A 57,671-nucleotide genomic window follows, 5' to 3' on the forward strand; every position below is an offset into this window, starting at 1 on the left:
CCGTTACCCCATTACCACAAGGAACCTTGTCAGCCAATGGTCCTTTTTGCGCAACTGGCGCCGGACAATTAACGTTTACAGCAACATCCGGAACAGGACCATTTACTGTGGTTTATAATGATGGAGTTGCAAATCGTAGTGTAAGTGTTGCAAGCGGTACAGCTTTTGCAACTTTCCAAACTCCGGTTTTAAGTACAACAACCTATACTTTAGTTTCGGTTACTGATGCCAATACTTGTATAAGAAGTTCAGGTTTCACCGGAGGTTCAGTAACGATTACCGTTACCCCATTACCACAAGGAAGTTTGTCTGCCAATGGTCCTTTTTGTGCAACTGGCGCCGGACAATTAACTTTTACAGCAACATCAGGAACAGGACCATTTACTGTGGTTTATAATGATGGAGTTGCAAATCGTAGTGTAAGTGTTGCAAGCGGAACCGCTTTTGCAACGGCTGTCACTCCGGTTTTAAGTACAACAACTTATACTTTAGTTTCCGTGACCGATGCCAATACCTGTATAAGAAGTTCTGGTTTCACCGGAGGTTCAGCGACTATCACCGTTACCCCATTACCACAAGGAACCTTGTCAGCCAATGGTCCTTTTTGCGCAACTGGCGCTGGACAATTGACGTTTACAGCAACATCCGGAACAGGACCATTTACAGTGGTTTATAATGATGGAGTTGCCAATCGCAGCGTTAGTGTTGCAAGCGGAACAGCTTTTGCAACGGCTGTGACTCCGGTTTTAAGCACAACAACCTATACTTTAGTTTCCGTGACCGATGCCAATACCTGTATAAGAAGTTCTGGTTTCACCGGAGGTTCAGCGACTATCACCGTTACCCCATTACCACAAGGAAGTTTGTCAGCCAATGGTCCATTTTGTGCAACTGGCGCCGGACAATTAACTTTTACCTCAACATCCGGAACAGGACCATTTACTGTGGTTTATAATGATGGAGTGGCAAATCGCAGTGTAAGTGTGGCAAGCGGAACAGCTTTTGCAACTTTCCAAACACCAGTTTTAAGTACAACAACCTATACTTTAGTTTCGGTTACCGATGCAAATACTTGTATAAGAAGTTCCGGTTTCACCGGAGGTTCAGCGACTATCACCGTTAATCCATTACCACAAGGAAGTTTGTCAGCTAATGGTCCATTTTGCGCGACTGGCGCTGGACAATTAACTTTTACAGCAACATCCGGAACAGGACCATTTACGGTAGTCTATAATGATGGAGTTGCCAATCGCAGTGTAAGTGTTGCAAGCGGAACAGCTTTTGCAACAGCTGTCACTCCGGTTTTAAGTACAACAACCTATACTTTAGTTTCCGTTACCGATGCTAATACTTGCGTGAGAAGTTCAGGTTTTACCGGAGGTTCAGCGACTATCACCGTTACCCCATTACCACAAGGAACCTTATCGGCTAATGGTCCATTTTGTGCAACTGGCGCTGGACAATTAACGTTTACCGCAACATCCGGAACAGGACCATTTACTGTGGTTTATAATGATGGAGTTGCCAATCGAAGTGTAAGTGTTGCAAGCGGAACAGCTTTTGCAACGGTTGTCACTCCTGTTTTAAGTACAACAACCTATACTTTAGTTTCGGTTACTGATGCCAATACTTGTGTACGAAGTTCAGGTTTCACCGGAGGTTCAGCCACGATAACCGTTACCCCATTACCACAAGGAACCTTGTCGGCTAATGGTCCATTTTGTGCGACTGGAGGGGGACAATTAACGTTTACAGCAACATCCGGAACAGGACCGTTTACGGTAGTTTATAATGATGGAGTTGCCAATCGCAGTGTAAGTGTTGCAAGCGGAACAGCTTTTGCAACGGCGGTCACTCCGGTTTTAAGTACAACAACTTATACTTTAGTTTCCGTGACCGATGCCAATACCTGTATAAGAAGTTCAGGTTTTACGGGAGGTTCAGCGACTATAACCGTTAATCCATTACCGGTTCCGGTTTTTTCTGTTCAGCCTGGAGCAACTGTTTGTGTTGATGATAGCGTGACCTACACCACTTTGGCTGGACAAACAAATTATCTTTGGACGGTTCCCGGAGTTGCAGGTACAGATTATAATATTACCTCAGGTGGAATATCAACTACCAATAATACAGTCACATTACAATGGAAAATAACAGGAAATAAAACAGTTATGGTAAGTTATTCTTCAAATGGATGTGCTGCAGTTGTGAGTGCAAGTAACTCAACAAATGTAACAAAAACACAACCCGGAATTGTAAACGGAGGAGCGCATGTTTGTAGCGGAGATCCAAGTCCTTTATTAACTTTAAGTGGTTATAACGGTACTATTGTCAGATGGGAATACGCCGAATCTTTGCCATATGTATGGCAATCTATAAGTCATACAGGTGTTGCTTATCAGCCAGGAATATTATTAACGAGTACTAGTTATCGAGCTGTGATAAAAAACGGAACCTGTGCAGAAGATTTTTCAATAGAAACAAGAATTGATATTGATTCAAGACCATCTACTCCGGTACCAGGAACTATAGTACCACCAACATGTGTTAATCCTACAGGAAGTGTAGTTTTAAATGGCTTAATCACTGGTCCTAACGTGATCATTAATCAAACCGGCACATCTTTGCAAACTTATACTGATTTTGGCGCTGGTTATACCGTTACTAATTTATCTCCGGGTACTTATTATTTTACGATTCAGGATGGGGCAAATTGTCCTTCGTTACCAACAACAGGTATTGTAATTGTACCGCCTGTTACAAATATTTGGAATGGTTCAGTTTGGTCTAATGGAAGTCCACCTATAGAAACTGACGGCGTTGAGTTTGCAGGAAATTATCAAACAACAGGAAACTTAAGTGCCTGCTCATGTATTGTGCACCCCGGAGTTAATGTTACTGTAAAATCCAATCATACATTAACCATTGATAATTTTTTAAATAATAATGGAGGAACTTTGATTTTTGAAAACAATGCCAGCCTTCTTCAGGTAAACAACTCAGTTAACACAGGAAATATTTTTTATAAACGAGATACTCCCCCGGTTCGTCGTTATGATTTTACCTATTGGTCATCTCCGGTTACACGTACTCCGGCTTTTACGTTACATGATTTGTCTCCAAATACTTTGATTGATAAGTATGAAAGATATGATCCTTTAACAGGATGGATAATTATTAATAATGGAACCGCACCAATGTTAGCAGGAGTTGGTTATACCGTAAGAGCTCCGCAAAATTATGATATTAATAATCCGGTGGTTTATAATGCATCATTTGAAGGAGTTCCAAATAATGGTCCATACAATATAAGTTTGGGAGCAGCGGAGAAATGGAGCTTATTAGGAAATCCATATCCTTCTGCAATTTATGCAGATCAATTTATCGTCGATAATACGGCAAATGTTTATGGTACTTTATATTTTTGGACTCACAATTCAGCTCCCAATAGTACAACATACCAATATAATTCTGAAGATTATGCAACTTATAATTTATCAGGCAGTGTAGTTATAGGCAATATGACAGGAGATGGAGCAACAACACCTGGAAATCAAAATCCTCCATTGGGATATATTGCAGCAGGGCAATCATTCTTTGTGAAATCAAAAACAGGACAAAACGCTGTTTTTACAAACTCAATGCGTATTTCAGGGAATAACACGCAATTTTTTAAAGATGCAAATTCAAAGAATGAAAAGAACCGTGTCTGGCTTAATCTAACAAATACCCAAGGAGCATTCAAGCAATTGTTAGTTGGTTATATTGAAGGAGCAACAGATGGTTGGGATACTAATTATGATGGAATCACAGCAGATGCAAACAAATATTTAGATTTTTACAGTATAAATGGAGATCTAAAACTTGTGATTCAGGGACGCGCATTACCGTTTAAAAATTCTGATATTGTTCCCTTAGGATATAGATCCGCAATTGCAGGTGATTTTACCATTGCAATAGATCATGCCGATGGTCAATTAAGTACTCAACCTATTTTTCTGGAAGATAAAACTACTGGTGTTATGCACGATTTGAGAGCAAGCAACTATACTTTTACAACTACAACAGGCATTTTTGCAGACCGTTTTGTGCTGCGATACTCGAAAACTTTAGGAGTTGAAGACTTTGATAAAAACGAAGATAATGTTATTGCTTTTGTAAAAAATAAAAACATAAAAGTATCCTCACTCAAAGACGCTATTAATGAAGTTGTTATTTATGATGTTTCCGGAAAAATGCTTTATGATAAAAAGAAAATCGGAAATACTGAATTACAAATAACAAATTTGCAATCCGGAAATCAGGTTTTATTTGTAAAAGTTATTTTAGAAAACGGTTATGTATCGACCAAGAAAGTTGTCTTTTAAGGTGATAAAATAATTCTGAAACCAAATTGTTTTACCAAAAGAAAAGCCATTCCGTTTTGTGGAATGGCTTTTTTATGTATTTATCTAAAGTGAATATTATATATTGTTAATCCATCTTTTTAGTTGAATATTTTCCTCTTAAAAAGTCTTTTGCAAACTTCCGTTAGTTTTGCTAACCGCTTTTTCATTTTTATAATCAATCCATTTTTGACCTTTAATTTTTCGCATTAAAATATCAAAATGGCGCATGATGAAAACATTATAAACTGCTTTTGATAAGTTCTTAATGTTTTTTGGGAAAGCTCTTAAACTCATAGAAAATCCGGGAGTCAGGTATTTCATATAATGCCAATAACCTTCGGGCATATATAACATTTCTCCGTGTTTGAGATTGGTGATATAACCTTCGGCATTTTTTAGGGCAGGAAATTTTTCGTAATCCGGATTGTCAAAATCAATGTCTTCTCGCGAGATCAAAGCGTGAGGGACCTTGTACAGAAACTTAGTCTGATTTGGAGCAAAAAGCATACATTGTTTTTCTCCATGAAAGTGAAAATGCAAAATATTAGAATAATCAATATCATAATGCATAAAGACTCTTGCTTTTTCTCCGCCAAAAAACAGCATTGGCATTTGCTTGACCAATTTTAGACCAATATCAGGCCATAGAAAGTCGTTTTTTAATGTTGGGAGCTCTTTCATTAGATTATAAAGAAAGATGCGATAATTGGTAGGTTTTTGCTCCAGAAGATTAATGTAATCGCTCATCTTCATTTTAGTATGAGCTTCATTAAAGCCATCTTCATGATTTACGGGTCTGTCATCGTATAAAGGGACGATGGTTTCGCCTGCGATTTCTTTAATGTATGATAATTTCCATTTATGATATGCTGGCCAGTCTTCTGTCAGTTCTTCAATAACAACGGGAATTTGCTTTTTTACATATTGGGAAATAAAATCAGATTTTGAGATTTTTTTTACCCTTTCGATTTGTTTTAACTTCATCTCTCTAAATAAAAAAATTGCTTCTGACACTAAGTCAAGAAGCAATTTAAAAATATTTTGTGAGATTTATGGACTCTTTTAATTAAATTTTTGATTTGATCGAAGCCTCGAGGTTTCTTTCGATTGTATGTCCAGGTCTTGTCCACTTAGGTTTTTCGCCCAATGGAGCAAATTGAGAATCAGCTGCTTCAACAGTTTGTGGTTGCGAAACTTTAACAAATGGTTTTTGTGGAATTAAGCCTAACATTTCAAACATTTTCATGTCTTCGTGAACATCAGGATTTGGAGTAGTCAATAATTTATCACCTGCAAAAATAGAATTTGCACCGGCAAAAAAGCACATTGCCTGTCCTTCGCGACTCATATTTGTTCTTCCGGCTGATAAACGAACTTGCGTGTCCGGCATAACAATTCTTGTAGTTGCTACCATTCGAATCATTTCCCAGATTTCAACTGGTTTTTCTTCCTCCATCGGAGTTCCTTCAACGGCAACTAATGCATTAATTGGCACAGATTCCGGTTGAGGGTTTAAAGTAGAAAGTGCAACAAGCATTCCCGCTCTGTCTTCGATGCTTTCTCCCATACCAATAATTCCTCCACTACAAACGGTAACATTCGTTTTACGAACATTTTCGATAGTTTGCAAACGGTCTTCGAAACCACGAGTAGAAATTACATCTTTATAATATTCTTCAGAAGTATCTAAGTTGTGATTGTAGGCATATAAACCAGCTTCTGCTAAACGTTGTGCTTGATTTTCGGTAATCATACCTAAAGTACAACAAACCTCCATATCTAGTTTGTTAATGGTACGAACCATTTCCAGAACCTGATCAAACTCTTCACCATCTTTTACGTTTCTCCAGGCAGCACCCATACAAACGCGGGAAGATCCGCTTGATTTTGCACGCAAAGCCTGAGCTTTTACCTGACTTACACTCATTAGATCATTACCTTCTACGCCAGTGTTATATCGGGCAGCTTGCGGACAATAACCGCAATCTTCCGGACAACCTCCGGTTTTGATAGATAGTAAAGTTGATACCTGAACTACGTTCGGATCATGTTTTTGTCTATGTATAGTTGCTGCTTCATAAAGCAAGTCCATCATAGGTTTATTATATATGGCGATTATCTCGTCTTTTGTCCAGTTGTGTTTTGTAATGCTCATTAGGTACATTGTTTTTGAAGGTTCAAAAGTAACGAAATTGTTCTAATCAACCAATGCTGAATCCTGTAAATGAATATTTGACAGCGATTTTCAAAAAAGAAACACTCTAAAATCACATAATTATATTTTTTTATGATTTTAGAGTGTTAAATGATCTATTTTATTTTGAAATATTAATCGGCTACATATTTGTTATTCCAATATAACATCATCATCAAGGTGACAATGACCGACGAAGCGATTCCTTCAAATAATAAACATATACAATAAGTTGGTACAGAAGGATTTCCTCCAAACATAAAAGTTTCGGATAATGTTTTTACATAAGCATCACCACCTCTTGCATAACTGTAAACTAATAATCCAAAAACGCTCAAAGCCACGCCAACTACTGAAGTTGCCATTGCAGAAACAGCATTTGACACAAAATTGGTTTCTCCTTCATGCAAATTCATTTTCATGGTTTTGTTTACGCCATAAAATATAAAAAATACATTCAGGGTACGCAGGTAAAATAAATGAGCTAAACCTAAAACGTTCATCAATAAAAAATAAATTCCTATTCCAAGGAATATCAAAAACCCGTTGGTAATTTCTTTAGGTAATTTCATAGTGGTTATTTTTAAAGAAGTTAGTATTAAATATTTGATAAACAGAGTTCTATATCAAATTTACTAAAAAAATAACTACGATGATTTAAAAATGGTAAAAAGTATGCTGAGGTTGGCGCAAAAAATATTTTGTTGTTGTAAAGTGTAGTCCCTACGGGACATTTATGTAGATTGGGTATTGTTTTGCTACCAAGATTTAATTCCTAACGGAATATATTTTGATGGAGATTATGTGCCGTTACCAACATTTAACTCCTAGCGGAGTATATTTTGATTGAGGATAATTTGTTGCCAAATATTAAAGTGCTAAGAATATATCTCGTAGAGATTACATGTTGGTAGAAAAAAAAGTATTCACACCAAATAAATGTCCCGTAGGGACTACACATTTAGGGAGAGTATAAGATTGAGCTTCAGCAAAAGTATTTTGCAAGTGATTCTAATATTAATTTCGAAAAAGAAAATATCTCGTAGAGATTAGATGTTGGTAGAAAAAAAACACCCGCACCAAAAAATGTCCCGTAGGGACTACACATTTGGAGAGAGTATAAGATTGAGCTTCAGCAAAAGTATTTTGCGAGTGATTCTAATATTAATTTCGAAAAAAAAAAGAATATCTCGTAGAGATTATATGTTGGTAGAAAAAAAGATCCGCACCAAATAAATATCCCGTAGGGATTACACATTTTGCAGAACAATAAAAATTACGCTTCCGCGAAAGAATAACGAATGTGATATTTAAAAGATACTAAAGCTCGCTCACAAAAGCTAAAGCATTTATTCTATCCTGATTTAATTGTTCTTTCAATAAATCTACTGAACCAAATTTTTGCTCTTCACGAAGATATTCCAATAATGAAACTTCGATTTTTTGCCCGTAAATATCAGCATCAAAGTCAAAAAGATTTACTTCGATGGTTTGTTTTTGCCCATTTACAGTTGGATTAAAACCAATATTCATCATTCCATAAACTTCTTTTTGATCCACAATGGCTTTAACAACATAAACGCCGGTTTTAGGAATAAGCTTGTAATCTTCTTCAATTTGGATATTTGCTGTTGGAAAACCAATCGTTCTTCCTAATTGTTTTCCTTTTACAACTTCACCGGACAAAAAGTAGTCATAACCCAGATAATCATTGGCAAGAGCCATATTTCCTTCGTTTAACGCTTTTCTGATTTTAGTAGAACTCACAGAAACATCCTGAATTTCTTGAGCTGAAATCTGCTCCACTTCAAAACCGTATTCAGCACCAAAAGCGATTAAATCGTCAATGTTTGCCGTTCTGTTTCTTCCAAAACGATGATCGTGACCAATAATTATTTTCTGAATATGAAATTGATCTACTAAAATAGAATGAACAAATTCTTCGGCAGTTAATCTGGAGAAACTTTCGTTAAACGGATGAATAACAAGATTTTCTATTCCGGTTGCTTCCAGAAGTTTCGTTTTTTCAGAAATCGTATTTAAGAGTTTGATTTCTGATTTTTCTTGTAAAACCATTCTTGGATGCGGAAAAAAAGTAAGCACTAAACTTTCGTATTTTCCGTTTTCTGTATTTTGAGTAATTCGTTCCAGAATTTTTTTATGACCAATATGTACACCGTCAAAGGTTCCAAGAGTTAAAATCGTTTTCTTGGTTGACTGAAAATCGTTTATAGAATGAAAGAGCTTCAAAACAAATAATTTAAGATGGTGCAAATTTATACTATCTATTTTAAATTTGGCACTACGACTAATTGATTTTTAATGAGATTCTATTTCTTTTTGTGAAAAATGGGATACTCGTCGAGCAAAAAGCATTAATTGTCGTATTTATGTAAGAATTTAATTTAATTCGTTTAATTTTGAATTCTAAATACCACTTATTAGGATGAAAAAACAATTACTTTTATTATTGATTATATTTTGTTGTGCCCAAATTCAAGCGCAAAGTGATGATTTATGGCAAAAAGTTAGTTCAAATACAGCACTTAGTAAAAGAACAGGTACAAGTGATTCAGATAGATTATACTATAAATTAAATGCTGAATCTCTACAAGCAAAATTATCTTCTACAACAAATAAAAGTTCAAAAAGTACTACGACTACAATTGCAATTCCGAATGCAAAAGGCGCTTTAGAGCGATTTCAGGTTTGGGAATCTTCGAATTTTGAACCGGAATTGCAAGCTAAATATCCGGAAATCAGAGCTTATGAAGGAAGCGGTTTGGACGATAAAACGGCTAAAATTCACTTTAGTGTAGCGCCAATAGGTATGCAGACTATGGTAATTCGTGCTGATAAACCAACAGAATTTATAGAGCAAAATCCGGATGATAAAACCGGATATGTATTGTTTACCTCAAATCACAGTCTTAATAGCACTTCTAAATTAGTTTGCGGACTTAAAGATGTTGTTTCAAAAAATAAGTCAACAAAAAAGACAGCAAAAACAACTGCAAGTAATAAAGTTTTCAAAACTTTGCGATTAGCATTGTCTTGTACAGGAGAATATACTGCTTTTTTTGGAGGCACAAAAGCCGGAGCATTAGCGGGTATGAATGCTTCTATGACAAGAGTTAATGGTGTTTTTAATAAAGATTTAGCGGTACAATTAATTTTGATTGCCAATAATGATGCAATAATTTATACAAATGCAACGACAGATCCTTATTCTAAAGCCAGTGATGGAACAGCAGATTATCCTGGTACAAGTGATTATCAAGTGTGGAATATTGAAGCACAGAATAATATAACAAGTGTAATAGGTGAGGCAAATTATGACATAGGTCATTTGTTTGGAGCTTCTGGAGGAGGAGGAAATGCAGGTTGTATAGGTTGTATTTGCAGTAGCCCTCCATCAGTAAATACTATTGGTAAAGGAAGTGCATATACATCTCCATCAAATGGAATACCTCAGGGAGATACTTTTGATATTGATTTTGTAGCGCATGAATTGGGTCATCAACTAGGTGCAACTCATACTTTTTCTTATTCTATTGAAGGTACAGGAACTAGTGTTGAACCAGGAAGCGGTTCTACGCTTATGGGTTATGCAGGAATTACGGATTATGATGTTCAAAACAATTCGGATGATTATTTTGCTTATGCCAGTATTTTGCAAATTCAGGAAAATCTTGCCACACTAAACTGTCCGGTTAGTACGCCTTTAACTAATAATCCTCCCGTAATTGACGCCGGTTTAGATTATACGATTCCTATTAGTACGGCATTTGTTTTAAAAGGTACAGGTTCTGATCCTGAAGGGGATTCTGTTACTTATACCTGGGAAGAAAATGATAGTGCCACTACAACAGATAAAAGTACTAGTATTGCATATCCCACAAAACCAGATGGTCCATTGTTTAGATCAATGCGACCTGTAAGTTCACCAATTCGATATATGCCAAGTTATGATTCAGTACTTCAAAATAAGCTGACGACAACTTGGGAATCTGTTTCGGATATTGCAAGAACACTAAATTTTACATTAACCGGACGTGATAATGCAGCTCAGGGAAAAGCTCAAACCTATACAGATGCTATGGTGGTAACTGTTGCTTCATTTGCCGGACCATTTGCAGTTACTTCACACAAAGATAAAAATGTAAGTTGGACTCAGGGATTGAGTCAAACAGTAACTTGGAGTGTCAATAATACAAATACTTTGGTTGGATCTTCGACAGTAAATATAAAATTGTCTACAGATGAAGGATTGACTTTTCCGATAACTCTTGCGGCAAATACACCAAATGATGGTTCCGAAGTTATCACACTTCCGGCAAGTGTACCTTCATCAAAAAATTGCAGAATCTTGATTGAACCAGTTTCAAATATTTATTATGCATTAAATAGTACGCCATTTGCAATAGGATATACTTCAAAAACAATCTGCGATACTTATAGTTTCGGAAGTGCTTTCAGTATTCCGTATTCAACTACTTATACTTCTAAAACGGTAACAGTACCAGCATCAACAGGAGTAATTGAGGATGTAAATGTTTCGATAAATGTAACACACGACAGACTTTCTGATTTAGAGATCCAAGTTATAAATCCGCAAGGAACAGCTGTTGTTTTGTTTAATAAAGCCTGTACAGATGTAGCTTCTACCTTAGTTGCGCAGTTTGATGACGACGGAGTAAATTTGGATTGTAGTAAAATAACCTCGCAAATTGTACTTCCGGTTGATGCTTTGAATGTTTTTAATGGTCAGAATCCACAAGGGAATTGGACTTTTAGAGTTCGTGATGCTGTTTTGGGGAAATTTGGAACAATAAATTCAGCTTCGATAAACATTTGCAGTCAGACATTTACATTAGGAACAGAGGATTTCAATACCATAGATTTTGTTCTTTATCCAAATCCAAGTAAAGGAAATTTTACTGTTCAATTTGAAAGTGACGCCACTAATAGAGTTCAGGTTTATGTACACGATATTTTAGGCAAAAAAGTTTATTCTAACTCTTTTGATCCTACTTCTAATTTTGATCAGAATATTCAATTGCCACAAGTATCTGCAGGAATTTATCTTGTAACAGTAATTGATGGAGATAAAAGAACAGTTAAGAAAATTGTTGTGAATTAATTTTGCCCACGGATTTTGCGGATTAAACGGGTTTACACTGATTTTTATTATAAAATAGTTTAATAAATTCTATTGATTAATACCGTAGAGGCGCACAGCAGTGCATCTTGTTGTGGATTAATTTTGCCCACGGATTTTGCGGATTAAACCGATTGACACAGATTTTTCGTGTATAATCGTTTATTAATTTTATTGATGATTACCGTAGAGGCGCACAGCAGTGCATCTTGTTGTGGATTAATTTTGCCCACGGATTTTGCGGATTAAACCGATTGACACAGATTTTTCGTCTATAATCGTTTATTAATTTTATTGATTATTACCGTAGAGGCGCACAGCAGTGCGTTTTGGCATTGTAAATATAACCTGCGCTAATCTGTTTAATCCGTAAAATCCGTGGCTAATAACATTAAGAATTCGCAATTGCCATACAAACAATACTGATTTTTGTTCCCGGAATTTTTAATAAAGCACGTGAGCAAGCTTCAAGTGTTGCGCCCGTTGTTAAAACATCATCGACAATTAAGAAATGTTTGTTTTGATATTCTTCTGTAGAAATAACATCAAAGATATTTTCGATATTATCAGATCTTCCGGCGAGATTCTTTTTTGATTGCGTTTTAGAATATATTTTTCGATATAAAGTCGAATCGTTATACGGAATATTCAATCCTTCGCTTAAAGTTTTTCCAAAAGTAGTAACCTGATTATAACCTCTTTCTTTTAGTTTTTTTGGATGAAGCGGAACAGGAACCACAAAATCAAAAGGAGTTTCTAAATTCAATTCTTTTAAATCTTCGACATACCAATTTCCTAAAACAAAACCAATCTCTTCATGACCTTTGTATTTTAAATTGTGAATGAGTTCCTGAACGATTCCTTTTTTATTAAAATACAAAAGTGCCGATGCGTGTTCGATCTCAATTTTGCCATAAAACTTTTTGACTGCTTCATTTTTATCATCCAAATGATATTGAGTAAGAGGCATTTCATGCCGACAACTTGTGCATAAAACAGTTTCGTTAGTAACCAAAACGGTATGACATCCGGCGCAAACTTTAGGAAAAAACAGGTTGATAAGATATTTAAACACAAATAGAAAGAATTTAGTTACAAAAATAACAAAATCAATCCTGCAATCTTTGTAATTTTTCTTTTTTTTAAACGTACTTTTTATATTTTTGCATCACTATGGCAAAACAAGAAGATTTATTTAAGAATGTGGTTTCGCACGCAAAAGAGTACGGATTTATTTTTCCGTCAAGCGAAGTATACGATGGATTAAGTGCAGTCTATGATTATGCACAAAATGGTGTCGAGTTAAAAAAGAATATCCGTGAATATTGGTGGAAATCAATGGTTCAGATGAATGAGAATATTGTCGGCCTTGATGCTGCAATATTAATGCATCCAACGACTTGGAAAGCTTCAGGCCACGTTGATGCTTTCAATGATCCGTTAATTGACAATAAAGATTCGAAAAAAAGATATAGAGCTGACGTTTTAGTAGAAGAATATGCTGAAAAGCTAAATGTAAAAGCTAAAACAGAAATTGAAAAAGCCAGAGTTCGTTTTGGTGACGCTTTTAATGAAGAAGAATTTGTTACGACAAATGCTCGCGTGGTAGGATATCTTTCAAAAAACAAAGAAATTTTAGCAAGACTTGCAAAAGGTATGACTGATGATCTTCAGGATGTAAAAGCTTTAATCGAAGAATTAGAAATTGCTGATCCTGAAACCGGTTCAAAAAACTGGACAGATGTTAAGCAATTCAACTTAATGTTCGGAACTAAACTTGGAGCTTCTGCAGAGTCTGCAATGGATTTATATTTACGTCCGGAAACGGCTCAGGGTATTTTTGTGAACTTTTTAAACGTTCAGAAATCTGGTCGTATGAAAGTTCCTTTTGGAATTGCTCAAACCGGTAAAGCGTTCAGAAATGAGATTGTTGCAAGACAATTCATCTTTCGTATGCGTGAATTCGAACAAATGGAAATGCAATTTTTCGTTCGTCCGGGTGAAGAAATGAAATGGTATCACCATTGGAAAGAAACTCGTTTAAACTGGCACTTGTCTTTAGGATTAGGAAAAGAAAATTACCGTTTTCACGATCACGAAAAATTAGCGCACTATGCAAATGCTGCGGCTGATATTGAGTTTAATTTCCCTTTTGGTTTCAAAGAATTAGAAGGTATTCACTCAAGAACAGATTTCGATTTAAAAGCACACGAACAATATTCAGGTAGAAAATTACAGTATTTTGATCCGGAATTGAATGAAAACTATGTGCCATATGTAGTAGAAACTTCAGTTGGTTTAGATCGTATGTTCCTGGCTGTTTTTGCTACATCATTGCAAGAAGAAACTCTTGAAGATGGTTCTACAAGAACAGTTCTTAAATTACCTTCGGTTTTAGCGCCAACAAAAGCAGCTATTTTACCATTGGTTAAAAAAGATGGATTACCAGATATCGCCAGAAAAATCATTGATGATTTAAAATGGGATTTTACAGTAGCCTATGATGAAAAAGATGCTGTAGGACGTCGTTATAGAAGACAAGATGCTCTTGGAACTCCGTTTTGTATTACAGTAGATCATCAAACTATCGAAGACGAAACAGTAACAATTCGTCATAGAGATACAATGAAACAAGATCGTGTGAAAATTTCTGAATTGAAAGACATTATTGAAAACGAGGTTTCTATGAAAAACTGGTTGATGAAAATGTAAATTTTTATACTTAATAATATAAAATCCCAAATTCCTTTATGGAATTTGGGATTTTTTTTATCCAAAAATGTGTATTTTGTCGATGAAATTTGCATTTCAGCTTTATGTTTTAACATTTGTTCATAATGTATTAACATTGAAAAGTTTAGATAAATGAATTGCGTAATTTTAATTGTATAAAATATATTAAAATTAAATTTTTTCAGGAGTAATGATGAAACTAAAGCAATAGTTGTCGTGAATTAATGAAAGAACAACATAAACCAATATTGAAAAAGTATTCGTATATTATAATTGACGATGATACAGAGAGTATTTTGAAAACCCGAACAATTGCAGAAGGTTTTTCAGAATTGGTTTTTGTGGCTTCGACAACGAATTATCAAGAAGGTTTAAATTTAGTTTTAGAGCATAAACCTTCAATTGTTTTTCTGGAAATTGATCCCAAAGATTTATCCAGTAATTTGTCGTTGGCTTTTATCAATGAGTTACATCGGTTTTTATCAATTTTACCTAAGATAATTGTTACAACTTTTACAAAAGAATGGGCTTTTGACGCCATTCAATATGGTGTTTTTGATTACATTTTAAAACCGATAATAACAATTGATGTATTAAAAAGTATTCTGAAATTAAACAAGGAAGTTGTTGAGGTCAATACAGTTAGTGCTTCCCAAGAAATTTCAACTTCAATAATTCCCGCTGAAAAAACTTCTAAAATTGTTGAAAACTCTTTATTAATATGTGTAAAATCTTACGGTGATTATCGCTACATTAGTGCATCAGATATCTCCTATTTTCAAGCTGATAATAATTCGACTGATATTTACCTAAATTCGGGCGAAATGATAACAGCTTTTAAAACGTTGAAGCATTTTGAGAGTGTTTTAGAGTATCCATTTATCCGAATTCATAATAGCTATATTATTAATCGAAATTATATTGCCAGAATTCATAACGGAAACTCAATTTGTTACATAAAAAATTCTTCGAAAAAGATTCCTTTTTCGAAAACGTATAAATCAAATGTTGATTTAATTATTGCCGATTTTGCAGCAGGAAATTATTTAGAAGTCTAAAAATTAGGCGTTTACATATAATTCACGTTCATTGACTATCAATTGGGCATGTTCTACCATAAACCTGTTTTTTCATATAAGTTTTTTTCGTTTGTAGTGTTAGTTTTACACCATGATTCGCTCCCCAGCGATGATTCTCCAAAAATTTTAAATCAAACACTTAAAACCTCAAATCATGAAAAAGGCAGCTTTAACATTCGGATTATTTTCTTTAATATTGGTAGCAACTTCATTCGTAACTCCAGAAAAAACAAATAAATCAACAGCAGGAAATATTGATATAAGTGTTGGTGTAGATGGTGGGCAGCTAGGAAGAATCGGTAGAAAATCAGATTTTGCATATAATACTTCAAATCAGGTAAATGCAGTTGGAAATAAATTTAAAAGTTTTTCTTCTGATAGTCAGGTGACAAAATCTAAAGTAAAGTTAGACTAAGAGAAATAAAATTAGTATAAAAAAAGGTTGTCAGTTTCTGGCAGCCTTTTTTTTATGTCTATAGTTTTAGTATTTTTGAGGAAAATCATAGACAAACCTTGAAAAAATATTCTCAGATATTATTGTTTTTAGTTCTTGTCCTGTTTGGCTGTACCGATAAAAGAACGAAAGATGAAAATGAAAATCCTTCAAAAGACAGTCTCTCCACTTATTTCTCATTGGCAAATGATGTTAATTTGCCTTTTCATTATAAACAAAAGTACAATCAGAAAGCATTGGATATTGTTATTGGTGAGGAAAATGATTCTTTAAATAGAGTTAACTTTTTTAAAATTGCCAATCGCTATTATAACATGGGCGATTGGAAATCCTATCAAAAAATATCGAAGCTGATTCTCGAAAGAGCAATAAGCGCTAAAGATTCGTCTAGTATTGCTAAAGCATATACTTATTTGGGAGATTATTATCAGTCAGAATCAGTTTCGGACAGTGCTTACTTGAATTATTTTAGAGCAGAAAAAATATATTTAGGAATTAATGATGATGTTAATTTGGTAAAAACTTTTATTGCCAAAGCAGATTTGCAGTTACGTGAAGGTGATTTTTTTGAAAGTGAAATAACTGTATTTAAGGCACTTAAAATTCTTAAAAAGAAGAAAAATGTAAATAAGGATCTTTATGAGTGTTATAATTTATTGGGAATTATATACAACGAACGGGAGGAATATGATAAAGCATTGGAATATCATAACAAAGCATTATTGTTACTTGACGATAAATCAAATTTAGAAGAGTTTCAGCAAAAGGCAATTTCACTGAATAATATCGGGTATGTTTATTTAAACATGCACAATTTTAATCAGGCAAAGAAAAATTTTAAAAGAGGTCTTGAACAAAAAGATTTATTCAACGGAAACACAGTTCTTTATGCTATGCTTTTAGACAATTTAGCATACTCCAAGTTTAAATCTAAGGAATTTGCCGAATTGCCATCACAATTTTTTAAAGCTTTGAAGATTAGGGATAGTTTAAAATTGGAATCTGGAATTATATTAAATAAAATTCATTTGTCTGAGTATTATGCCTTTCAAAGAGATACTTTCAGGGCAATTCAGTATTCGAAGCAAGCATTGGTTTTATCCAAAAAATTAAATACAATAAGAAATATATTAGAATCGCTTAAACAAATTGCTGTTGTTGATCCTGATAATGCTTCGGTTTATTCTAAAGATTATATTCATTATAATGAAAAATTACAGAAAGCAGAACGCAGAATGGGAGAGAAATTCTCTCGTATTGAATACGAAACCAACGAAATAAAGGATCAAAACTCAAACCTACAAGAGAAAAATAAGACTCTGGTTTACGTTTTTAGTATTTGTACATTATTGGGTTTATTTTTCTATGTTTACAAAACGCAACAAGCCAAAAATAGAGAGTTACTTTTTAAGCAGCAGCAGCAAATTGCAAATGAAGATATTTATAATTTGATGATTTCGCAGCAAAATGATATTGAGATGACTCGTATCAAAGAAAAGAAAAAAGTTGCTCAGGAATTGCACGACGGCGTTTTGGGCAGAATGTTTGGTGTCAGAATAAGTTTGGACAGTTTAAATAAATTAGATGAAGCTCATGCAGCGCCAAAAAGAAAGAAATATTTGGCGGAACTTAAACATATTGAGGAAGATATACGTGAAATTTCGCATGATTTAAATCGTGAAAAATCGGAATTAATTAATAATTTTGTTGCGATTTTGAACAAATTGTTTGAAAATCAACAAAATACTTATATGTCAAGATTGATTACTTCGTTTGATTCTCATATTAAGTGGGAATTAGTAGGTAATACGGTCAAAATCAATTTGTATCGAATCATTCAGGAAGCACTTCAGAATTGTAATAAATACGCAAAAGCAAGTACAATTGAAGTGGAATTTAAGAGCGAAATCAATCATTTGATTCTTTCGATTTCTGATGATGGAATTGGTTTTAATACCAAAAGAACCAAGAACGGAATAGGATTGCACAATATTCAATACAGAGCAGCAGAATGTAAGGGTACAGTTACGATAAAATCTGCCAAAGGAGAAGGAACAATTCTTCTAATTAAAGTCCCAATTGATCAAAAAATAAACCTACAAAATAATGACAGTTGACCTAACAGCCCCGTTTTCGCAACTTACTAAGCGAAACATTTTAATAGTTGACGACCATCCTTTTATTATCGAAGGATATAAGAATGCTATCACAAGATACAATCCTAAGGAATATGAATTTCTGATCTCTCAGGCATACGATTGCAAATCGGCTTATGATTTATTGCAAGACGTTGAAACCCCAAATTTCGACATCGCATTTTTAGACATAAGCATGCCTTCGTATGAAGAAAAGGATATTTTTTCTGGTGAAGATCTGGCAAAATTGATCATAAAAAAGATGCCCAATTGCAAGATCATTTTGCTGACAATGTACACTGAATTATTAAAAATCAAAACAATCATAAGAACAATCAATCCAAATGGGTTAATTATAAAAAATGATTTAACATTTGATGAATTACTTTTCGCATTTGATAAAGTAATGAAGAATGACAAATATTACAGCCAGTCTGTAGTAAAAATGGTCAACCAATCTCCTCATAATTCAATAGAAATTGACCAGTTTGACAAGCAAATTTTATTTCATTTGTCAAAAGGAACAGAACATCATACAATGCCGCAATATATTCCGATTTCATTAAACGCAATCGAAAAACGGAAAATCAATCTCAAAGAATTGCTTAAAATAAAAACCGGTTCAGATGATGAATTGGTTAAAGAAGCTAAAAGCAAAGGACTTTTCTAAGAATTTTAGATTTAAGAGTATAGATTTTAGATTCAAGCACAAAAAAAATCCTAACAGACTTTAGATCTATTAGGATTTTTTTTATGTATTGAGACTTAATACTGCGACTGAAAACTAAGTTTATTCACTCAAAGCATCCCAGCCACGAGCTTTCAACGGAATTTGGGTATTTGCACGTGTAACCAGATTTATTCCTTCGCTTTCGTCTGCCATATGACCAATGATTGAGAAATTTGGATTTCCCTTTATTTTATCAAAATCGTTGATGTCAATAGTAAAAAGTAATTCATAATCTTCTCCGCCATTAATTGCTACAGTTGTACTATCAATATTAAACTCTTCACAAGTCGAAATAAACTGAGGATCTAACGGAAGTTTATCTTCATATAAATTACAACCCACTTTTGATTGTTTACACAAATGAATAATTTCAGAAGATAATCCGTCCGAAATATCAATCATTGATGTTGGTTTAATTTCAAGAGCGTGCAATAAAGTGCGCACATCTTTTCTCGCCTCAGGTTTTAACTGACGTTCAATCAAATAACTGTACATATCAAGGTCAGGCTGACTATTTGGATTCACCTGAAAAACTTGCTTTTCGCGTTCCAAAACCTGTAATCCCATATATGCAGCACCAATATCACCGGTTACAACAAGCAAATCGGTTTTTTTAGCGCCATTTCTGTAAACAATCTCCTCTTCGTTAGCTTCACCAATTGCAGTAATGCTAATAATTAATCCTTTTTGAGATGAGGTTGTATCGCCACCAATTACATCAACTTTATACTCTTTTGAAGCGTGTGTAATTCCCTCAAATAATTCTTCTAAGGCTTCTAGAGGAAAACGATTAGAAACAGCCACAGAAACCGTTATTTGCGTTGGTTTGGCATTCATTGCGCAAATATCAGATACATTTACAACAACAGCCTTATATCCTAAGTGTTTTAAAGGCATATAAGCCAAATCAAAATGTACACCTTCAATCAGTAAATCTGTAGAGACAACTACTTTTTTATCTTTAAAATCAAGAACTGCCGCGTCATCACCAATACTTTTTAAAGTAGATTCCTGCGTAACATCAAAATTTTTGGTTAAATGTTCAATTAAGCCAAACTCGCCCAATTGCGCTATACTTGTACGTTGCGGATTTTTATCTTCGATCATTTTTTCTAAGTTCCAAAGTTTTTAAGGTGCAAAGGTACAAAGGTTTTATTGAACTTAATGGAATGTTGTTTTTCAACGTCTGATTTATAGATACAGATATGTTTAGATTGCGACGAACCTTTGTCAAAGTTTTAAACTTTGACAAAGGTTTTTGTAGTCAAATGTATTGTAGAGGCGCACAGCAGTGCGTCTCGAATCCAGTAACCACAATTTAATTCCGCATCAAACCTAACAGGTTTTTAAAACCTGTTAGGTTTAACGTAATGTGAATAAAATGGGGTTACGTTGCGTGAGACGCACTGCTGTGCGCCTCTACAGCAGGAAATAAAAAAATATTTTATTTTTTTATTTCCTGCTGACAAACTGTTGTCACCGACCCTCGATAATTTTGGAGTATTAAAATAATTAAAACTTTAAAATTATGAAAACATTAGCTGCACAAGTAATTACTCCTGAAGATTTATTAATACACTGGCAAGGACACCGCGCTTTAACCCGTCGCGTAATTGAATTGTTTCCTGAAAAAGATTTTTTCGAATTCTCGATAGGAGGAATGCGAACTTTCGCAAAACTAACAGATGAGCTTTTGGCAATCGCTGTTCCGGGACTTAAAGGAATTGTAAATAAAGAAGTGAAACCATTTAGCGAGAAAGCATCAGAAGAATTGATTTTTAAAGCGCAATATCTTGAAAAATGGGATGAAGCAACCGAAGAAATAAATAAGTATTGGGAAAAATTATCTATTGAAGATTTCAATGAAAACTTTAATCTTTTTGGTCAGTACGAATTTCCAGTTATTCAAAATATTTTGTATTTTGTTGACAATGAGGTTCATCACCGCGGACAAGGATATGTATATCTAAGAGCTTTAGGAATTGATCCTCCTTTTTTCTGGGAAAGACAGTAATATGATCAAGACGTTTTTAATGAACTAAATCAAACATCATGAGTTTAAGAAAAATAATGGCAAATTATGCTGCCTACAATTTATGGGTAAATCAACAATTTGTGAATTGGCTAACGACAAAATCTGATGAGTTGTTGCACAAAGATGTTCCTTCGAGTTATTCGAGCATTATTAAAACACTTAACCATATTTGGGAAACAGAGCAATATTGGTTTTCTATAATAACCGAAACTGCTTTGCCCGAAAGGAATGAAAATGTTGATTTAGATAAGAATGAAATATTTGAAGGTTTATTAAATACGTCTGCTAAATTATCGGAGTTCATTTCATCATTATCAGACGAACAATTATACAAAGCGGTTAAAATCGAGAATCCGTGGTTTCAATGTGAGTTGCCAATTTCTGATTATTTATTACAAGTAGTAAATCATGGCACTTATCATAGAGGACAAATTGTAACCATTGGAAGAAATATTGGTATAACCGACGCTTCAAACACGGATTATAATTTTTATAATGTCATAAAAAACCAGTAATAAAGTAAAAACTCCCAAAGATGAACTTATCATTCGTCTTTGGGAGTTTTTTATACTAGTCTTTTTTTATAAGATTCTATTAATTCCAATATTCTGGTTTTAAGACTTTCAGGTTCTATAATTGTAGCATAATCACCAAACATCAAAAGCCAGCGAGAAAAGTGATCATGAACATTACGTGACATAAAGGTCATTTCGATCTGTCCATCAATTTCTCTTTCAGAAACATAACCATGATATTTTTGTTCATAACGAAGGTGAGTTAGGATTTTTTTCGAAACTAAAATTTTAACTTTAGTTGTTGGAATAGTTTCTGATTTAACCAAATAAGTTTCTAAAGAATCGTGTTCAATCGTAAATTCCAGATCGGTTTTCTGAATTCCCTGGATTCTGTCTGTTCTAAATTGCCTATAATCTTGTCGAAGATGGCAATAGCCCAAAAAATACCAATTGTTGTGATCGTGAAAAACACCAACAGGTTCAATGTTTCTATTACTTGCCTGCTCAGCTTCGATAGTTTTATAAGAAAGAAGAATCTGTTTTTTCTCAGCAATACTTTCGAATAAAACAGCCAAAGTATTAGGCGAACTATCATGAAATAAAGGTTCTTGCGTTTGCATTAAAACTTTAGATTCAATATTCGAAAGCCAATCTTTGTCAGTACCTCTCAAAACCGATTTCAGTTTATACATCGCCGATGCATAATGAGATCCAAGAGAAGGATCTGTAAATTTTTGCATTAGTTTTTCTGCCGCAATAAAACTGCTTACTTCCTCGCGTGTAAACATTACAGGAGGTAATCGATAGCCATCCATTAAGGCATAACCAACTCCCGCCTCACTATAAATAGGAACTCCTGATGCTTCAAGAGTTCGAATGTCTCTATAAATGGTTCTCAGACTACAGTCAAAACGATCCGCCAATTCCTGAGCTTTTACAATTTTTTTGGATTGTAATTGAATCAGGATAGCTACAATCCTATCAAATCGTTTTGGGGTTTCGTCGAGCATTTTTTCTTTTGGTTCTGGTTCAGCGGTTCAAAGTTACAAAGGTTTAATGTTTAAAGTAATAAAAAAGCTGTCCCAAATTGAGACAGCTTTTTTAAAATTTGATTTCTGTTTAAATTTTAGAATCTATACAAAACTCCAAATTGCGGCTGATCGAAAATATTTTCAAATAAGTTAATATTTAATTGAAAAGTATCAGATGATGGACCATTTTCAGGAGAAACACTATTGTAAGCCAAAACATTTGCAAGAACAAAAGTTACTGCGATATTTTTGGTAACAAAGTAATTTAATCCCACATTAATATCAGCAGTTAAACTGTTATTAGTGTCGCTGCCAGCAAGCGGTGTTTCGGTTTTGTTTCTTCCGTAACCTAATCCTGCTTCTGCGTAAGCTTTAAAACGTTTTTTATCCAATTCCAAAAAATAGTAACGTGCAAAGGCGCCAACTCCAAATACATTGGTTTTAATACCTGTTGCTTCTTCTTTATTGCTGGAATAATCTATTTTTGCTCCAACCGCAAATTTATCATTCAATAAGTAACCAAATTTTGGGCTGAATCCGTAATAATCATTTTTGCCTCCGGTGGTGATTTTAATGGAACCTTCAAGAAACATATCGCCTTTTTGAAAAGTAATACCTTTTGCGGAGTTCATTTCAGAATCAACTTCTTGTTGTTGTGCATTTACAAATGAAAAAGTCAATATTGATACAATAATAAAAAATTTAGTTTTCATAATAATTCGTTTTAAGTTGTAAGATTAAAGTTATATTTTTAATGTTAAAACCTTTACTGTCTTATTCAAATGAGTTAAAAAGGATTTTATTGAGTTAATATTGATGTATTTTTATAAGTATTTACTTGTTTAATAAAGTGATGAATTTTGCTTTTTTTTAGATATCAAACCGCGGATTTATTGAGAGTTAGACTTCTGAAAAAAAGAAAAAACCCAAGAACTTTTGTAATTGGGTTTTTCCGGAATTCTATATTAATTTTTATTTCAGTTGTTTTTAGAATTTATACAATAAACCAAACTGTGGCTGATTGAAAATATTCTCGAACAGATTAATGTTTAATTTGAATGTATTTGAAGATGGTCCATTTTCAGGAGAAACACTGTTGTAAGATAGAATATTTGCTAAAGTAAAAGTAGCAGCGATTTTTTTTGTAAAAAAATAGTTTAAACCTACATTAATATCAGCAGTAATACTGTTACTTGTATCGCTTACACCGTAAGTTTTAGTTTTGTTGCTTCCATATCCTAATCCTACCTCGCCATATGCTTTAAGACGTTTTGAGTCCAATTGTAAAAAATAATGCCTTGCAAATACTCCAACTGAGAAGATGTCTGTTTTTTTATCTCCAATTTCCACTTTATCGCTGGAGTAATTTAATTTTGCTCCAACTGCAATTTTATCATTTATAAGATATCCAAATTTTGGACTGAATCCATAATAATCTGAAGTGCCTCCTGTATTGATTGTAATTGAACCTTCAATAAACATATCTCCTTTTTCAAACTGAACTCCTTTTGATGAACTTAATTCTTGTTCAATTTGTTGTTGTTGCGCGTTACCAAATGCAAAAACAAATAATGCTAAAACGGTTGTAATTTTTAATTTCATAATAATTTTATTTAAGAATTTATTTACAACAAAAATATATAAAATACTTACAATAATTATATTTTTTGTAAGTATTTATTTAAATAAATAAAATATAGAGCAATAAAAAACCCGATGACGCAAGTTATCGGGTTTAATCTATATTCTAAGCTTTAAACTTTCTAAAGGATTGTATCATTTCATAAATTCCAAAAGCAATAAATATTTTTCCGAGAATAAAAATTAGCCAACTCCAGCCATGTTCTAAATATGTTCGCTCATTTTCCAATGGATTGTAAAAGTCTGTTACGAGAAAAAATCTAAAAGCACCAACAAAAAAATCGTTGATTTTTTCAAAATTAAAAGTACTTGAGTTTTCAATTCTATATAAAATTGTAAACCAAAACAAACCGGATAATATGGTAAAACCTAACGACCAAAACCAGTTTCCAAAATTAGAAGACCATTTTGTTGCCCAAAGAATTGATGTGTCTTTAAAATTTGTGAATATACTTAATTCTTCATAATGAGCTGAAAGTTCATAATTTCTATAGGTATTAAAATCAATTTTGTTTTCGGTCTTTTGAAGTTCTTGCTTGATTGCTCGCAATGTCCTTTTCCATTCTAATATTTTAGATTTATCTCTTAAATATGATTTGTCAAGAACTTTATTTATTTTCATTTCATCAAAATAAGCTCCACCTCCAAATTTCACTTCAAATAATTTTAAAATATTGAATTCCGCATCTGTAAATGAAGAAGATTTAGCAAAAGTACATCTTGTAATGTCTAAAAAATGAATCTCTGATTTATTAAAAAGTGAAAACCCTTTAAATTCACATGCAATAAATTTTAATTTTGCATTATTAGAATTTTTGCAGTTTTCAAACCAACTTGTACTTAGAAAATCACAATTTTCAAATTGAAATGAGCCTGTAAATTTTGATTCGGAAAAAGAAATTTTTGAAAATGAATTTTTATAAAAGCCAGGAAATTCAAATGATGAACCAATCGGCTTTAAATTGTCTAATGTAGAATTAAATCCTACTCTTTTAAAAATCGTGCGGGCAAAAAATCTATTATTTCCAAATAAGACATTTGTAATTATTGAATTTTGGAAGGAAATAATATCACTGCTTTTTCCCAATTCATTTCCAAGGAATAAAAATTTTCCATTGATATGATTAATTTTTTCGAATATAAACAAATCAATGATTGTATTTCGTATGCTGAAATCGGTAATAAGTTTGGGTTTTTCAATTTCTACATCATTTGAGAAATTAAGAAGACCCAATATTAATTTAGATTTTCCATTGCCTAAATTTAGAGAGTTTAATGCTTTTGTGTTTTTGAATGTTATGCCTTCTAATGAACAATTAGAAAAAGTTACGATGCAGTTGAAAGTGCAGTTTTTGAATTCTAAAAGTAATTTAGGTTTATTAACGTTCTTAATTACTAATTCTTTACAGTTAAAAATGCAATTTTCAAAATTGATCCAACTTGACGATTTGAAAGCTTCAATTACTAAGATATTATCATTTATGTCAAAAACGCGGTCAATAAATTCATTATTTTCTTTTATTATTACATCAAAAGCTATTTTATTAGTAATCATATTTTATAATTTATTCCAAATCTAAACAAAAAACCCGATAACGAAAGTTATCGGGTTTATATCTTAATACTTAGTACTTAAATCTCAATACTAAATTTAATCATTCAATTTCAAAACAGCCATAAAAGCTTCTTGCGGAATCTCAACGTTTCCTACTTGTCTCATACGTTTTTTACCTTTTTTCTGTTTTTCAAGAAGTTTACGCTTACGCGAAATATCTCCACCATAACATTTTGCGGTAACGTCTTTACGAAGTGCTTTAATTGTTTCACGAGCAATAATTTTAGCTCCAATTGCAGCTTGAATCGGAATGTCGAATTGTTGTCTTGGGATTAATTCACGTAATTTCTCGGTCATTTTTTTACCAATGTTATAAGCGTTGTCTTCGTGAATCAATGCAGAAAGTGCATCAACCGTTTGAGCATTCAAAAGAACATCCAGTTTTACTAATTTTGAAGTTCTCATTCCTATCGGAGAGTAATCAAAAGAAGCATAACCTTTAGAAACAGTTTTCAAACGATCATAAAAATCGAATACAATCTCGGCAAGAGGCATATCAAAATTCAATTCAACACGTTCTGTAGTCAAATACGTTTGGTTGGTAATTTGACCACGTTTTTCGATACATAAACTCATTACGTTTCCTACGAAATCAGCTTTTGTAATGATTGTTGCTTTAATAAAAGGCTCTTCAACTCTGTCTAAACGAGAAGGTTCAGGTAAGTCAGAAGGATTGTTTACAACAAATGCAGTTTCAGGATCTTTTTTGGTGTAAGCCAAATACGAAACGTTAGGTACTGTAGTAATTACAGTCATATCGAACTCACGCTCTAAACGTTCCTGGATAATTTCCATGTGAAGCATTCCTAAGAATCCGCAACGGAAACCAAAACCTAAAGCCGCTGAACTTTCAGGAGTAAAAACTAACGAAGCATCATTCAATTGCAATTTCTCCATAGAAGAACGCAAATCTTCATAATCTTCTGTATCGACAGGATAAATTCCGGCGAATACCATTGGTTTTACATCCTCAAAACCAGTAATCATATTTGTAGTTGGCGTTTTAGCATCAGTTAGAGTATCTCCAACTTTTACTTCTTTGGCTTCTTTAATTCCAGAAATTAAATAACCAACATCACCAGCAGAAATTACACTTTTAGGAACCTGATTTAATTTTAAAGTTCCAATTTCATCAGCAAAATATTCATTGCCAGTAGCCATGAATTTAATTTTTTGCCCTTTTTTGATTTCTCCATTTACAACTCTAAAGATTACTTCGATTCCACGAAACGGATTGTAATGTGAATCGAAAATCAAAGCTTGCAATGGCTCATCCACATTTCCTGACGGAGGTGGAATTTTTTCGATAATGGCAGCCAAAATATTTTCGACACCAAAACCTGTTTTTCCAGAAGCATGAATAATATCTTCTAATTTACATCCTAATAAATCGATAATATCATCACTAACTTCTTCAGGATTTGCACTTGGTAAATCTACTTTGTTAAGAACCGGAATAATTTCCAGGTCATTTTCTAAAGCAAGATATAAGTTAGAAATCGTTTGTGCCTGAATACTTTGTGCAGCATCAACAATCAAAAGTGCACCTTCGCAGGCAGCAATAGATCTTGAAACTTCGTATGAAAAGTCAACGTGACCAGGAGTATCGATAAGATTTAAGATATATTCTTCACCTTTATAAGTATATTCCATTTGAATGGCGTGACTCTTAATTGTGATTCCACGCTCGCGCTCCAGATCCATGTTGTCAAGCAATTGTGCTTTTTCTTCACGAGCTGTAACGGTTTGTGTAGCGCCTAATAAGCGGTCTGCCAGTGTACTTTTACCGTGGTCAATGTGTGCAATAATGCAAAAGTTACGTATCTTCTTCATTTTAATATTTCAATTCTCTTAACGAGTTTTAAGTAATTTCAGGGTATAAATTTGCGCTAGAGCAATTGCTTTAGAGCATGTTATTAAGGCGCAAAGATAGCGCAAAGTTTTGGATTGTGGAATGTAGTTGTTCGATTTTGAATTTTGTAGACGGAAAGTTCCTCTTAAAGTTTTAAAATGTTCATTATTAGTGATTAATGAAGTAGTGGCTTAAAGCCAAAAACTTGCAGAATGTTTTTATTAAAGTCTTAGTTTGATTTGTTGTTTGTCAAAAAAATACTTCATGTTACTATTGTTTGAAGAATCTGTATTTTTTGTGCGAATAATTGTCGGTTTAAACAAATATGATTATACTTGTAGTCATTTGAACCATAAGCCTGATCAGCTTGTGATTTTTAATTTTTACAATTGTTTTTTATTAGAATCTCTGCGCAGGATTTGCTGATGAAAAACGAGAAAGTGTATTTTGTTTACTAACTATCAAACCTAAAAGAATTATGGAAAAACAAACCGTAAAGCTGGCTCAAAAATTTGGCAGACTTTCAAAAGAAGAAATGAAAAATATTAATGGCGGAACATTAGGAACCGTTTGTGGTCCGAGAAATGGCGTTCCAACTTCGATTTGCCCAAGCGGAAATGGAGTTGCAGCGAATTCAGGAACTGAAGATCCGAATAAGTTCCCGGGAATTGTAGGAGGTTATTGCAATGTGATAATCGTATGTATTCCTTAAAAATAAAGTGATAAATGCCCGAAGATTTCTTCGGGTATTTTTTTATCTAAAACTCAAAATTAAATCCTTTTTCGGTTAGTTTCTTATAAATCGCCGGATCAAATTTATACAGTTTCGCAGCTCTGTGTGAAACATCTTGTTGTTTTTCTTCAAGAGAAACGAGTAATTTCATGTGAAGAATTTTTCTGCGGAAATTTGATTTGTCTAATTCAATTCCTAAAATTTCTTCATACAAATGCATTAATTGTAATAAGGTGAATTTTTCGGGCAATAAATTAAATCCTATTGGAGCCTGACGAACTCTGTTGCGCAATTGCATCAAACTAAATTGCAGAATTTCGTTATGGTCAAATATTAGATTCGGAATATCATTAATCTTGTGCCATTTCGCTTCAATTACAGAATTACTTGCTTTAATATTATAATCTTCCCGATTTAACAAAGTATAATAACCAATCGTAATAACTCTGGTACTTTTTACACGATCAGGATCAGTAAATGCTTTTAGCTGTTCCAGATAAATATTGTCAAGACTTGTTAGTTCGTATAATATTCGCAATGCAGCATTATCAACACTTTCTTCCGGATATAAATGTCCTCCCAAAAGTCCCCATTTACCAATGCTTTCTCCTTCTGCGTGCTGTACTAAGAGAACTTCAAGGTTTTTTTTATCAAAAGAAAAGATAACACAGTCAAGCGAAATACCTTCAATGACTAATTGTGCATTTGCATTTAAAACAGTATTAGTTTCAAGAATATTTTTAGAAGGTAAAAAAGTCATTAAAATTCAAAATTAAATCCTTTTTCAGTCAATTTCTTGTAAATCGCCGGATCAAATTTGTATAATTTGGCAGCTCTGTGCGAAACATCTTGTTGCTTTTCGTCTAATGCAACCAATAATTTCATGTGTAGAATTTTTCGTCTGAAATTAGATTTATCCATTTCGATTCCTAGAATCTCTTCATATAAATGCATCAATTGCAATAAAGTAAATTTTTCAGGCAAAAGATTAAATCCTATCGGAGCTTGTCGAACTCTGTTTCGAAGGTGTTTTAAACTATATGCAAGAATTTCGTTGTGATCATAAATCAAATCCGGAATACTATTGATCTTATACCATTGTGCATCGGAAGCTGTAAAACCAGCTTTAATGTTATAATCTTCACGTTTTACCAAGGCATAATAACCAATCGTAATAACACGTCGAAGCGGGAAACGATCCGGATCTCCAAAGGCTTTCAATTGTTCTAAGTAAATATTATCAAGTCCTGTAAGTTCATTCAATAAACGATGTGCGGCATTATCAGTACTTTCTTTTTTATAGATCCATCCTCCCGGAAGTCCCCATTTTCCTTTACTAATACCTTCTCCGTGTTGTACCAGAAGTACTTCCAGACTTCCTTTATCAAATCCAAATATGACACAGTCAATCGTGATCGCATTCATTGCGGTTTGTTCGCCTTTTAAAGCAGAATCGTCGGCTACATTTTCAACCATATGCTATTTAAATTTTGACAAATTAAATAAATAAAATGAATAGTTGTCTTCATCTGGGGTTTATATTTTTCTTAACGAAATAATTTTCTGACAATCAATAGTTTGTGATATCCTTAAAAATCAGATTTAAAAATAATTATCCTTAAACGACTGATTGTCAAATTGCTAAATCGTTAATTTTTCAATATTTTTTTATTCCATTTTAATGACTTCTTTGACGTATTCATAAAAATCAAGTTTGAATAATCAGAAATGAAAAAAAATAAACCTAATATTTTGTTAATATAGAAAAAATGTTTTACACTTGTAGTCAAAATAACCATAAGATAAGTTCAACTTGACTATAAGTTAAAAAAGGACAAATCTATAACTAACTTAAAATACCACCAAATGTTTTTTTTAGGAATTGATTTAGGAAGCTCTTCAGTAAAATTATCTGTATTTGATGCAGAGAAAGGGATAACTATTGGAGCAATTAGTGTTCCTGATTTTGAAATGCCAATTGTTGCCCCAAAATTTGGTTGGGCAGAACAAGATCCGGAATCCTGGTGGCAATTTGTAAAAGACGGAATCAAACAATTGGGTTCAAAATCTAATATTGATCTAAAGAAAATTGCAGGAATTGGAATTGCCTATCAAATGCATGGTTTGGTTTTGACCGATGAAAATTTAAATCCCGTTCGCTCTTCAATCATTTGGTGTGACAGTCGCGCTGCAAGTATTGGAGATGAAGTTTATAACAAAATGGGAACTGTAAATTGTCAGCAGGAAATTTTAGGAAGTCCCGGAAACTTTACCGCTTCAAAATTAAAATGGGTAAAAGACAATGAGCCTGAAATTTTCGCGAAAGCAAAATACATGATGCTTCCGGGAGATTTTATTGCAGCCAAATTATCAAAAGTAGCACAAATAAGCACTTCAGGTTTATCAGAAGCTGCTTTATGGAATTTCCCAGAAGGAAAACTGGCAACGAAAATCCTTTCTCAAATGGGATTATCATCGGATATCGTTCCGGAAATCGTTTCAAGTTTTGGAGTTCAAGCTACAATTCACTTAGAAATAGCACAAGAATTAGGATTAAATCCTGATGCAAAAATAACCTACAGAGCAGGAGATCAACCTAACAATGCTTTGTCATTGAATGTTTTGAAACCTGGGGAAATCGCTACAACAGCCGGAACTTCGGCAGTAGTTTATGCCGTAAGCGATGAAGATGTTTACGATAAAAAAAACAGAATCAATACTTTTTTACACGTCAATAATACCGAAGCCGAAAAACGTAACGGTGTTTTGTTGTGTATTAACGGTTCCGGAATTTTATACCAATGGTTACGTAAAATCATGTCTGTTGACAGAACTGATTTAATCGCCTACGAAAAACTAAATGCCGAAGCTGCAAAAGTTGAAGCAGGAAGTAACGGACTTCGTTTTTATCCTTTCGGAAATGGTGTAGAACGTATTTTCAATAATAAAAATGCAACTTCAGGAATTCAGAATTTAAACTTCAATATTCATCAACCGTCACATTTAGTGCGCGCTGCCTGCGAAGGAATTGTGTTTGCCATGAACTACGGTTTTGATGTTATGAAAGAAATTGGAGTTTCCGGAAACGTAGTGAGAGCAGGAAATTCAAACTTGTTTTTGAGTCCGGTTTTTAGAGAAATCTTCACGAATACTACACAAACTACTTTAGAATTATACAATACTTCAGGAGCAGAAGGTGCTGCAAGAGGCGCTGCTTTTGGTTTAGGATATTACAATTCGCTGGAAGAAGCTTTTCAGGGATTGCAATGTCTGGATAGAATTGAACCTAATAAAATCCTGACAAGTCAATATCAGGATTTATATCAAGAATGGAAAAGTCAAATTAAAATAGAACAATAAGAATGAGCACAACTAATCAATATTTTAAAAACATCGATACGATAAAATTCGAAGGAAGAGAAAGTGATAACCCACTAGCTTTTAAATGGTATGATGAAAATCGTATCGTTGCGGGAAAAACATTAAAAGAGCATTTGCGTTTTTCGATGGCGTACTGGCATACGTTATGTAACACAGGTGGAGATCCGTTTGGAGCTTCGACTGAAACATTTTCCTGGGATAAAAATGAGAATGTAATTCTAAGAGCAAAGGACAAAATGGATGCTGCTTTTGAATTCATGACAAAATTAGGTTTGCCTTATTATTGTTTTCATGATGTTGATGTTGTTGATGATGCGCCAACATTGGCAGAATTTGAAACTCGTATTCAAACAATGGTTGAATATGCAAAACAAAAACAACAAGAATCAGGTATTAAATTGTTGTGGGGAACTTCAAACTTGTTCAGCAATCCTCGCTATATGAACGGTGCTGCAACGAATCCAAACTTTGATGTTTTGGCTTATGCAGGAGCTCAGGCAAAAATCGCAATCGATGCAACTATTGCACTTGGAGGTGAAAATTATGTTTTCTGGGGAGGTCGTGAAGGATATATGAGTTTGTTGAACACAGACATGAAAAGAGAATTGGACCACTTGGGAAGATTCTTGAATACTTGTAAAGATTATGCTCGCAAAGAAGGTTTTAAAGGAAATTTCCTGATCGAACCAAAACCTATGGAACCTACAAAACATCAATATGATTATGATGCAGCGACTTCATTAGGATTCATCAATAAATACGGACTTCAAAATGATTTCAAATTGAATCTTGAAGTAAACCACGCAACTCTTGCAGGACATTCTTTTGAGCACGAATTGCAAGTTGCAGTTGATGCTGGAATGTTAGGAAGTATCGATGCAAACAGAGGAGATTATCAAAATGGTTGGGACACAGATCAGTTCCCAATAAATCTTCAGGAAGTTACACAAGCTATGTTAGTTATCCTTGAAGGTGGAGGAATTCAAGGCGGAGGTGTAAACTTTGACGCTAAAGTGAGAAGAAATTCAATCGATTTAGAAGATAAATTCATTGCACACATTTCAGGAATGGATGTTTTTGCAAGAGGATTAATCTGCGCAGATCAGATACTACAAAATACAGATTACAAAAAATTACGCACACAGCGTTACAGTTCATTTGATGCCGGAAACGGAGCAAAGTTCGAAAACGGAGAATTATCTCTTGAAGATCTTAGCAAAATTGCCCGCGCAAGTGGAGAACCTCAACCATTAAGTGGTAGACAAGAATTATTCGAACAGATTATTTCGAATGCATACTAAATAAATTATAAGGTAACTAACTATAAATTTAAACCAATTCTTAACTATTATGAAAAGCAAACATTGTCTTAAAACAACATCGCTCTCGTTCTGCATGGCGCTGTTGCTTAGTGTATTTACGATGCAGTCCGGTTTTGCGCAACAGCAATCCCAGGTTGTAAGCGGAAACGTAAAATCAGCAGAAGACGGTATGGGAGTTCCGGGTGCTACAGTTGCTATTGAAGGAACTAAGACGGGAACATCAACAGATTTTGATGGAAATTTTAAGCTTGAAGCAAAAGAAGGCAGCGTAATTGTAATCAGTTTTATGGGATTTAAACCTCAGCGTGTAACCGTTGGAACTCAAAAAACGATTAATGTTACTTTACAAACAGAAGCAGCAGATCTTAAAGAGGTTGTCGTGATTGGGTACGGTTCTCAAAAGAAAACTCTTGTAACCAATGCTGTTACGCAGGTTAGTGGTGATAATCTTGCCAAAACCAATACTACAAATGCATTGCAGGCACTTCAGGGGCAAGCAGCTGGACTTCAAATTACTTCTACTTCAGGACAACCGGGAGAAGCTTTGAAGGTAGTTATTAGAGGTGTAGGTTCTGTAGCAGGAAGTAGTCCGCTATATGTAGTAGACGGAATACTTACGGGAGATATTTCTTATTTAAGCAATTCAGATATTGAATCTATTTCTGTTTTAAAAGATGCTGCATCAGCTGCTATTTATGGTTCTCAGGCTGCAAATGGAGTTGTTTTAGTAACAACAAAAAAAGGTAAAAGAGGAACTGCGGGAAAAATCACTTTCGATCAATATTACGGTGTACAATCTGTAGCGAGAAAAGTTGATTTATTGAATGCAACTGAATATGCAACAATATTAAATGAAGCAGCAGTAAACTCTGGTAAAAATCCATATTTTACAAATAGCCAAATTGCAGGACTAGGAAACGGAACAAACTGGATGGATAAAATGTTTACCGATAATGCTGCAACAAAAAACTTCTCATTTGGTGCTTCAGGTGGTTCAGATGCTTCAGTTTATTCTACATCATTGGCTTACTTAGGACAAGAAGGAGTTGTAGGAGGACCGGACCTTTCAGATTATCAACGTTATAATTTCAGATTCAATTCAGAACATAAATTATACAAAGATGTTGTTACAATTGGTCAAAATTTAAGCTTTGCTTATGTAGATAAAAACGGAATTGGTGTTGGAAATCAATACAGCAACTCTTTAAGAAGTGCTTTTCAGGTTTCGCCTTTATTACCAATGTACGATTCAAACGGAAATTATTTTGATACGACAAACAGCACGGAGCCTTGGTTAGCTGGTACAGCAAATCCTTACGCGTTAATGAAGTATACAAATCAAAATGAAAGTAATAATCAAAAATTATTAGGGAATGTTTATTTGCAAATTGAACCTATAAAAAACTTAACATTCAAGACTACTTTGGGTCTTGATTATTATGTATCCGAAGGACATGCATATACTCCTGTATACAGATTGTCAATTTATGCAAACACCGCTTTTGATAAAGTAAATCAAAACATGAGCAAAAATAAAAGTATTACATGGGATAACTTAGTGTCTTATAAATTTAATGTTGCTAGTAATCATCATGTTGAAGCTATGCTAGGTACCTCGTTTATTAAGTACGATGGAACATCTGTAGATGTTACAAATGCAGATTCTGTTTTTAATGATTTAGAACATGCATGGATTGATAATACAACGAACAAAGACGGAGCTAAAATTGCTATTAAAGGTAAAAAAGAAGAAAATAGACTGATGTCTTATTTTGGAAGATTAAACTACAACTTTAACGAAAAATACTTATTGAACGCAACACTTAGAGCGGATGGTTCATCAAAATTTGCTCCGGGAAATCAATGGGGTTATTTCCCTTCAGTATCTGGAGGTTGGGTAGCTTCAAATGAAGAATTTCTAAGAGATTCAAAAGTATTAAATTTCCTTAAATTAAGAGCAAGTTGGGGTCAGGTAGGTAATCAAAGTATTAGATCGTTTCAGTATTTGTCATTAATTAAATCAAATAATACAAATTATACTTTTGGTGATACAGAAGGTGTACTTACGCCTGGAGCTTATCCACAGAATTTATCAAATACAAATGTAAAATGGGAAACTTCAGAGCAAATTGACCTTGGTTTAGATGCAAGATTTTTAAACAATGCATTGAATGTAAGTTTTGATGTTTACCAAAAAACAAATAAAAACTGGTTAGTTCTTGCTCCAATTTTAGCTACTGCCGGTGCTGATGCTCCATTTATTAACGGTGGAGATGTTGTAAATAAAGGGGTTGAGTTAAGTTTAAATTACCAAAATAAAATTGGAGATTTTAATTACAGCATAAGTGCAAACGGTGCTTATAATAAAAACGAAGTAGGTAAAATACCAACAATCGATGGTCTTATTCACGGATTAAGTAATGAACTTTATGATAATGCCGGTGAATTTTACAGAGCACAAAACGGACAACCTTTAGGTTATTTCTGGGGATATAAAACAGGTGGTGTTTTTCAAAATCAAGCACAAATCGATAATTATAAATCAGCAAATGGTGTAGTATTACAACCTAATGCAGCTCCCGGAGATCTTATTTATGTAAATACTAATGGTGATGATAAAATAGATGGTACTGATAAAACGAATATTGGAAATCCAAATCCTGACTTTACTTATGGATTCTCTTTATCAGGTAGTTACAAAGCTTTTGATTTTTCATTAATGGCAAATGGTGTAGCAGGAAATCAAATTGTACAATCGTATAGAAACCAAGCAGGTGCTTACGGAAACTATACTTCTGCAATATTAGATCGCTGGCATGGAGAAGGTTCTTCAAACACAATTCCAAGAGTAACAGAAGACAATAGAAACTTCACACAATTTTCAGATTTGTATGTTCAGAATGGTGATTTCTTAAGAATTAGTACTGTAACATTAGGATTTGATTTAGCAAAAATGAAACAATCAAAACCATTTTTTGCAAGTCAGTTCAGAGTGTATTTCTCAGTATTAAACCTTTACACTTTTACGAAATATAACGGTATGGATCCTGAAATTGGATTTGGTTCTTCAAACGATGACCAAAAATTCTCATCAGGAGTTGATGTAGGTTACTATCCACGCCCAAGAACATTCATGTTAGGATTAAATGTTAAACTTTAATAAATAAAAAGATGAAAAATACCTATCTATATATTTTCTGTTTGACACTATTGTCATTGGGTTCTTGTAGTTTAGAAACAGAACCATTGGTACAACAAACAGATACAAATTTTTATAAAACAACAGATGACGCCTTTTCAGCATTAGTAGGTTGTTATGATGGTTTGCAAGTTGCAACCGGAGCCAGTGGTTTGGGAGTTCCTGTAATTAGTGAAGTAATGTCTGACGATTGTTTTGGCGGAACCGGAAATTCTGATGGTTACAATTATGCTGCAATCGATGAATTTGATATTTCACGTTCACCTTCAGATGTTGATATGCTTAACGGTAACTGGATTGCTTATTACAAAGCGCTTTATCGTTGTAATGTTTTCTTATCGAAAATGGATCAGATTGACTGGAAAGGTGATACAGCTTTAAAGAATACATATACATCTGAAACGAGATTTATCAGAGCTTATTTATATTTTGAAATGGCACGTTTATGGGGAAGTGTTCCTTTGTTAACAGCTCCTTCTTCTGATAATATACCGCAAGCAGCTCCAGAAGAAATTTATAAAGTAATTGCCGAAGATTTAGTATTTGCATCAAACAATTTACCTTCAGTTGCTTATAATGCTACAACAAGCGGACGTATTACAAAATGGGCAGCAAAATCTTTACTTGGACGTGTTTATTTATATTATACAGGATACTACGGAAAAACTGATTTAGCAGGAGTAGTTACTAAAGCACAAGCTTTAGGACATCTTGAAGATGTTATTGCATCAAGTGGTCACGGTTTAGTAGATGATTTTTCTACTTTATGGCCAGCAGCTTCAGTTGATAAATATGCAGGAGAAGGCAATAAAGAAATCGTGTTCTCTGTGAAATATTCTTATACAAGTGATTATAACGGAAATACGGATGGAAACCACTGGATGGTAATGTTCGGGATGAGAGAATTTTCATCTTACCCTTACGGACGTGGTTGGGGAGTTACAGTAAACTCTAAATTATGGAAAGCCTACAGCGCAACAGATACAAGACGTACAGCAAGTGTAATTGGAATCGATGAAGAAAAAATAAAATTCGATAAAATCAATAATCAAAGAGAATACACAGGATATTACAATAAGAAATATTCGCCAATGGTTGACAAAGACGGTAAAGATATGCCACTAGTTATGGGAAGTCAATATTGGGATATAGGTCAATTTCAGGATTATGTTGTGTTAAGATATGCAGATGTTTTGTTAATGGCAGCTGAATTAGGAAGCGGAAGTGCGCAGACTTATTTTGATAATGTGAGAAGAAGAGCTTACAAAGATAATTTTACAGCTTTACCTGTAAATGCTGATAATATCTTAAACGAAAGACATCTGGAATTTGCTCTTGAAGGAATTAGATATTGGGATTTATTACGTCAGGGTGTTGGAAAAGCTTCTACTACAATTGCAGAAACTACAACATTATTAAATGGTGGAGTTGCCGCTACAAAAACAATTTCGGCAGCTAAAATCCAAGCTACAAAAGGACTACAACAAATTCCAAATACACAGATTACATTATCTGGAGGAGTTTTGAAACAAAATGCAGGTTGGTAATCTTAACTAAAAAAGGAAAGAAATGAAAAATATTAAATTATTAGTTACATCATTTTTGATGCTTGCGTTAATGCTTGTATCATCTTGTTCTCCGGAAACGTATTCTTTGGACGCACCGATGGATAAATCGGATATACATTTTGAAATTACTCAGGATTTAGTCGCAGATCCGGGAGGAAATACTGTAATCATGAAAAACACAACTCCCGGAGTTGTACTGAATTGGGATTATGGTACAGGGAAATCCAGTAAAGCGGTAGAAACTGTAAAATATGCCTTTAAAGGAAGTTACACGATTAAAATTTCTGCAGTAACCGGCGGTGGTATTGTTGCATTAGATCCAGTAACAATTACAGTAAATAAAGACAACTTAAACTATGTTAATGATCCACTTTGGACAGCATTATCAGGCGGAGTTGGTAAAAAGAAATCTTGGGTAACAGACAATGGTAAATATGGATTAGCTCCTGGTGCAATGTCTTATGCAGATCCAAGCACAACTGTAGAATGGGGTAACTTTACTCCAAACTGGGAACCTGAAGGAAATGCCAACTCAAGTACAAATGCAGATATGCACTGGGGAAGATACATGACATTCAGCCTTGAAGGAGGACCTTTTATGACCATTCATGAAGCTGATGGAACAACGATCGAAAACGGATCTTATTTCTTAGACATCAATGCACATACTTTAACAACAACAGGAACAACAATCCTAAGACCAGATAATTATATTGCAAACGCAAGTAACTGGAGTGATAATATTAAAGTATTAAAATTAACAGACAATCAGTTAAGAATTGCTGTAAAAAGAACCAATAGCGAAGGTCCTTGGTGGTATATCTGGAATTTTGTTTCTAAAGATTATGCTGATAATTATGTTCCTCCGGTTACAGTACCAGTTGTTGACGAAGGTTTCAATCCAACTTTTGCACCGGGAGAATTATTGACAATGCTTACAGGTGGAGCCGGAGCAGGAAGAGTTTGGAATCTGGACGGAAAAGGAAATCCAATTGACTGGGTTGGAAAAGGAAAAGGCTGGACGGTTGATTCTACGAGTTCTTATAACTGGGGATGGAATGATGATTGGGCAAAAATTGCAGGAAATTCATGGATACGTTTTGACCAATGGGGAGGTAAATTAAACTACACACGCAGTCAAAATGGAGTTGTAACGTCAGGTATTTTTACCATAAATGCAGCGACAAATGAAATCAATTTAGGAAGTGAAACACTTCTTCAAAATGCAACAAGCTGGATGAACCCAACTGTAAATGTTATTAAAGTAGTAAAAGCATATAATAAAGATTTCCTTCAAAAAGGAATCTGGCTTGGAACATCATATGATACAGGTAAGGACGAATGGTTTGTTTTCCATTACATAGTTCCTTAAAGTAATTAAGGTTTTTTTAATAAAATGAAACCATAATTACTTCAAACAAGTAAACAACCGGTAGGGGATTGAAACAGTCACCTATCGGTATGTTTATATTTGTTTTTCAAAACAATAAAAGCCTATTAATATGAATAATAGAATAAAATATTTAAGCGGAGGTTTAACATTAGTAATGCTAATCGGAATTATCCTTTTGGGTTCTTGCAGCAAAAAGGAAGATACTTTCGATAACAGAAAAGTTTCTTTTAATTCAGATTGGAGTTTTCATTTAAATGATAGTATAACAGACAAAGATACTATTGGAACTTCAACTAAATGGAGAACCTTAAGTGTGCCGCATGATTGGAGTATTGAAGGAAAGTTTGATGAAAAAAGCCCTGCCGGATATGGAGGCGGATCACTTAATGGAGGCTTAGGTTGGTATAAGAAAACTTTCAAAATAAACGCTTCTGATAGTAGTAAAGTAATATCAGTAATCTTTGATGGCGTTTACAGAAACAGCGAAGTCTGGGTAAACGGACATTATTTAGGAAAACGTCCAAATGGATATATAGGTTTTCAATATGACATGTCACCGTACTTAAATTATGGAGACAAAAGCAACGAGATAATTGTAAAGGTTGACAATTCAAAACAACCAAATTCACGTTGGTATTCAGGATCAGGGATTTTTAGAAATGTCTGGATTGAAACCACAGATAAATTGCACGTTGCACAATGGGGAACTTATGTGACAACGCCAAAAGTTACTGCCGAAAAAGCTTCGGTAAGTTTTGAAACGATTATTCAAAACCAAAATGCAGCTTCAAAAAAAGCAACAGTAACAACAACTATTTTTAAAGAAGATACCAAAGTAACATCGGTTACCCAAAATATAACAATTGGTGCAAACGCCAATCAAACCATCAAACAATCGGCAGAAGTTGAAACGCCAATTTTATGGTCGGTAGAAAAACCGGAATTGTATACAGCAGTTACCGAAATTTCGCTTGACGATAAAATTGTAGATCAATATAAAACCAATTTCGGAATAAGAGATTTTAAATTCGATGTAGATAAAGGGTTTATCCTTAACGGAAAACAAGTCAAAATCAAAGGAGTTTGTATGCATCATGATTTAGGAGCTTTAGGTTCTGCAATCAATACGCGCGCAATCGAACGTCAGCTTGAAATTTTGAAAGAAATGGGCGTAAACGGAATCAGAACTTCTCATAATCCTCCCGCTCCGGAACTTTTAGATCTTTGCGATAAAATGGGTTTCATTGTAATGGATGAAGCTTTTGACATGTGGAAACAAAACAAAACCAAATACGATTACGCAAATGATTGGGACAAATGGCACAAGAAAGATTTAGTCGATCAATTACTTCGCGACCGTAATCATCCAAGTATTTTTGTTTGGAGCATTGGAAATGAAATTCCAGAACAATGGAATGAAAATGGTGTGGCTATAGCCAAAGAATTAGCAGCAATTACACGCGAATACGATAAAACACGTCCATTAACCGCAGCGATGAATCCGCCGGTAAATATGAATATTGATGACGTGACTTTACAATTCGAAAAAAAGAATGTACAATTTAATCCTCTTGCAAAATCTGGAGTTTTAGATCTTATCGGATACAATTATGCGCATCAGACTTACGCGCATCATAAAGAAAATTTCCCTGGAATTCCTTTTATAGCAACTGAAACTACTTCGGGATTACAAACTCGCGGTTATTATGATAAAGTTTCAGATACTATAAAAAAATGGCCGGTTAGTTGGGATAAAAAATTTGAAGGCGGTAATCCTGGGAATACTGTCTCGGCTTACGATCAGGTACAAACGCCTTGGGGTTCAACACACGAAGCAACCTGGAAAGTCATCAAAAAATACGATTTCCTTTCCGGAATGTACATCTGGACCGGTTTCGATTATATCGGAGAACCAACTCCTTATGAATGGCCATCAGTAAGTTCGTATTTCGGAATTGTAGATTTAGCCGGTTTCCCGAAAGACGTTTATTATTTGTACCAAAGTGAATGGACAGACAAAACCGTTCTGCACATTTTCCCACATTGGAACTGGAAAGCAGGACAAACCGTAGATGTTTGGGCATATTATAATAAAGCAGATGAGGTTGAACTTTTCCTTAACGGAAAATCAGTTGGAGTTCGCAGTAAAAAAGGAGAAGATTTGCACGTTATGTGGAGAATTCCTTTTCAACCCGGAACATTAAAAGCAATCTCTCGTAAAAACGGAAAAATAGTTCTGGAAACCGAAATTAAAACAGCCGGAAATCCGGATAACTTAAAACTTACAGCAGATAGAAGTAACATCAAAGCCGATGGAAATGATTTGTCATTTGTAACCGTAGATATTTTGGATTCAAAAGGAACTTTGGCACCAAATGCTAATAATGAAATCAACTTTTCATTAAAAGGAAACGGAAAAATTGTAGGCGTTTGCAGCGGAGATCCCGTAAGTCACGAATCATACAAAGGTTCAAAACACACAGCGCTTAATGGAAAATGTTTAGTAATTGTTCAGTCTGAAAATAAAACAGGAAGATTAGAATTAACCGCTAAAGCGAATGGATTAAAACCAGCAACAATTGTAATTACAGCAGAATAATAAGTTACGTTCCTAACAGGTTTCCAAAACCTGTTAGGTATTTTATTTAATATCTTAATAAAAATATATTGATACCTAATAGGTTTTGGAAACCTGTTAGGATAAACTAACATCTAGAATTATTGACCAATGAAAAACTCACAACTAACCACATTGATTTCAGCTTTCATGCTTGGATTTGTTTTGACGCCAAAAGCATCAGCACAAATCCAAAATGCAGATGTGCTAAATGCTCCGATAGATATAAGTAAAGATTTTCAGAATTATCTGAACACCTTTTATTTTGCCGATGAATTGATCGCTTTTGATCCTGCAACGGGAAAAGGAACGATAAAATATCTGAGATACAATTACAAAACACGTCAGGCTTTCAACAATATGATGATGAAACCGGACGTTGTTGAAGCAAACGAATTTCCAACAACAGAATATCAGGCTTCACCGGAATTACCGTTTCAGATTCAGTTTGTTTCAGACAGAACTATCCGAATCAAAACAACTTCAGGACCACAATTTCATCCTGAAAAAGAATCTCTAATGTTGATAAATGGTGTTGCGCCAAACCATCCTGAATTATGGAAATATTCTAAAATCGAAGGTGGTCACAGTTATACCAGCAAACACGGAAGAGTAGAAATTTTGACAAAACCGTGGCACGTTAAAATTTACGATGAAACCGGAAAATTACTGACAAGTACACTTCACGATTCTGATTTTAAAAATACTTATACACCAACACTTCCGTTTTCGTATGTGCGCAGAAACAGCGATTATTCAAGAAGTATGGGAGCAGCTTTTAGCTTAGAACCAGACGAAAAAATATTTGGTTGTGGAGAATCATTCACACAATTCAACAAACGCGGGCAAAAAGTTGTTTTATGGACCGATGATGCAAACGGAATTCAGAATGAAACGATGTACAAACCAGTTCCGTTTTATATGAGCAGCCGTGGTTACGGAGTTTTCATGCACCATTCGACACCAATTACAGTTGACTTTGGTAGATATTTTTCAAGTGCAAACGAAATGTATATTGGCGATGACGAAGCCGATTTGTTTTTCTTTATTGGAGAACCAAAAGACGTTTTAGATCAATACACAGATTTAACTGGAAAAGCTGCAATGCCACCACTTTGGTCATTTGGTTTCTGGATGAGTAGAATCACTTATTTTACAGAAAAAGAAGGAAGAGAAGTAGCAAAAGATTTACGTAAATATAAAATTCCAACAGATGTTATTCACTTCGATACAGGTTGGTTTGATGTAGATTGGAGAAACAATTATGAGTTTTCTAAAGATCGTTTTCCAGATGCTCAAAAAATGATGTCAGATTTAAAAGACGACGGTTTTCATGTTTGTTTATGGCAATTGCCGTATTTCTCACCAAAGAATACGTTGTTTAACGAAATCATGGACAAGAATTTAGCCGTAAGAGATCGCAAAGGAAATCTTCCGTATGAAGATGCAGTTTTAGATTTTTCAAATCCGGAAAGCGTAACTTGGTATCAGGCAAAACTGAAACATTTATTTGATCAGGGCGTTTCTGTTTTCAAAGTAGATTTTGGAGAAGCAGCTCCGCCAGACGGAATCTACCATTCAGGAAGAACAGGATTTTACGAACACAATTTATATCCGTTAAGATACAATAAGGCTGTCGCCGAAATTACTCAGAAAGAAAAAGGATACACTTTAATCTGGGCAAGAAGTACTTGGGCAGGATCTCAACGTTACCCATTACATTGGGGTGGAGATGCCGAAACTTCAAACGGAGCAATGTCAGCAGAGTTACGCGGTGGACTTTCATTAGGATTAAGCGGATTCAGTTTCTGGAGTCATGACGTAGGAGGATTTGCAACAAAATCACCGGAGAATTTATACAGAAGATGGGCGCCTTTCGGAATGTTTACTTCACACGTAAGAAGCCACGGAGAACCTCCGCGCGAACCTTGGTTGTACAGTAAAGATTTCTTAGAAGGATTTAGAAAAGCAGATAATATGCGTTACGAATTAATGCCATATATCTACGCTCAGGCGAAAGAAAGTTCACAAAAAGGATTACCAATGATGCGTGCTTTATTTGTAGAATATCCAAATGATCCGGGAGCTTGGTTGGTTGATAATGAATATTTATTTGGTTCAAGTATGTTGGTTGCACCACTTTTTGAAGAAGTTACAGAAAGAGACGTTTACCTTCCGGAAGGAACATGGATTGATTACCAAACTAAAAAAGTATACCAATCAGGATGGCATAAAATCAAAGCGGGCGAAGTGCCAATCGTAGTTTTAGTAAAAGACGGAACTGCATTACCTCACATCGCATTAGCACAATCTACAAAAGATATGGATTGGAGCAAATTAACTTTGAAAGTTTACGCTAGTGATAAAACCACTTCGGCTACAGCCAAAGTATTTTTACCGGACGGAGATTCAGTAAAAGAAATAAAAGTTACAAAATCCGGAAACAATTTTGACGTAGTTTCAAACCCGTTACAAGGAAAAACAACTCTTAAAACAGAGTGGATAAAATAAAAAAGTTAGCCACGAATTGCACTAATTTCCACGAATTAAATTGGTGATAATTTGTGTAATTCGTGGCAAAAAAACAGCCCTAGATTGGAGGGTTTTAGGTCTCGCAGATTTGGCAGATTGAGCAGATTTTTTTTTTAATTTTTAAGATTAGTAAAAAATAGAGCTACCGATTAAGAAGATTAAAATCTGCTCAATCTGCCAAATCTGCGAGAGAAAATTAAGTTACAGATTAAAAAAATATATGTCACAGATTTAAAGGGTTCTAATGGATTATATCATGGTTAATTAGTTAGAAAAATCTTTTGGAATCTTTTAATCGGTGGCAAAAAACAGTCATAAATTACACAAATTAAATTCGAGATAATTCGTGCAATTCGTGGCAAAAGAAAAATCCTTAATTGGATAAAAAATAAGTTTTTGTTGAGTTTCTAAATCGGGTGACGTCTCATAAGCAACACCCGATTTATTAAAAATGAATTAAGAAAAAATATCATGAAAAATTACCTCATTCTTCCCGCATTAATCCTTTCAGTTTCGATAGGATACAGTCAGAAAAATAAAAATGCTTACGAATTGGCTTCGCCAAACGGGCAAAACAAAATCAAATTCGAATTAGTAAAAAACGCTCCAAAGTATGCTGTTTCACACGGAAAAACCGAGGTGATAACACCATCAGATATGGGATTTTTATTGAAAGGAAATGAAAATTTAAGTTCTGATTTCGAAATCAAAAGCGTGAAAAACTCGACTTTTGATGAAACATGGGAACAAGTTTGGGGAGAAAAGAAAAATATCAGAAACCATTACAATCAGCTTTCGGTTCAATTGCAGCAAAAAGCAGGAAACAAACGTAAACTGGAAATCCAATTTCGTGCGTTTGATGACGGAATTGCTTTTAGATATGTTTATCCAAAACAAAATGTAAAAGACAGTATTTTCATTATGGATGAAAAAACGACTTTTAACTTAAAAGAAGATGGAAAAGCATGGTGGATTCCGGCAAACAGAGAAAACCGTGACGAATATCTTTTTAAAGATGCTCCGGTAAGTACACTTGATACCGTTTTGACTCCGCTTACAATCGAAAGCAAAAGCGGATTAGCGTTGAGTTTTCACGAAGCAAACTTGGTTGATTTTGCCAGTATGACTTTGGTAAACACAACAGGAACACAACTTAAATCTGATTTGGTGCCATGGTCTGATGGTGTAAAAGTTCGTGTAAAAGATACTTTTACTTCTTCTTGGAGAACGCTTCAAATAGGGGAGAAACCAGCAGATTTAATTACCTCTTATTTGATTTTAAATCTAAATGATCCGAACAAATTAAAAAATACAGCAAGTTATTTCAAACCATATAAATACTTCGGAATTTGGTGGGGAATGCACATTGGTAAATATACTTTTTGGGAAAGCGACAAACAAGGCGCAACAACAAAACACGCCGAAGAATATATTGATTTTACAGCAAAAGAAGGATTTCATCATTTATTGATCGAAGGATGGAACAAAGGATGGACACCACAATGGTATGAAAATCATATGCATATGTTTAGCTTTACGAAAAGCGCAGACAATTTTGACTTAGAAAAAGTAGTTGAATATGGAAACAAAAAAGGAGTAGCACTTATTGGTTATCATGAAACAGGTTCAAACTTAATTAACTATTTAAAAGAAGTTGATGAAGGTTTTGCATTGTACAAAAAATTAGGAATGCACTCGGTTAAAATTGGACACGTAGGTTCTAAATTGAACATGAAAGAAATGCACTTCGGACAATTTGGAGTAAATTATTTCAGATATATTCTTGAAAAAGCAGCACAATATGATTTAGCCGTCTTATACCACGAATCTATAAAAGATACCGGAGAACGCAGAACTTTTCCAAACATGGTTTCGAGAGAAGCAGCACGCGGACAAGAATATAACGCTTGGAGCGAAGGAAATCCGCCAAATCACTTGACGATTCTTCCATTCACAAGATTACTTTCCGGACCAATGGATTTTACACCTGGAATTTTTGATGTTGAGGTAAAACAAGGATATCCTGGAAAAAGAGTACACGGAACAACAGCACAACAATTAGCATTATACGTTACGATTTATGCACCAATCCAGATGATGGCAGATCTTCCTGAAAACTACGAAGGAAAACCAGCATTACAATTCTTAAAAGATGTTCCAACAGATTGGGAAGACACAAAAGTATTAGACGGAAAAATTGGAGAATACATCACAACCGCCCGTAAAGACAGAAACAGCGCCGATTGGTATTTAGGAACAATCACAAATGAAAACGCAAGAGACGTAAATGTTTCGTTATCATTCTTAGATCCAAAAGCCACATATGAAGCACAAATTTATGCTGACGCCGAAGGAACTGACGAAACACACAATCCATCTGCAGTAGCGATTTCTAAGAAAACCGTAAAAGCTTCGGATTCTCTAAAATTACATTTAGGCGGCGCCGGAGGAACAGCAATTCGTTTCAAAAAACTATAAAAGATTGATATCCTAACAGGTTTTAAAAACCTGTTAGGTATTTCAAAACAAAGATTAGAATTAAAAAATAGAATTTATAAAAATTTTAGACAAAGACGCACTGCTGTGCGTCTTTACTTAATAACCACAATTTTTTTAAATGAAAAACCTCATTCTGCATATTGTTTTTATTTTTTCGATCAATTTGGTGTTGTCGCAGCAAAAGCAATATCCTTTTCAGAATCCTAAATTAGATACTGAAAAGCGTATTGATGATTTGTTATCGTTGATGACGCTTGACGAGAAAGTTCAGGCTTTAAGCACAAATCCATCTGTAAAAAGATTGGGAGTTGTAGGTACAGGTCATGTAGAAGGATTGCACGGTTTGGCACTTGGCGGACCCGGAGAATGGGGCGGAAAAAACAAACAACCCGTTACAACCACAACTTTTCCTCAGGCTTATGGTTTGGGAGAAATGTGGGATGTAGAATTACTTCAAAAAGTCGCACAAGTCGAAGGATATGAAACCCGTTATGCTTTTCAGAAATACCATCGTGGCGGATTAGTCGTTCGTGCTCCAAATGCAGATATTGCAAGAGATCCGCGTTGGGGACGTACCGAAGAAAGTTACGGAGAAGATGCTTTTTTTAACGGAAAAATGACCGTTGCATTTGTAAAAGGATTGCAGGGAAATAATCCAAAATATTGGCAAACGGCTTCGCTGATGAAACATTTTCTAGCCAATAGTAATGAAGACGGAAGAACGTATACATCATCTGATTTTGATGAAAGACTTTGGCGCGAATATTATTCTTTACCTTTTCAAATGGGCGTTGTCGAAGGAGGTTCCCGCGCTTATATGGCGTCATATAATAAAGTAAACGGAATTCCGGCAATGGTTCACCCGATGCTAAAAGACATTACCCAAAAAGAATGGGGACAAAACGGAATTATCTGTACAGATGGAGGCGCATTCAGATTGTTGCTTTCAGATCATAAATATTATGCAGATCAATATCTTGGCGCTGCAGCAGCTATAAAAGCAGGAATTAATCAGTTTTTGGATGAATATACAGAAGGAATTTACGGAGCGCTTTCGCACGGATATTTAAAAGAAAAAGATATAGATGCCGTTATTCGCGGTGATTACAGAGTTATGATTCAATTAGGAATGTTGGATACTTCAGAAGAAAATCCGTATTCTAAAATTGGAACAAAAAACGATAAAATCGATCCGTGGAAAACCGAAGCACATAAAAAAATAGCTCTCGAAGCAACACAAAAATCTATCGTTTTACTTAAAAATGAGAATGGATTATTGCCTTTACAAAAAGACAAATTAAAAACAATTGCCATAATCGGTCTACGTGCAGATGAAGTTCTTCTGGATTGGTACAGCGGAACTCCACCTTATACAATTACACCTTTGCAGGGAATTAAAAATAAATTAGGCAACAATGTTGAAATTCTTTACGCTAAAAACAACATTGACGGAAAAGCAGTTGATATTGCCAAAAAAGCCGACGCTGTAATTGTTATTGTCGGAAACCATCCGGTTTGTAATGCGGGTTGGGCAAATTGTCCAGTTCCTAGTGAAGGCAAAGAAGCTGTCGATCGTCAATCGCTGACTTTAGAACAAGAAGATTTGATTAAAGTTGTCTATCAAGCCAATCCTAAAACCGTTGTAACGTTGATTAGCAGTTTTCCATATGCGATAAACTGGACGCAAGAACACGTTCCGGCAATTTTGCATATGGCACAAAATAGTCAGGAAACCGGAACAGCTTTAGCCGATGTTTTATTTGGAGATTATAATCCTGCCGGACGTTTGACGCAAACTTGGGTAAAAGACATTACTGATTTACCGGAATTATTAGATTATAATATTCGCAATGGCAGAACTTATATGTATTTCAAAGGAAAACCATTGTATGCTTTTGGCCACGGATTGAGTTATACCACTTTCAAATACAATTCAATAGAAAGCAATTCAGACATAATCACTAAAAATGGCGAAGTAAAAGTTACTGTTTCTATTACAAATACAGGAAATAAAGACGGAGACGAAGTGATTCAATTGTATGTAAAACAATTAAATTCAAAAGTAGAACGTCCTGAAAAAGAATTAAAAGCATTTCAAAGAGTTTTCTTTAAAGCCGGAGAAACGAAGAATGTTTCACTAATTTTAAAAGCCAAAGATTTAGAATATTGGAATACAGCCAAACAGCAATTTGAATTAGAAAACAATACCATGGAAATTCAGTTGGGAAATGCTTCGGATAATATTCTTTTGAATAAAAAAATAAACGTAAAATAATTATCAATGAAAAGAAATCTAACCTTACTATTTATTTTACTAAGTCTATTCAATGTCAAATTGTTTGGACAAAATGCTACTGCTGAAAACCGAATCATAAAAGTAGATTACAATAAAACTTCGGGCGCATTAAATACAATGTTCAAAGAATGCATTGGCGCCGGAAGAGCAAACGAAGGTTTACGTGCCGATTGGCAACAGCAATTGGCAATGACCAAAAAAGAATGCGACTTTAAATACATCCGAATGCACGGTTTATTGACCGATGATATGGCAGTTTATCGTGAAGATTCAAAAGGAAATCCAGAATACAATTACCAATATATCGACGCTTTGTATGATTTTTTAATCAGCATAAAAATGAAACCTTTTGTCGAATTAGGATTTATGCCATCAGCTTTGGCAAGCGGAAGTCAGACTATTTTTTGGTGGAAAGGAAATGTTACACCTCCAAAAGATTATAAAAAATGGGAAGATTTAATTCGGAATTTAACTCAGCATTTCACAGAACGTTACGGAGCCGAAGAAGTAAAAACATGGTATTTTGAAGTTTGGAACGAACCGAATTTATCTCCGGGTTTCTGGACAGGAACTCAGGCCGAATATTTCAAATTATATGAATACGCAGCGCGCGGAATAAAAAGCGTAAATCCAGCTTATAAAGTTGGTGGGCCAGCAACAGCGGGAGCAGCGTGGGTTCCCGAAACAATCGATTTTTGTGCTAAAAACAATGTTCCGTTAGATTTTATTTCGACACATACATATGGAGTAAAACAAGGTTTTCTGGACGAATTTGGAACTTCAGGAACAATCCTGAATAAAGATGAAAATAGTATAAGTGGAGATGTAATCAACTCTCGCAAACAAATTTCAAATTCGGCTAAGCCAAATCTTGAATTACATTATACAGAATGGAGCACATCATATACTCCGGCAGATCCTGTTCACGACAGTTATCATTCCGCAGCTTATATTCTTCAAAAATTAAAACAAGTTGGCAATGCGGCGAATTCAATGTCATATTGGGTTTTCACCGATATTTTTGAAGAAGCGGGACCAAGATTCACGCCTTTTCACGGAGGTTTCGGATTATTGAATACGCAAGGAATTAAAAAACCGGCTTATTTCTCGTATTCATTTCTGAATAAATTAGGAGAAACAGAACTTCAAAATAAAGACACGTCTTCATGGGCAACTAAAAACTCAAAAGGAAATGTCCAGTTGTTATTTTGGGATTTTACCAATACACATCCGGGAGATTCGATAAATAATCAAACTTATTATATCAAGGATTTGCCATCAAAACCAAAAGGAAGTGTAAAAATAGAAATTGGAGGTTTACAAAAAGGAAATTATAAGTTAGAAATATATAAAGTAGGTTATAAAGTTAATGATGCTTACGCCGATTATTTGGCTTTAGGAAAACCAAGTCAGTTAACAAAAGAACAAGTAAAAAGTATCAAAGAAAAGAATAATGGCGATTTGGTTGCAACCGAAAAAATCACCATTAATGCAAACGGAACATTTAGCAAAGACTATAAAATCAATGAAAATGATGTTGTCTTATTCAATTTTGTAAAACTTTAATTTCTAAGAAAAAACGAACGATCAAAAACTAAAATAAATTTATTAAGCATGAAAAACAAAATTATATACCTGTCAGTAGCATTGGCTTTTGCAGCGTTTACTTCTTGTAAAAAAGACGCTCAAAGTTCAGTTTCTGATGCTGATAATTCAGTTCAGAAAGAATATCAAGGAAAAGAAATTGGATCAGAATATGATGCCGAAATAGATAAGCTGATTTCTCAAATGACGATTGAGGAAAAAATTGGAATGTTGCACGGAAACAGCATGTTTACTTCTGGCGGTGTAAAACGTTTAGGAATTCCCGAATTAAAAATGGCCGATGGACCGTTAGGAGTTCGTGAAGAAATTTCTCGTGACAATTGGGCTCCGGCAGGATTGACAAATGATTTTGCAACGTATTATCCTGCAGGCGGAGGTTTAGCCGCAACATGGAATGCTGAAATGGCGTATACTTTTGGAAATAGTGTTGGACAAGAATTACGTGCTCGTGATAAAGATATGTTGCTTTCGCCGGCAATTAATATGGTAAGAACTCCACTTGGCGGACGTACTTATGAATATATGTCTGAAGATCCGTTTTTAAATAAAAAAATTGCAGTGCCGTTAATTGTTGGTTTACAAGACAATGATGTTATGGCTTGCGTAAAACACTTTGCAGCTAACAATCAGGAAACAAATCGTGATTTTGTAGACGTTCAAATTGATGAACGTACACTTCGTGAAATTTATTTACCGGCATTCGAAGCATCGATAAAAGAAGCTCATGCATATGCAGTAATGGGCGCTTATAACAAATTTAGAGGCGAATATTTATGTGAAAACGATTACATGCTAAATAAAGTTCTTCGTGACGAATGGGGATTTAAAGGCGTTGTAGTTTCAGATTGGGCTGCGGTTCATTCTACAGTAAAATCTCTGGAAAGTGGTTTGGATATCGAAATGGGAACTCCAAAACCATTCAACGAATTTTTCCTTGCCGATAAATTAATCGCTGCTGCTAAAAACAAAGAAATTTCAGAAGCAGAAATTAATTTACATGTAAAAAGAATTTTACGCACTTTATTTCAGGTAAAAGCAATGGGAAGCCAAAGCAAAGACCGTGTAAAAGGAAGTATTTCGACAGAAGCACATTATCAGGATGCGTATAAAATTGCAGCTGAAGATATCGTTTTATTGAAAAACGAAAACAATGCATTGCCATTAAAACTAGACGGAGTAAAATCAATTGCAGTAATTGGAAATAATGCAACTAAGAAAAATGCGCTTGGCGGATTTGGTGCAGGTGTAAAAACCAAAAGAGAAATTACGCCACTTGAAGGTTTAAAAAACAGATTACCATCATCGATAAAAATCAATTATGCTGAAGGATATTTAGAGCGTTACGATGTTAAGAACAAAGGAAAATTAGGAGATATAACTTTAAATGGTCCGGTAACAATCGATCAATTAGATCCTGCAAAAGTATTAGAAGCTGTAGAAGCAGCTAAAAAATCAGATGTTGCGATTATTTTTGCAGGTTCAAACCGTGATTATGAAACAGAAGCTTCTGATAGAAGAAACTTGAAATTACCGTTTGGACAAGAAGAATTAATTCAGAAAGTATTGGCCGTAAATCCAAGAACAATTGTAGTTATGATTGCCGGAGCGCCTTTTGATATTGATGCGGTAAGTAAAAAAACTTCAGCATTAGTATGGAGTTGGTTTAATGGTTCAGAAGGCGGAAATGCTTTAGCCGATGTAATTCTTGGAAAAGTAAATCCATCAGGAAAATTACCTTGGACAATGCCAAAAAACATTATGGATTCTCCTGCACATGCAACAAACAGTTTCCCTGGAGGAAAAACAGTAAACTATGCCGAAGGAATTTTGATCGGATACCGTTGGTTTGACACCAAAAACATTACGCCATTATATCCTTTTGGATACGGATTATCATACACGACTTTTGCTTTTGATAATGCTAAAGCTGATAAAACTTCATACGCACAAAACGAAACAATTTCAGTTTCTGTAGACGTTAAAAACACAGGAAAAGTTGATGGAAAAGAAGTAGTTCAATTGTACACTTCAAAATCAGATTCAAAAATAACACGTGCTGCACAAGAACTAAAAGGATTCCAAAAAACATTGGTAAAAGCAGGAAGTTCAAATACAGTAACGATCAAAATTCCGGTAAAAGAATTAGCGTATTACGATGTAACGGCTAAAAAATGGACAATTGAACCAGGAAAATACACGTTGAAATTAGGAAATTCTTCAAGAGATATTAAAAAAGAAATCTCAGTAACAATCAAGTAATACATCATATAAAATGAAAACTATTTTAAATAACTATGTGCTTAGTACACTTTTATGTTTGTGCTTTTTTAGCCTTTTGGCCTGTAGTTCTGAAAAAGATACAGAAGACACAAAGTCAGCCAATAAAACGCTGACTGTAGATACTAATAAAATTGATATTGTAAACAAAGGCGGTGATGCAGTTGTCAAAGTCGCTGCAACTGTTAATGCCTGGACAATTACGAGTTCTAATACAAGTTGGTTACAATTAAGCCAATCTGCTGGAGTTACAGGAACAGTAATCGTAAAAATAACAGCTTCTGAGAATACAGCTGCCGAAGCAAGAACTGCTACTTTGACATTAAGTTCGCCTGAAGCTGCATCAATTCAAATTTCTGTTTCACAAGCGGGCGGAGCTCCAGTTGCAGGTTTGTATCCAAGTTATAATACAAATCCAATTGCTGCTGATAATTCAGGAATGTCAAGTTCTGCTGTAGAATTAGCTGCAAAAATAAAACTAGGATGGAACATCGGTAATACAATGGAAGCAACCGGAAGCGAAACTGCGTGGGGAAATCCAAAAGTTACAAAAGCATTGATTGACGCTGTTAAAGCAAACGGATTTAATGCCATTAGAATTCCGTGTTCATGGAATCAATATTTAGAAAATTCGGCTACAGCCAAAATTAAAACCGATTGGTTGGACAGAGTAAAAGAAGTTGTTCAGTATTGTGTAGACAATAATATGTATGTAGTTGTAAATATCCACTGGGATGGCGGATGGTTAGAAAACAACATTACCGAAGCTAAAAAAGTAGAAAATAATGCGAAACAAAAAGCTTTTTGGGAACAAATTGCAACACATTTAAGAGGTTTCGACGAACATTTACTTTTTGCAAGTGCAAACGAGCCAGCAGTTGAAGACGCTACACAAATGGCAGTTTTAACTTCATATCACCAAACATTTATTGATGCTGTTCGTTCAACCGGAGGTAAAAATGCTTTCAGAACATTAGTAATTCAGGGACCAACAACAGACATCGAAAAAACAAATAAATTAATGACAGTTTTGCCAACTGATACAGCAACAAGCCGTATGATGGTCGAAGTACATTATTATGCTCCGTGGAATTTTGCGGGATTAACAAAAGACGAATCATGGGGAAAAATGTTCTACTATTGGGGAGCAAATTACCATTCAACAACAGACCTTGACAGAAACCCAACTTATGGAGAAGAAGCAGATTTAGAGAAAAACTTTAAATTAATGAAAGCGCAATTTGTAGACAAAGGGATTCCTGTTTTGTTAGGAGAGTTTGGTGCAATTCGTCGTACAACTTTAACGGGTGATGCATTGACATTACACCTAAATTCAAGAGCATATTATTTAAAAACGGTAGTAAAAACAGCAAGAGCAAATGGTTTATTACCTTTTTATTGGGATGAAGGAAGTCTTGGTGATAACGGTTTTGGAATCTTTAAAAGAAGTGATAACACCGTTTTCGATACTCAGGCATTAAATGCATTGATCGAAGGATTACAGTAAAAATAGGAATTCACCATATAAGTGATATAAGTTAATTTAAGTTTTACGCATAGTTTGTACTTATATTTTCTTATATCACTTACATGGTTTAAACAACAAACACAATGAAAAAAATAATCTTTCTTTTTTTACTATTCGGTAGCATTGCAAACGCAAATGTAAAAATGCCTTTGCTTTTTTCTGACGGAATGGTTTTGCAGCGCAACAAAGAAATTCCGGTTTGGGGTTGGGCTGATGCCAATGAAAAAGTAGAAGTTCATTTTAACAAACAAATCAAAACAATTCAAGCCGATAAAAACGGAAAATGGATGCTTAAACTTTCTGCCGAAAAAGCCGGAGGACCATTTGAATTAATTATTATCGGAAAAAATAAAATTACCATAAAAGATGTTTTGGTTGGAGAAGTCTGGATTTGCAGCGGACAATCAAACATGGAATTTCAGATGTATAAAAACTTGGATTCTGAAAAAGAAATGGCTGATGCCGATTATCCAATGATTCGTCATTTTGGAGTTGCACAAGATTTAAGCGGATTACCAAAAGAAGATTTAAAAGCAGGAAAATGGTTAGTTGCCAACAAAGAAAACGTGCGTGATTTTACAGCAGTCGGTTTCTTTTTTGCCAAGAAATTATATGCTGAATTAAAAATTCCAATTGGAATCATCAACACATCTTGGGGCGGAACCTGTGTAGAAACCTGGACAAGCCGTGAAGCATTTCAAAAAAGTGATGATTTTAAAACAATGATTGCCGATGTTCCAACTTTGAATATGGATTCTATTTCGAAATTATATGCTTTGAGAATGCGCGAAAGAGTCGAGAAAATTCAGGGAACAGAAGTAAGTACAGCCAATGAAATTAGTTTTAAAGAAACAGCATTTAATGATAAAAGTTGGGGAGAATTAAATACCCCAAGTTTATGGGAAAATCAGCCTTTGGGAGATTTAGATGGCGTGGTTTGGATGCGAAAAACCATCACACTTTCAGCAGAAGAAATTAAGAACAAAGCGATATTAAGTCTTGCAAAAATCGACGATGAAGACATTACTTATGTCAACGGAATCGAAGTTGGTAAAAATACCCAATGGGACGCAAAACGTGTTTACGAAGTTCCCGCAAACGTATTAAAAGAAGGTACAAATGTTATTGCCGTTAGAATCGTAGACAACAGCGGCGGTGGCGGAATCTACGGTGATTCAGCAGATTTAAAATTAACTTTAGGAAGCAAAATCATTCCGCTTGACGGAAAATGGAAATACAAAGTTATCGTTGTAAAAACATCATTATCACCAAACAGTTATCCATCGTTATTATACAATGCAATGGTAAATCCGTTGATTCCGTATGCTATCGAAGGCGTTTTGTGGTATCAGGGCGAAGCCAATGTTTGGAGAGCAAAACAATATAAAAAAGCATTCCCGTTGATGATAAACGATTGGAGAACAAAATGGAAACAAGGTAATTTTCCGTTCTATTTTGTACAATTATCGACTTTCAATGAATTCAATGGCAATAGCAAAGTAGGAAGTCGTTGGGCAGAACTTCGTGAAGCACAACTTGAAACTTTAAAATTACCAAATACCGGAATGGCTGTAACGACAGATATTGGTAATGCAAAAGACATTCATCCAACCAATAAAAAAGATGTTGGTTTGCGTTTGGCGGCAATTGCCTTGAATAATGTTTACGGCAAAAAACAAGTTTACAGCGGACCAACTTTTAAAGCACAGGAAATAAAAGGAAACCAAATCATTCTGACTTTCGAGAATATTGGTTCGGGATTATCAACTTCAGATAATACCGAAAACGTAAAAGGATTCGAAATTGCTGGAGCAGACAAAGTTTTTCATTCCGCGAAAGCGATAATCAAAGACAATAAAATAATAGTTTCAAGTGACGACGTAAAAAATCCGGTAGCCGTTCATTATGGTTGGGCAGACGATGATACAGAGATCAATTTGTATAACAAAGAAAAATTTCCTGCGTCGCCTTTCAGAACCGATAATTGGGAAATGATTACGGCAAACGAAACTTACAAAGTCAGTAAATAATATTGAAAGATTAGATATCCTAACAGGTTTTTTCAACCTGTTAGGTATAATTTTCGAAATAGGAAAAAAGTCAAAATACCTAACAGGTTGAAAAAACGGGTTAGGAGACTAAACAGAATTAATTTATAGTCTTTCAATTATGAAAAAATGCATTCTCTTATTGATATTTTTCATTACGTTTTTCAGTAATGCACAGCAACAAAAAGCAAAAGTTGGCGATGATTCGTATCAAAATCCAATATTTGCAGGAGATTATCCCGATCCATCGATTATTAGAGACGGCGAAGATTACTATATCGTACATTCTTCGTTCAACTATTATCCGGGATTATTGATCTGGACATCAAAAGATTTGGTCAATTGGAAACCCGTAACACATGCACTTAAAAAAAGTGTTGGTTCAGTTTGGGCGCCGGATTTGGTGAAATTCGACAATAAATTTTACATTTATTTTCCGGCAAATGAAACCAATTATGTAGTATCGGCAGACAATATCAACGGACCTTGGAGCGATCCAATCGATTTAAAAATTGGCAATATCGATCCCGGACATTTTACAGACGACAAAGGCAATCGCTATTTATATTTTAGTAATGGTGATTATGTGCCATTGTCAAAAGACGGACTTTCAGTTTCCGGAGCAAGCAAACATGTATACGATGGTTGGAAAATTCCATCAGAATGGTCGATAGAATGTTTTTGTATGGAAGGGCCAAAAGTGCTCAAACGTGGAGATTACTATTATTTAACCGTTGCCGAAGGCGGAACTGCTGGACCGGCAACAAGTCATATGGTTATTTCGGCAAGATCAAAATCGCCATTAGGACCTTGGGAAAACTCACCTTACAATCCCATTTTAAGAACAAATGACAGTTCAGAGAAATGGTGGTCAAAAGGACACGCAACATTAATCGATGATGTAAACGGAAAATGGTGGATGGTTTTTCACGGTTACGAAAATGGATATTACAACATGGGACGCCAAACCCTTTTGCAACCTGTAGAATGGACAAACGATGGTTGGTTTAAAAGCCCAAAAAACATCAAAACCAATGAACCAATAAAAAAACCGGCAGGAAAAACGATCAAAAGTAATTTTACGCTTTCGGATACTTTTTCAGGAACAGA

The 57,671-nt window shown here is 34.5% G+C and carries 37 protein-coding genes (2 of these 37 cut by a window edge); 24 read left to right on the forward strand and 13 right to left on the reverse strand.

Annotated features, from left to right (window positions below):
- Positions 1-4,367, forward strand: the 3' portion of a protein-coding gene (locus C8C83_RS10190) for a T9SS sorting signal type C domain-containing protein (protein WP_158598148.1). 3,046 nt of this gene lie to the left of the window's left edge; the window shows 4,367 of its 7,413 coding nt (coding positions 3,047-7,413); its start codon lies off the left edge, out of view; it ends in the stop codon at positions 4,365-4,367.
- A 138-nt stretch (positions 4,368-4,505) separates the two neighbouring features.
- Here the strand turns inward: C8C83_RS10190 and C8C83_RS10195 are convergent, their stop codons facing one another.
- The 4 genes from C8C83_RS10195 to C8C83_RS10210 all read right to left on the reverse strand — a co-directional run bounded on the left by C8C83_RS10195 (position 4,506) and on the right by C8C83_RS10210 (position 8,832).
- On the reverse strand, positions 4,506-5,372 hold the full coding sequence (locus C8C83_RS10195) for a cupin-like domain-containing protein (RefSeq protein WP_121328370.1): 867 nt from the start codon (positions 5,370-5,372) through the stop codon (positions 4,506-4,508).
- 82 nt (positions 5,373-5,454) lie between these two features.
- Complete coding sequence (gene bioB / locus C8C83_RS10200) at positions 5,455-6,543, reverse strand: biotin synthase BioB (RefSeq protein ID WP_099709917.1); 1,089 nt, start codon at positions 6,541-6,543, stop codon at positions 5,455-5,457.
- Positions 6,544-6,716: 173 nt separating this feature from the next.
- Positions 6,717-7,154, reverse strand: coding sequence for a hypothetical protein (locus C8C83_RS10205; protein WP_099709916.1), 438 nt, complete (start codon positions 7,152-7,154; stop codon positions 6,717-6,719).
- A gap of 748 nt (positions 7,155-7,902) precedes the next feature.
- Positions 7,903-8,832 carry a bifunctional riboflavin kinase/FAD synthetase gene (locus tag C8C83_RS10210; protein WP_121328372.1) on the reverse strand — a complete coding sequence of 310 codons (930 nt, stop codon included), beginning with the start codon at positions 8,830-8,832 and terminating at the stop codon, positions 7,903-7,905.
- Between the two features lie 196 nt (positions 8,833-9,028).
- On the opposite strand from C8C83_RS10210, the gene C8C83_RS10215 reads away from it, so the two are divergent.
- A complete protein-coding gene (locus C8C83_RS10215; RefSeq protein ID WP_121328373.1) occupies positions 9,029-11,725 on the forward strand; it encodes a reprolysin-like metallopeptidase in 2,697 nt (898 codons plus the stop codon).
- Positions 11,726-12,134: 409 nt separating this feature from the next.
- Here C8C83_RS10215 and C8C83_RS10220 read toward each other — a convergent pair whose 3' ends face one another.
- On the reverse strand, positions 12,135-12,818 hold the full coding sequence (locus C8C83_RS10220) for a phosphoribosyltransferase family protein (protein WP_165877232.1): 684 nt from the start codon (positions 12,816-12,818) through the stop codon (positions 12,135-12,137).
- 98 nt (positions 12,819-12,916) lie between these two features.
- On the opposite strand from C8C83_RS10220, the gene C8C83_RS10225 reads away from it, so the two are divergent.
- From C8C83_RS10225 to C8C83_RS10245, 5 genes are all read left to right on the forward strand, one after another.
- Complete coding sequence (locus tag C8C83_RS10225) at positions 12,917-14,455, forward strand: glycine--tRNA ligase (RefSeq protein ID WP_121328377.1); 1,539 nt, start codon at positions 12,917-12,919, stop codon at positions 14,453-14,455.
- A 245-nt stretch (positions 14,456-14,700) separates the two neighbouring features.
- A complete protein-coding gene (locus C8C83_RS10230) occupies positions 14,701-15,534 on the forward strand; it encodes a LytTR family transcriptional regulator DNA-binding domain-containing protein (protein WP_233566044.1) in 834 nt (277 codons plus the stop codon).
- A gap of 175 nt (positions 15,535-15,709) precedes the next feature.
- Positions 15,710-15,970, forward strand: coding sequence for a hypothetical protein (locus tag C8C83_RS10235; RefSeq protein ID WP_121328379.1), 261 nt, complete (start codon positions 15,710-15,712; stop codon positions 15,968-15,970).
- Positions 15,971-16,068: 98 nt separating this feature from the next.
- Positions 16,069-18,126 carry an ATP-binding protein gene (locus tag C8C83_RS10240; protein ID WP_121328381.1) on the forward strand — a complete coding sequence of 686 codons (2,058 nt, stop codon included), beginning with the start codon at positions 16,069-16,071 and terminating at the stop codon, positions 18,124-18,126.
- Complete coding sequence (locus tag C8C83_RS10245) at positions 18,116-18,814, forward strand: response regulator (protein ID WP_099709909.1); 699 nt, start codon at positions 18,116-18,118, stop codon at positions 18,812-18,814. Before C8C83_RS10240 ends, C8C83_RS10245 begins: the two co-directional genes overlap by 11 nt.
- A 120-nt stretch (positions 18,815-18,934) precedes the next feature.
- Here the strand turns inward: C8C83_RS10245 and thiL are convergent, their stop codons facing one another.
- On the reverse strand, positions 18,935-19,981 hold the full coding sequence (thiL, locus tag C8C83_RS10250; protein ID WP_132011739.1) for a thiamine-phosphate kinase: 1,047 nt from the start codon (positions 19,979-19,981) through the stop codon (positions 18,935-18,937).
- Between the two features lie 421 nt (positions 19,982-20,402).
- On the opposite strand from thiL, the gene C8C83_RS10255 reads away from it, so the two are divergent.
- On the forward strand, positions 20,403-20,888 hold the full coding sequence (locus C8C83_RS10255; protein WP_121328383.1) for a DinB family protein: 486 nt from the start codon (positions 20,403-20,405) through the stop codon (positions 20,886-20,888).
- A gap of 38 nt (positions 20,889-20,926) precedes the next feature.
- Complete coding sequence (locus C8C83_RS10260; RefSeq protein ID WP_121328385.1) at positions 20,927-21,424, forward strand: DinB family protein; 498 nt, start codon at positions 20,927-20,929, stop codon at positions 21,422-21,424.
- A gap of 50 nt (positions 21,425-21,474) precedes the next feature.
- On the opposite strand, the gene C8C83_RS10265 is transcribed toward C8C83_RS10260, so the two are convergent.
- From C8C83_RS10265 to lepA, 5 genes are all read right to left on the reverse strand, one after another.
- A complete protein-coding gene (locus tag C8C83_RS10265; protein WP_121328387.1) occupies positions 21,475-22,434 on the reverse strand; it encodes a YafY family protein in 960 nt (319 codons plus the stop codon).
- A 116-nt stretch (positions 22,435-22,550) separates the two neighbouring features.
- Complete coding sequence (locus tag C8C83_RS10270; protein ID WP_121328389.1) at positions 22,551-23,168, reverse strand: outer membrane beta-barrel protein; 618 nt, start codon at positions 23,166-23,168, stop codon at positions 22,551-22,553.
- 274 nt (positions 23,169-23,442) lie between these two features.
- Entirely contained in the window at positions 23,443-24,057 is a 615-nt protein-coding gene (locus tag C8C83_RS10275; protein WP_121328391.1) for an outer membrane beta-barrel protein, read from the reverse strand.
- A 145-nt stretch (positions 24,058-24,202) separates the two neighbouring features.
- Positions 24,203-25,651, reverse strand: a complete 1,449-nt coding sequence (locus tag C8C83_RS10280) for a hypothetical protein (RefSeq protein ID WP_121328393.1) — start codon at positions 25,649-25,651, stop codon at positions 24,203-24,205.
- A gap of 96 nt (positions 25,652-25,747) precedes the next feature.
- On the reverse strand, positions 25,748-27,544 hold the full coding sequence (lepA, locus tag C8C83_RS10285; RefSeq protein ID WP_121328395.1) for a translation elongation factor 4: 1,797 nt from the start codon (positions 27,542-27,544) through the stop codon (positions 25,748-25,750).
- A gap of 497 nt (positions 27,545-28,041) precedes the next feature.
- On the opposite strand from lepA, the gene C8C83_RS10290 reads away from it, so the two are divergent.
- Entirely contained in the window at positions 28,042-28,275 is a 234-nt protein-coding gene (locus C8C83_RS10290) for a hypothetical protein (RefSeq protein WP_121328396.1), read from the forward strand.
- 46 nt (positions 28,276-28,321) lie between these two features.
- Here the strand turns inward: C8C83_RS10290 and C8C83_RS10295 are convergent, their stop codons facing one another.
- Complete coding sequence (locus C8C83_RS10295; protein WP_121328398.1) at positions 28,322-29,056, reverse strand: NUDIX domain-containing protein; 735 nt, start codon at positions 29,054-29,056, stop codon at positions 28,322-28,324.
- Positions 29,056-29,772, reverse strand: a complete 717-nt coding sequence (locus tag C8C83_RS10300; protein ID WP_121328400.1) for an NUDIX domain-containing protein — start codon at positions 29,770-29,772, stop codon at positions 29,056-29,058. The genes C8C83_RS10295 and C8C83_RS10300 overlap by 1 nt, the downstream gene beginning before the upstream one ends.
- A gap of 390 nt (positions 29,773-30,162) precedes the next feature.
- Here C8C83_RS10300 and C8C83_RS10305 point away from each other — a divergent pair, with 390 nt between their 5' ends.
- The 14 genes from C8C83_RS10305 to C8C83_RS10370 all read left to right on the forward strand — a co-directional run.
- Positions 30,163-31,656 carry an FGGY family carbohydrate kinase gene (locus tag C8C83_RS10305; protein ID WP_121328402.1) on the forward strand — a complete coding sequence of 498 codons (1,494 nt, stop codon included), beginning with the start codon at positions 30,163-30,165 and terminating at the stop codon, positions 31,654-31,656.
- A gap of 2 nt (positions 31,657-31,658) precedes the next feature.
- Positions 31,659-32,978: a xylose isomerase gene (gene xylA / locus C8C83_RS10310; RefSeq protein ID WP_121328404.1), complete on the forward strand. Its 1,320-nt coding sequence runs from the start codon at positions 31,659-31,661 to the stop codon at positions 32,976-32,978.
- Positions 32,979-33,027: 49 nt separating this feature from the next.
- Positions 33,028-36,159 (forward strand): TonB-dependent receptor, encoded by a 3,132-nt coding sequence (locus tag C8C83_RS10315; RefSeq protein ID WP_121328406.1) that lies wholly within the window; start codon positions 33,028-33,030, stop codon positions 36,157-36,159.
- A gap of 11 nt (positions 36,160-36,170) precedes the next feature.
- Positions 36,171-37,745 (forward strand): RagB/SusD family nutrient uptake outer membrane protein, encoded by a 1,575-nt coding sequence (locus C8C83_RS10320; protein ID WP_121328408.1) that lies wholly within the window; start codon positions 36,171-36,173, stop codon positions 37,743-37,745.
- 22 nt (positions 37,746-37,767) lie between these two features.
- Entirely contained in the window at positions 37,768-39,138 is a 1,371-nt protein-coding gene (locus C8C83_RS10325; RefSeq protein ID WP_233566045.1) for a hypothetical protein, read from the forward strand.
- Positions 39,139-39,268: 130 nt separating this feature from the next.
- Positions 39,269-41,758 (forward strand): glycoside hydrolase family 2 TIM barrel-domain containing protein, encoded by a 2,490-nt coding sequence (locus tag C8C83_RS10330; protein WP_121328410.1) that lies wholly within the window; start codon positions 39,269-39,271, stop codon positions 41,756-41,758.
- A gap of 129 nt (positions 41,759-41,887) precedes the next feature.
- A complete protein-coding gene (locus tag C8C83_RS10335) occupies positions 41,888-44,287 on the forward strand; it encodes a TIM-barrel domain-containing protein (protein ID WP_121328412.1) in 2,400 nt (799 codons plus the stop codon).
- Positions 44,288-44,779: 492 nt separating this feature from the next.
- Entirely contained in the window at positions 44,780-46,786 is a 2,007-nt protein-coding gene (locus tag C8C83_RS10340) for a glycoside hydrolase family 97 protein (RefSeq protein WP_121328414.1), read from the forward strand.
- 139 nt (positions 46,787-46,925) lie between these two features.
- The gene (locus C8C83_RS10345) at positions 46,926-49,082 is read left to right on the forward strand and encodes a glycoside hydrolase family 3 C-terminal domain-containing protein (RefSeq protein WP_121328416.1); all 2,157 of its coding nucleotides are present in this window, start codon (positions 46,926-46,928) and stop codon (positions 49,080-49,082) included.
- Between the two features lie 6 nt (positions 49,083-49,088).
- Positions 49,089-50,669: a glycoside hydrolase gene (locus C8C83_RS10350; RefSeq protein WP_121328418.1), complete on the forward strand. Its 1,581-nt coding sequence runs from the start codon at positions 49,089-49,091 to the stop codon at positions 50,667-50,669.
- Positions 50,670-50,717: 48 nt separating this feature from the next.
- On the forward strand, positions 50,718-52,967 hold the full coding sequence (locus tag C8C83_RS10355; RefSeq protein WP_121328420.1) for a glycoside hydrolase family 3 C-terminal domain-containing protein: 2,250 nt from the start codon (positions 50,718-50,720) through the stop codon (positions 52,965-52,967).
- Between the two features lie 13 nt (positions 52,968-52,980).
- Positions 52,981-54,492, forward strand: coding sequence for a cellulase family glycosylhydrolase (locus C8C83_RS10360; RefSeq protein WP_121328422.1), 1,512 nt, complete (start codon positions 52,981-52,983; stop codon positions 54,490-54,492).
- 104 nt (positions 54,493-54,596) lie between these two features.
- Positions 54,597-56,543, forward strand: coding sequence for a sialate O-acetylesterase (locus C8C83_RS10365; protein ID WP_121328424.1), 1,947 nt, complete (start codon positions 54,597-54,599; stop codon positions 56,541-56,543).
- Between the two features lie 139 nt (positions 56,544-56,682).
- Positions 56,683-57,671 carry the 5' portion of a family 43 glycosylhydrolase gene (locus C8C83_RS10370; protein WP_233566046.1) on the forward strand. Its footprint extends 514 nt past the window's final position, so 989 of the gene's 1,503 nt are visible here — the first part of the coding sequence; the start codon lies at positions 56,683-56,685; its stop codon lies beyond the right edge, outside the window.

It is taken from the genome of Flavobacterium sp. 90 (assembly GCF_004339525.1).
Taxonomy (GTDB): domain Bacteria; phylum Bacteroidota; class Bacteroidia; order Flavobacteriales; family Flavobacteriaceae; genus Flavobacterium.

Coding starts and splice junctions, on each gene's coding strand:
- C8C83_RS10305 (WP_121328402.1), top strand. CDS start 30,163: ATGTTTTTTTTAGGAATTGATTTAGGAAGCTCTTCAGTAAAATTATCT.
- C8C83_RS10360 (WP_121328422.1), top strand. CDS start 52,981: ATGAAAACTATTTTAAATAACTATGTGCTTAGTACACTTTTATGTTTG.
- C8C83_RS10260 (WP_121328385.1), top strand. CDS start 20,927: ATGAGTTTAAGAAAAATAATGGCAAATTATGCTGCCTACAATTTATGG.
- C8C83_RS10315 (WP_121328406.1), top strand. CDS start 33,028: ATGAAAAGCAAACATTGTCTTAAAACAACATCGCTCTCGTTCTGCATG.
- C8C83_RS10265 (WP_121328387.1), bottom strand. CDS start 22,434: ATGCTCGACGAAACCCCAAAACGATTTGATAGGATTGTAGCTATCCTG.
- C8C83_RS10335 (WP_121328412.1), top strand. CDS start 41,888: ATGAAAAACTCACAACTAACCACATTGATTTCAGCTTTCATGCTTGGA.
- C8C83_RS10280 (WP_121328393.1), bottom strand. CDS start 25,651: ATGATTACTAATAAAATAGCTTTTGATGTAATAATAAAAGAAAATAAT.
- C8C83_RS10215 (WP_121328373.1), top strand. CDS start 9,029: ATGAAAAAACAATTACTTTTATTATTGATTATATTTTGTTGTGCCCAA.
- C8C83_RS10340 (WP_121328414.1), top strand. CDS start 44,780: ATGAAAAATTACCTCATTCTTCCCGCATTAATCCTTTCAGTTTCGATA.
- thiL (WP_132011739.1), bottom strand. CDS start 19,981: ATGATCGAAGATAAAAATCCGCAACGTACAAGTATAGCGCAATTGGGC.
- C8C83_RS10230 (WP_233566044.1), top strand. CDS start 14,701: ATGAAAGAACAACATAAACCAATATTGAAAAAGTATTCGTATATTATA.
- C8C83_RS10235 (WP_121328379.1), top strand. CDS start 15,710: ATGAAAAAGGCAGCTTTAACATTCGGATTATTTTCTTTAATATTGGTA.
- C8C83_RS10355 (WP_121328420.1), top strand. CDS start 50,718: ATGAAAAACAAAATTATATACCTGTCAGTAGCATTGGCTTTTGCAGCG.
- C8C83_RS10300 (WP_121328400.1), bottom strand. CDS start 29,772: ATGGTTGAAAATGTAGCCGACGATTCTGCTTTAAAAGGCGAACAAACC.
- bioB (WP_099709917.1), bottom strand. CDS start 6,543: ATGAGCATTACAAAACACAACTGGACAAAAGACGAGATAATCGCCATA.
- C8C83_RS10330 (WP_121328410.1), top strand. CDS start 39,269: ATGAATAATAGAATAAAATATTTAAGCGGAGGTTTAACATTAGTAATG.
- C8C83_RS10195 (WP_121328370.1), bottom strand. CDS start 5,372: ATGAAGTTAAAACAAATCGAAAGGGTAAAAAAAATCTCAAAATCTGAT.
- C8C83_RS10245 (WP_099709909.1), top strand. CDS start 18,116: ATGACAGTTGACCTAACAGCCCCGTTTTCGCAACTTACTAAGCGAAAC.
- C8C83_RS10295 (WP_121328398.1), bottom strand. CDS start 29,056: ATGACTTTTTTACCTTCTAAAAATATTCTTGAAACTAATACTGTTTTA.
- C8C83_RS10320 (WP_121328408.1), top strand. CDS start 36,171: ATGAAAAATACCTATCTATATATTTTCTGTTTGACACTATTGTCATTG.
- C8C83_RS10350 (WP_121328418.1), top strand. CDS start 49,089: ATGAAAAGAAATCTAACCTTACTATTTATTTTACTAAGTCTATTCAAT.
- lepA (WP_121328395.1), bottom strand. CDS start 27,544: ATGAAGAAGATACGTAACTTTTGCATTATTGCACACATTGACCACGGT.
- C8C83_RS10325 (WP_233566045.1), top strand. CDS start 37,768: ATGAAAAATATTAAATTATTAGTTACATCATTTTTGATGCTTGCGTTA.
- C8C83_RS10365 (WP_121328424.1), top strand. CDS start 54,597: ATGAAAAAAATAATCTTTCTTTTTTTACTATTCGGTAGCATTGCAAAC.
- C8C83_RS10255 (WP_121328383.1), top strand. CDS start 20,403: ATGAAAACATTAGCTGCACAAGTAATTACTCCTGAAGATTTATTAATA.
- C8C83_RS10275 (WP_121328391.1), bottom strand. CDS start 24,057: ATGAAATTAAAAATTACAACCGTTTTAGCATTATTTGTTTTTGCATTT.
- C8C83_RS10345 (WP_121328416.1), top strand. CDS start 46,926: ATGAAAAACCTCATTCTGCATATTGTTTTTATTTTTTCGATCAATTTG.
- C8C83_RS10290 (WP_121328396.1), top strand. CDS start 28,042: ATGGAAAAACAAACCGTAAAGCTGGCTCAAAAATTTGGCAGACTTTCA.
- C8C83_RS10225 (WP_121328377.1), top strand. CDS start 12,917: ATGGCAAAACAAGAAGATTTATTTAAGAATGTGGTTTCGCACGCAAAA.
- xylA (WP_121328404.1), top strand. CDS start 31,659: ATGAGCACAACTAATCAATATTTTAAAAACATCGATACGATAAAATTC.
- C8C83_RS10205 (WP_099709916.1), bottom strand. CDS start 7,154: ATGAAATTACCTAAAGAAATTACCAACGGGTTTTTGATATTCCTTGGA.
- C8C83_RS10270 (WP_121328389.1), bottom strand. CDS start 23,168: ATGAAAACTAAATTTTTTATTATTGTATCAATATTGACTTTTTCATTT.